The organism is Glycomyces sp. NPDC046736, assembly GCF_040645615.1.
GTDB lineage: Bacteria > Actinomycetota > Actinomycetes > Mycobacteriales > Micromonosporaceae > Glycomyces.
Window position 1 is genome coordinate 1 of sequence record NZ_JBEYYO010000026.1, and the last position, 54,390, is coordinate 54,390.

60 protein-coding genes are annotated in these 54,390 nt (G+C 70.6%); 17 read left to right on the top strand and 43 right to left on the bottom strand.

Annotated elements, in window-relative coordinates:
- Positions 1–262: 262 nt before the first annotated feature.
- From AB0B28_RS20910 to AB0B28_RS20925, 4 genes are all read right to left on the bottom strand, one after another.
- A complete protein-coding gene (locus AB0B28_RS20910; protein WP_360124026.1) occupies positions 263–874 on the bottom strand; it encodes a hypothetical protein in 612 nt (203 codons plus the stop codon).
- On the bottom strand, positions 871–1,365 hold the full coding sequence (locus AB0B28_RS20915) for a phage holin family protein (RefSeq protein WP_360124029.1): 495 nt from the start codon (positions 1,363–1,365) through the stop codon (positions 871–873). The genes AB0B28_RS20910 and AB0B28_RS20915 overlap by 4 nt, the downstream gene beginning before the upstream one ends.
- 23 nt (positions 1,366–1,388) lie before the next feature.
- Positions 1,389–1,715 carry a plasmid stabilization protein gene (locus AB0B28_RS20920; protein WP_360124032.1) on the bottom strand — a complete coding sequence of 109 codons (327 nt, stop codon included), beginning with the start codon at positions 1,713–1,715 and terminating at the stop codon, positions 1,389–1,391.
- Positions 1,716–1,778: 63 nt separating this feature from the next.
- Positions 1,779–2,300, bottom strand: a complete 522-nt coding sequence (locus AB0B28_RS20925; protein WP_360124035.1) for a DUF4383 domain-containing protein — start codon at positions 2,298–2,300, stop codon at positions 1,779–1,781.
- 128 nt (positions 2,301–2,428) lie between these two features.
- Between AB0B28_RS20925 and AB0B28_RS20930 the strand changes: the two genes are divergently transcribed.
- The 3 genes from AB0B28_RS20930 (at position 2,429) to AB0B28_RS20940 (ending at position 5,453) form a co-directional block, all read left to right on the top strand.
- Positions 2,429–4,270: a transketolase gene (locus tag AB0B28_RS20930; RefSeq protein ID WP_360124038.1), complete on the top strand. Its 1,842-nt coding sequence runs from the start codon at positions 2,429–2,431 to the stop codon at positions 4,268–4,270.
- A gap of 76 nt (positions 4,271–4,346) precedes the next feature.
- On the top strand, positions 4,347–4,763 hold the full coding sequence (locus AB0B28_RS20935) for a CBS domain-containing protein (protein WP_360124041.1): 417 nt from the start codon (positions 4,347–4,349) through the stop codon (positions 4,761–4,763).
- 126 nt (positions 4,764–4,889) lie between these two features.
- Positions 4,890–5,453, top strand: a complete 564-nt coding sequence (locus AB0B28_RS20940; RefSeq protein WP_360124044.1) for a hemerythrin domain-containing protein — start codon at positions 4,890–4,892, stop codon at positions 5,451–5,453.
- A gap of 89 nt (positions 5,454–5,542) precedes the next feature.
- Here the strand turns inward: AB0B28_RS20940 and AB0B28_RS20945 are convergent, their stop codons facing one another.
- From AB0B28_RS20945 to AB0B28_RS21045, 21 genes are all read right to left on the bottom strand, one after another.
- Positions 5,543–6,340, bottom strand: a complete 798-nt coding sequence (locus AB0B28_RS20945; RefSeq protein ID WP_360124047.1) for a SigB/SigF/SigG family RNA polymerase sigma factor — start codon at positions 6,338–6,340, stop codon at positions 5,543–5,545.
- A gap of 264 nt (positions 6,341–6,604) precedes the next feature.
- On the bottom strand, positions 6,605–8,332 hold the full coding sequence (locus AB0B28_RS20950) for a methylmalonyl-CoA mutase family protein (protein ID WP_360124050.1): 1,728 nt from the start codon (positions 8,330–8,332) through the stop codon (positions 6,605–6,607).
- Between the two features lie 89 nt (positions 8,333–8,421).
- Complete coding sequence (locus tag AB0B28_RS20955) at positions 8,422–8,823, bottom strand: Rid family hydrolase (RefSeq protein WP_360124053.1); 402 nt, start codon at positions 8,821–8,823, stop codon at positions 8,422–8,424.
- A 17-nt stretch (positions 8,824–8,840) separates the two neighbouring features.
- The gene (gene priA, locus AB0B28_RS20960) at positions 8,841–9,572 is read right to left on the bottom strand and encodes a bifunctional 1-(5-phosphoribosyl)-5-((5-phosphoribosylamino)methylideneamino)imidazole-4-carboxamide isomerase/phosphoribosylanthranilate isomerase PriA (RefSeq protein ID WP_360124185.1); all 732 of its coding nucleotides are present in this window, start codon (positions 9,570–9,572) and stop codon (positions 8,841–8,843) included.
- Positions 9,566–10,186, bottom strand: coding sequence for an imidazole glycerol phosphate synthase subunit HisH (hisH, locus tag AB0B28_RS20965; RefSeq protein ID WP_360124056.1), 621 nt, complete (start codon positions 10,184–10,186; stop codon positions 9,566–9,568). The genes priA and hisH overlap by 7 nt, the downstream gene beginning before the upstream one ends.
- A 10-nt stretch (positions 10,187–10,196) precedes the next feature.
- Positions 10,197–10,355, bottom strand: a complete 159-nt coding sequence (locus tag AB0B28_RS20970; protein WP_360124059.1) for a hypothetical protein — start codon at positions 10,353–10,355, stop codon at positions 10,197–10,199.
- Positions 10,352–10,960, bottom strand: coding sequence for an imidazoleglycerol-phosphate dehydratase HisB (hisB, locus tag AB0B28_RS20975; RefSeq protein ID WP_360124062.1), 609 nt, complete (start codon positions 10,958–10,960; stop codon positions 10,352–10,354). The genes AB0B28_RS20970 and hisB overlap by 4 nt, the downstream gene beginning before the upstream one ends.
- Complete coding sequence (locus tag AB0B28_RS20980; protein ID WP_360124065.1) at positions 10,957–12,084, bottom strand: histidinol-phosphate transaminase; 1,128 nt, start codon at positions 12,082–12,084, stop codon at positions 10,957–10,959. Before AB0B28_RS20980 ends, hisB begins: the two co-directional genes overlap by 4 nt.
- Positions 12,081–13,319, bottom strand: coding sequence for a histidinol dehydrogenase (hisD, locus tag AB0B28_RS20985; RefSeq protein ID WP_360124188.1), 1,239 nt, complete (start codon positions 13,317–13,319; stop codon positions 12,081–12,083). The genes AB0B28_RS20980 and hisD overlap by 4 nt, the downstream gene beginning before the upstream one ends.
- A gap of 111 nt (positions 13,320–13,430) precedes the next feature.
- A complete protein-coding gene (locus tag AB0B28_RS20990) occupies positions 13,431–14,117 on the bottom strand; it encodes a DUF2567 domain-containing protein (RefSeq protein WP_360124068.1) in 687 nt (228 codons plus the stop codon).
- Positions 14,118–14,301: 184 nt separating this feature from the next.
- A complete protein-coding gene (locus AB0B28_RS20995) occupies positions 14,302–15,411 on the bottom strand; it encodes a chromosome partitioning ATPase (RefSeq protein ID WP_360124071.1) in 1,110 nt (369 codons plus the stop codon).
- 217 nt (positions 15,412–15,628) lie between these two features.
- Positions 15,629–16,576 (bottom strand): RluA family pseudouridine synthase, encoded by a 948-nt coding sequence (locus tag AB0B28_RS21000; RefSeq protein WP_360124074.1) that lies wholly within the window; start codon positions 16,574–16,576, stop codon positions 15,629–15,631.
- Positions 16,573–17,295, bottom strand: coding sequence for a signal peptidase II (lspA, locus tag AB0B28_RS21005; protein ID WP_360124191.1), 723 nt, complete (start codon positions 17,293–17,295; stop codon positions 16,573–16,575). Before lspA ends, AB0B28_RS21000 begins: the two co-directional genes overlap by 4 nt.
- Complete coding sequence (locus AB0B28_RS21010) at positions 17,292–17,720, bottom strand: TraR/DksA family transcriptional regulator (protein ID WP_360124194.1); 429 nt, start codon at positions 17,718–17,720, stop codon at positions 17,292–17,294. Before AB0B28_RS21010 ends, lspA begins: the two co-directional genes overlap by 4 nt.
- 464 nt (positions 17,721–18,184) lie before the next feature.
- On the bottom strand, positions 18,185–18,817 hold the full coding sequence (locus tag AB0B28_RS21015) for a hypothetical protein (protein WP_360124077.1): 633 nt from the start codon (positions 18,815–18,817) through the stop codon (positions 18,185–18,187).
- 201 nt (positions 18,818–19,018) lie between these two features.
- On the bottom strand, positions 19,019–19,969 hold the full coding sequence (locus tag AB0B28_RS21020) for a DivIVA domain-containing protein (RefSeq protein ID WP_360124080.1): 951 nt from the start codon (positions 19,967–19,969) through the stop codon (positions 19,019–19,021).
- A gap of 82 nt (positions 19,970–20,051) precedes the next feature.
- On the bottom strand, positions 20,052–20,333 hold the full coding sequence (locus AB0B28_RS21025) for a YggT family protein (protein ID WP_360124197.1): 282 nt from the start codon (positions 20,331–20,333) through the stop codon (positions 20,052–20,054).
- 33 nt (positions 20,334–20,366) lie between these two features.
- On the bottom strand, positions 20,367–20,960 hold the full coding sequence (gene sepF, locus AB0B28_RS21030) for a cell division protein SepF (protein ID WP_360124083.1): 594 nt from the start codon (positions 20,958–20,960) through the stop codon (positions 20,367–20,369).
- A gap of 139 nt (positions 20,961–21,099) precedes the next feature.
- Positions 21,100–21,807 (bottom strand): YggS family pyridoxal phosphate-dependent enzyme, encoded by a 708-nt coding sequence (locus AB0B28_RS21035; RefSeq protein WP_360124086.1) that lies wholly within the window; start codon positions 21,805–21,807, stop codon positions 21,100–21,102.
- 102 nt (positions 21,808–21,909) lie between these two features.
- The gene (ftsZ, locus tag AB0B28_RS21040; RefSeq protein WP_360124089.1) at positions 21,910–23,031 is read right to left on the bottom strand and encodes a cell division protein FtsZ; all 1,122 of its coding nucleotides are present in this window, start codon (positions 23,029–23,031) and stop codon (positions 21,910–21,912) included.
- 72 nt (positions 23,032–23,103) lie between these two features.
- Entirely contained in the window at positions 23,104–23,838 is a 735-nt protein-coding gene (locus AB0B28_RS21045) for an FtsQ-type POTRA domain-containing protein (protein ID WP_360124092.1), read from the bottom strand.
- A gap of 97 nt (positions 23,839–23,935) precedes the next feature.
- Here AB0B28_RS21045 and AB0B28_RS21050 point away from each other — a divergent pair, with 97 nt between their 5' ends.
- A complete protein-coding gene (locus tag AB0B28_RS21050; protein ID WP_360124095.1) occupies positions 23,936–24,874 on the top strand; it encodes a siderophore-interacting protein in 939 nt (312 codons plus the stop codon).
- Positions 24,875–24,928: 54 nt separating this feature from the next.
- Here the strand turns inward: AB0B28_RS21050 and murC are convergent, their stop codons facing one another.
- The 8 genes from murC to AB0B28_RS21090 all read right to left on the bottom strand — a co-directional run bounded on the left by murC (position 24,929) and on the right by AB0B28_RS21090 (position 34,707).
- Complete coding sequence (gene murC, locus AB0B28_RS21055; RefSeq protein ID WP_360124098.1) at positions 24,929–26,341, bottom strand: UDP-N-acetylmuramate--L-alanine ligase; 1,413 nt, start codon at positions 26,339–26,341, stop codon at positions 24,929–24,931.
- A complete protein-coding gene (locus AB0B28_RS21060; protein WP_360124200.1) occupies positions 26,338–27,450 on the bottom strand; it encodes a UDP-N-acetylglucosamine--N-acetylmuramyl-(pentapeptide) pyrophosphoryl-undecaprenol N-acetylglucosamine transferase in 1,113 nt (370 codons plus the stop codon). The genes murC and AB0B28_RS21060 overlap by 4 nt, the downstream gene beginning before the upstream one ends.
- 2 nt (positions 27,451–27,452) lie before the next feature.
- Positions 27,453–28,724 carry a putative lipid II flippase FtsW gene (ftsW, locus tag AB0B28_RS21065; RefSeq protein ID WP_360124101.1) on the bottom strand — a complete coding sequence of 424 codons (1,272 nt, stop codon included), beginning with the start codon at positions 28,722–28,724 and terminating at the stop codon, positions 27,453–27,455.
- On the bottom strand, positions 28,721–30,085 hold the full coding sequence (murD, locus tag AB0B28_RS21070) for a UDP-N-acetylmuramoyl-L-alanine--D-glutamate ligase (RefSeq protein WP_360124104.1): 1,365 nt from the start codon (positions 30,083–30,085) through the stop codon (positions 28,721–28,723). The genes ftsW and murD overlap by 4 nt, the downstream gene beginning before the upstream one ends.
- A 3-nt stretch (positions 30,086–30,088) precedes the next feature.
- Positions 30,089–31,207, bottom strand: coding sequence for a phospho-N-acetylmuramoyl-pentapeptide-transferase (mraY, locus tag AB0B28_RS21075; protein WP_360124107.1), 1,119 nt, complete (start codon positions 31,205–31,207; stop codon positions 30,089–30,091).
- The gene (gene murF / locus AB0B28_RS21080; RefSeq protein ID WP_360124110.1) at positions 31,204–32,574 is read right to left on the bottom strand and encodes a UDP-N-acetylmuramoyl-tripeptide--D-alanyl-D-alanine ligase; all 1,371 of its coding nucleotides are present in this window, start codon (positions 32,572–32,574) and stop codon (positions 31,204–31,206) included. Before murF ends, mraY begins: the two co-directional genes overlap by 4 nt.
- Positions 32,575–32,614: 40 nt before the next feature.
- A complete protein-coding gene (locus AB0B28_RS21085; RefSeq protein WP_360124113.1) occupies positions 32,615–34,114 on the bottom strand; it encodes a UDP-N-acetylmuramoyl-L-alanyl-D-glutamate--2,6-diaminopimelate ligase in 1,500 nt (499 codons plus the stop codon).
- Positions 34,115–34,179: 65 nt separating this feature from the next.
- The gene (locus tag AB0B28_RS21090; protein ID WP_360124116.1) at positions 34,180–34,707 is read right to left on the bottom strand and encodes a MarR family winged helix-turn-helix transcriptional regulator; all 528 of its coding nucleotides are present in this window, start codon (positions 34,705–34,707) and stop codon (positions 34,180–34,182) included.
- Between the two features lie 251 nt (positions 34,708–34,958).
- Between AB0B28_RS21090 and AB0B28_RS21095 the strand changes: the two genes are divergently transcribed.
- Positions 34,959–35,999, top strand: coding sequence for a hypothetical protein (locus AB0B28_RS21095; RefSeq protein ID WP_360124119.1), 1,041 nt, complete (start codon positions 34,959–34,961; stop codon positions 35,997–35,999).
- A gap of 63 nt (positions 36,000–36,062) precedes the next feature.
- A complete protein-coding gene (locus tag AB0B28_RS21100; protein WP_360124122.1) occupies positions 36,063–37,274 on the top strand; it encodes an Ig-like domain-containing protein in 1,212 nt (403 codons plus the stop codon).
- A 46-nt stretch (positions 37,275–37,320) separates the two neighbouring features.
- Here the strand turns inward: AB0B28_RS21100 and AB0B28_RS21105 are convergent, their stop codons facing one another.
- Positions 37,321–37,659 carry a DUF3817 domain-containing protein gene (locus AB0B28_RS21105; RefSeq protein ID WP_360124125.1) on the bottom strand — a complete coding sequence of 113 codons (339 nt, stop codon included), beginning with the start codon at positions 37,657–37,659 and terminating at the stop codon, positions 37,321–37,323.
- Complete coding sequence (locus tag AB0B28_RS21110; RefSeq protein WP_360124128.1) at positions 37,656–38,003, bottom strand: hypothetical protein; 348 nt, start codon at positions 38,001–38,003, stop codon at positions 37,656–37,658. Before AB0B28_RS21110 ends, AB0B28_RS21105 begins: the two co-directional genes overlap by 4 nt.
- A 66-nt stretch (positions 38,004–38,069) precedes the next feature.
- On the opposite strand from AB0B28_RS21110, the gene AB0B28_RS21115 reads away from it, so the two are divergent.
- A complete protein-coding gene (locus AB0B28_RS21115; protein WP_360124131.1) occupies positions 38,070–38,972 on the top strand; it encodes an acyltransferase domain-containing protein in 903 nt (300 codons plus the stop codon).
- Between the two features lie 6 nt (positions 38,973–38,978).
- On the opposite strand, the gene AB0B28_RS21120 is transcribed toward AB0B28_RS21115, so the two are convergent.
- Both AB0B28_RS21120 and AB0B28_RS21125 read right to left on the bottom strand, forming a co-directional pair.
- The gene (locus tag AB0B28_RS21120) at positions 38,979–40,163 is read right to left on the bottom strand and encodes a hypothetical protein (protein ID WP_360124134.1); all 1,185 of its coding nucleotides are present in this window, start codon (positions 40,161–40,163) and stop codon (positions 38,979–38,981) included.
- Positions 40,164–40,264: 101 nt separating this feature from the next.
- Positions 40,265–40,747, bottom strand: coding sequence for a cupin domain-containing protein (locus AB0B28_RS21125; protein ID WP_360124137.1), 483 nt, complete (start codon positions 40,745–40,747; stop codon positions 40,265–40,267).
- 110 nt (positions 40,748–40,857) lie between these two features.
- Between AB0B28_RS21125 and AB0B28_RS21130 the strand changes: the two genes are divergently transcribed.
- From AB0B28_RS21130 to AB0B28_RS21145, 4 genes are all read left to right on the top strand, one after another.
- The gene (locus AB0B28_RS21130) at positions 40,858–41,346 is read left to right on the top strand and encodes an Rrf2 family transcriptional regulator (protein WP_360124140.1); all 489 of its coding nucleotides are present in this window, start codon (positions 40,858–40,860) and stop codon (positions 41,344–41,346) included.
- A 9-nt stretch (positions 41,347–41,355) separates the two neighbouring features.
- Positions 41,356–42,234 carry a TIGR01777 family oxidoreductase gene (locus AB0B28_RS21135; protein WP_360124143.1) on the top strand — a complete coding sequence of 293 codons (879 nt, stop codon included), beginning with the start codon at positions 41,356–41,358 and terminating at the stop codon, positions 42,232–42,234.
- Positions 42,235–42,361: 127 nt separating this feature from the next.
- Entirely contained in the window at positions 42,362–42,832 is a 471-nt protein-coding gene (locus AB0B28_RS21140) for a hypothetical protein (RefSeq protein WP_360124146.1), read from the top strand.
- Between the two features lie 34 nt (positions 42,833–42,866).
- Positions 42,867–43,430, top strand: a complete 564-nt coding sequence (locus AB0B28_RS21145; RefSeq protein WP_360124149.1) for a hypothetical protein — start codon at positions 42,867–42,869, stop codon at positions 43,428–43,430.
- Here AB0B28_RS21145 and AB0B28_RS21150 read toward each other — a convergent pair.
- On the bottom strand, positions 43,384–44,409 hold the full coding sequence (locus AB0B28_RS21150; protein ID WP_360124152.1) for an LLM class flavin-dependent oxidoreductase: 1,026 nt from the start codon (positions 44,407–44,409) through the stop codon (positions 43,384–43,386). The genes AB0B28_RS21145 and AB0B28_RS21150 overlap by 47 nt on opposite strands.
- Positions 44,410–44,448: 39 nt before the next feature.
- A complete protein-coding gene (locus tag AB0B28_RS21155) occupies positions 44,449–45,810 on the bottom strand; it encodes a class II 3-deoxy-7-phosphoheptulonate synthase (RefSeq protein WP_360124203.1) in 1,362 nt (453 codons plus the stop codon).
- A 158-nt stretch (positions 45,811–45,968) separates the two neighbouring features.
- Here AB0B28_RS21155 and AB0B28_RS21160 point away from each other — a divergent pair, with 158 nt between their 5' ends.
- The 3 genes from AB0B28_RS21160 to AB0B28_RS21170 all read left to right on the top strand — a co-directional run bounded on the left by AB0B28_RS21160 (position 45,969) and on the right by AB0B28_RS21170 (position 48,914).
- The gene (locus AB0B28_RS21160) at positions 45,969–46,592 is read left to right on the top strand and encodes a cyclodeaminase/cyclohydrolase family protein (RefSeq protein WP_360124155.1); all 624 of its coding nucleotides are present in this window, start codon (positions 45,969–45,971) and stop codon (positions 46,590–46,592) included.
- A complete protein-coding gene (locus AB0B28_RS21165; RefSeq protein ID WP_360124158.1) occupies positions 46,589–47,437 on the top strand; it encodes a bifunctional 5,10-methylenetetrahydrofolate dehydrogenase/5,10-methenyltetrahydrofolate cyclohydrolase in 849 nt (282 codons plus the stop codon). The genes AB0B28_RS21160 and AB0B28_RS21165 overlap by 4 nt, the downstream gene beginning before the upstream one ends.
- Positions 47,438–48,521: 1,084 nt before the next feature.
- Positions 48,522–48,914 carry a hypothetical protein gene (locus tag AB0B28_RS21170; protein WP_360124161.1) on the top strand — a complete coding sequence of 131 codons (393 nt, stop codon included), beginning with the start codon at positions 48,522–48,524 and terminating at the stop codon, positions 48,912–48,914.
- Here the strand turns inward: AB0B28_RS21170 and AB0B28_RS21175 are convergent.
- From AB0B28_RS21175 to AB0B28_RS21185, 3 genes are all read right to left on the bottom strand, one after another.
- Complete coding sequence (locus AB0B28_RS21175) at positions 48,879–49,232, bottom strand: hypothetical protein (protein WP_360124164.1); 354 nt, start codon at positions 49,230–49,232, stop codon at positions 48,879–48,881. The genes AB0B28_RS21170 and AB0B28_RS21175 overlap by 36 nt on opposite strands.
- Positions 49,233–49,299: 67 nt before the next feature.
- Positions 49,300–50,325 carry a 6-phosphofructokinase gene (locus tag AB0B28_RS21180; RefSeq protein ID WP_360124167.1) on the bottom strand — a complete coding sequence of 342 codons (1,026 nt, stop codon included), beginning with the start codon at positions 50,323–50,325 and terminating at the stop codon, positions 49,300–49,302.
- A gap of 113 nt (positions 50,326–50,438) precedes the next feature.
- Positions 50,439–50,993, bottom strand: a complete 555-nt coding sequence (locus AB0B28_RS21185; protein ID WP_360124170.1) for a polyadenylate-specific 3'-exoribonuclease AS — start codon at positions 50,991–50,993, stop codon at positions 50,439–50,441.
- 328 nt (positions 50,994–51,321) lie between these two features.
- On the opposite strand from AB0B28_RS21185, the gene AB0B28_RS21190 reads away from it, so the two are divergent.
- Complete coding sequence (locus tag AB0B28_RS21190; RefSeq protein ID WP_360124173.1) at positions 51,322–52,011, top strand: Crp/Fnr family transcriptional regulator; 690 nt, start codon at positions 51,322–51,324, stop codon at positions 52,009–52,011.
- Between the two features lie 74 nt (positions 52,012–52,085).
- Here AB0B28_RS21190 and AB0B28_RS21195 read toward each other — a convergent pair whose 3' ends face one another.
- Positions 52,086–52,766 carry a lysophospholipid acyltransferase family protein gene (locus AB0B28_RS21195; RefSeq protein ID WP_360124176.1) on the bottom strand — a complete coding sequence of 227 codons (681 nt, stop codon included), beginning with the start codon at positions 52,764–52,766 and terminating at the stop codon, positions 52,086–52,088.
- A 187-nt stretch (positions 52,767–52,953) separates the two neighbouring features.
- On the opposite strand from AB0B28_RS21195, the gene AB0B28_RS21200 reads away from it, so the two are divergent.
- Complete coding sequence (locus tag AB0B28_RS21200; RefSeq protein WP_360124179.1) at positions 52,954–53,724, top strand: alpha/beta fold hydrolase; 771 nt, start codon at positions 52,954–52,956, stop codon at positions 53,722–53,724.
- Complete coding sequence (locus AB0B28_RS21205) at positions 53,717–54,184, top strand: hypothetical protein (RefSeq protein ID WP_360124182.1); 468 nt, start codon at positions 53,717–53,719, stop codon at positions 54,182–54,184. Before AB0B28_RS21200 ends, AB0B28_RS21205 begins: the two co-directional genes overlap by 8 nt.
- Positions 54,185–54,390: the final 206 nt, after the last annotated feature.

Genomic DNA, 54,390 nt, shown 5'->3' on the forward strand with positions numbered 1-54,390 from the left:
GCGGCGGGCGGCGGGCGGCGGGCGGCGGGCGGCGGGCGGCGGGCGGCGGGCGGCGGGCGGCGGGCGGCGGGCGGCGGGCGGCGGGCGGCGGGCGGCGACGAGTGTCGGTCCCTCGCGCGATCATTTGAACCGGGGGCGATTGCGAACCCGACTTGGCCTCGCATATCGGCCCCGCCGCAGAACACGGCCGTCCCAGCACCCTTTCGCCCGGACACGGGTGTGCCGGGGAGCCGCGGCTCCCCGGCACACCCGTCGCGTCGCCTCAGCGGTGGGTGAGGCGGCGGAGCCTCTTGGTCAGGCCTTTCGTATTCCGCTTGCGGCGCATACGGTTCGCGGCCGAGTTGAAGGCCGTGTTCATGCGGCGGCGGGCGGCCTTGCCGCTTTGGCTCGCCGCCATGAGCGCGTCATTGGTCGCGTGCCGGGCCGATTCGCGCGCGGAGCGCTTGGCCTCCTTGCGGTGGCCGTGCGAGATCGCCACGCCCACCACCGCGGCCGTCGCGGCCCCCGCCGCGGCCACCGCGACCGTGAACGGGTGGCGGCGCACCGGCGCGAACAGGCCGTGCGCGTGCTCGGCGTCGGGGTCCATGCCGAGCCGCTCGCGCAGCTCCAGGACCGTGCTGTTGAGGCGCTCGCGGGTGTGCTCGGCCTCGTCTTGGAGCTCGGCCGTGCTCTGGTGCCGGTCGGCGTCCTCGGTGTGGCGATCCGCCTCGGCGTCGCCCTTCGCCCAAGTCCGCTGGTCCATGAGCTGCCCTTCCTCTTCGGAGGCCGGAGGCCGCGCGTCCTCGGGCCGGTAGCCCATGCCGACCCCCGGCGGCGGCACGAGTTCGGTGCCGGGCGGGATCGACGTGCTGTGCGGCACGGGGAAAGCCGTCATCGGTGCATCCTTCCGCGCAGGGCCCGGGCGTCCTCCCGGGCGTGTTCCATCGTCTCGTCGGGGAGCGGCGGCATGGCCTTGCGCAGCATGCCACGTCCGATCAGCGCCGCGATCCCGGCGACCGCGAACAGCGCCGCGCCCATCACCAGGGCCGCCAGCCACGCGGGCCACACCAGCGCGAGCGCGATCCCTCCGGCCAGCGCGAACGCGGCTCCGCCGTAGAGCGCGAGCGTCCCGGCCGCGGCGAACATGCCGCCGCCCGCCGCGCCGCGCTTGGCCTTGTCGGCGATCTCGCGCGCGGCCAGTTGCGCTTCGACGCGGGCCAGGTGCGCGACCTGCGAGGTCAGGTCGCCCACGAGCTGACCCACGGAGTGGTCCTGCTCGTCCCAGTCGCTGCGGCGGGCGCGGCGGCCCGCGCCGCTCCATTCGCCTCGCTGCTCGCGTTCGGCCTCGCGCATGGCGCGGGCCTCGGGGTCGTGTCGGACCTCCATGTCCTCACCTCTCTCCGCCGGGCTCAGCGCTTGAGCGCGCGTTCGAGCTCGGCTTTGGTCATCTTGGATCGGCCTTCGATGTTCTTGCGGCGCGCGTCCTGGTACAGCTGCTCCTTGGTGCGGCCCTTGGGGCCCGAATGCGAGCGCTGCCCGCCGCGCTTGGCAGAGGACATGTCCTCGGTGGAGGTGCGGCTCGCGGTCTTGGTCTTCCCTTCGCGAGCGCGCTGCTTGTTGACGGTGCGCGCGGCGATCTCCTTGGCCGTCTTCGGCTTGGTGCCGCGCTCCTCCGCCTCCTCCCGGATGTGGTCGTACTGCCGCTCTTCCTTCTTCGTCCATTGCCGCTGTGGCATGGCCGTTCACCTCCACGGTTCTGTGCGTGGGATTCCCCGCTCGGCGGCGGGGAAACCCGCGGTTCACCTGGCCGCGCCGCGGTTGGTCTCGCCGAAGGCGCCCTCACCTCGGGCTTCGCTCTCCTTGGGGAGCTTGCGGTGCAGCACGAACGCGAACGCGATCATGACCAGTCCGAGGCCGACGTGGAGCCAGCCGGCGGCAGCGTTGGCGGGCATGAAGTCCGCGCCGCCGGTCGCAATGAGCCCGTAGAGGCCCAAGAGCGCCAGGAGTGCCCCGACGACGATCAGGTAGCGGCGTGAGACGACCGCGCCCCAGCCCATGAACAGGCCGAGTACACCGAAGGCGAGGAACACGAGGTTCGACAGCACCGAAACCGAGAAGACCCCGAACAGTTCGGCGGTCGAGTCGGGCCCGGCGAACGCCATGCCGGAGAAGTTGCTGGTGAACAGGGGCAGGAACCCGGCCACGCCGAGGAGCAGGAGCACCCACCCCATCGCGGTCGCGCCCTGCTGGACGGCGGTGGTGCGTCGCCTGGCGGCCTGCCACCAGTGGTGGCCGGTGCTGGACATCGGTTGCGAGCTCATGGCGTGCGACTCCCCTCCGGCGGCGGTCGCCGCCTCGTGGCCGGAGTACCCCCGCGGGCGGCGCTGACACCTGTTTCGGGGCTTTCGGGCGCGGGTAGCCAATGCGTCTACCTGGAACGGAGGCTCGTATGAGCGACATCGAGGAGCGGAACGCGGCGATCGCCGAGTTGGGGCAGCAGTTGCGGGTGGACGCGGTGCGGGCCACGGCGCAGGCCGGTTCGGGGCACCCGACCTCGTCGATGTCGGCGGCCGACCTGATGGCGGGCCTGCTGTCGGGGCACCTGCGCTACGACTTCGCGAACCCGGATCTGCCGGGGAACGACCGGCTGGTGTTGGCCAAGGGGCATGCCTCGCCGCTGCTGTACGCGATGTACCGCGCGGCGGGCGCCATCGACGACGAGCACCTGCTCACCTACCGCAGGCTGGGCTCCGACCTCGAAGGGCACCCGACGCCGCGGCTGCCGTGGGTGGACGCGGCGACCGGTTCGCTCGGGCAGGGCCTGCCGATCGGGGTGGGCATGGCGCTGGGCGCGCGCCTGGCGGGCTCGGCGGCGCGGGTGTGGGTGCTGTGCGGGGACGGCGAGGTCGCCGAGGGCTCGATGTGGGAGGCGTTCGCGTCCGCGGCCGATTTCGGGGTGGGGAACCTGTGCTGCATCGTGGACGTGAACCGGCTCGGCCAGCGCGGGCCGACGCGCTACGAGTGGGACACGGCGGCGTACGCGGCGCGGATCGGCGGTTTCGGCTGGCAGACGTTGGAGATCGACGGGCACGACCCGGGCCAGATCGACCAGGCGCTCACGCAGGCCGAGGCCGAGGACTCGCGGCCGACGGCGATCCTGGCGCGCACCAGGAAGGGCCGTGGCGTGGCCGCGGTCGAGGACCGGGAGGGCGTGCACGGCAAGCCGCTGGAGGATGCCGAGGCCGCCATCGCCGAGCTAGGCGGGGACCGGAAGCTGCACGTGGAGGTGAGCGGGCCGCGGTCGGACGCGCCGCGCCAGCGCGGGGAGCGCAAGCCGCTGGAGCTGCCGTCGTTCGAGGTCGGGACGATGCGGGCCACACGCGACGGGTTCGGGAAGGCCCTGGAGGCGCTGGGGGACGCCGAACCGGACGTGGTGGTCGTCGATGCCGAGACGGCCGATTCGACGCGCACCGCCGCGTTCGCCGAGGCGTTCCCGAACCGGTTCTTCGAGTGCTACATCGCCGAGCAGCAGATGATCGCGGCCGCGGTGGGACTCGGGGCGCAGGGGTGGGTCCCGTACGCCTCGACGTTCGCGTCGTTCCTGACCCGCGCGCACGATTTCTTGCGCATGGCGGCGATCGGCGGCGCGGATCTGCGCGTGGCCGGTTCGCACGCGGGCGTCTCGATCGGCCCGGACGGGCCGAGCCAGATGGGCCTGGAGGACCTGGCGATGATGCGGTCGCTGTGGCGCAGCGTGGTGCTGTACCCGTGCGACGCGAACCAGTGCGCGCATCTGACGGCCACGATGGCCGACCTGCCGGGGATCTCGTACCTGCGGACCACGCGGGGCGAGACGCCGGTGATCTACCGGCCCGGGGAGCTGTTCCCGGTGGGCGGCAGCCGCACTCTGGTGGGTTCGCCGCACGACCGGCTCGCGATCGTGGCCGCGGGCGTGACGGTCTCCGAGGCCCTGTCGGCGGCCGAGCGGCTGGCTTCGGACGGGGTGCCGGTGCGGGTGATCGACGCGTATTCGATCAAGCCCTTGGACGGCCCGGCGGTGCGCCAGGCGGCCGCCGACACGGGCCGGGTGCTCACCGTCGAGGACCACTGGCCGGTCGGGGGCCTGGGTGACGCGGTGCTCGACGCGGTGGCCGGGCAGGTGCCGGACGTGCGGTTCGCGAAGCTCGCGGTGCGCGGGATGCCCGGGTCGGCGAGCCCGGCGGAGCAGTTGGCCTCGGCGGGGATCGACGCCGACGCGATCGTGCGGGCCGCGCAGCGATTGATGGCCTGAACCGCGATAACAGACGCCCGAAATGGGTAATCTGTTCACGTTCGAGGGGGAACACAACCTGAAGGAGATGACAGGCATGGCGACCGCTCGCGATCTCATGCACGCCGGATGCACCTGCATCCGCAGCGACGACACCGCCGCCAACGCGGCACGGCTCATGGCCGAACTCGACGTGGGAGCCCTGCCGATCTGCGGGGTCGGCGACGAGAAGCTCAAGGGCATGGTCACCGACCGCGACCTGGTGATCGCGGTGATGGCCTCCGGCGAGGACGCCGAGACCTACACGGTGGACCGGCTCCCGCAGGGGCACCTGATCCTGGCCGACGCGAACGAGGACGTCGACATCACCATCGCGAAGATGAAGGAGCACCAGGTCAACCGCCTGCCCGTCATCGACGAGGGCCGCCTGGTGGGCATCATCTCGCTCGCCGACGTCTCGCAGGGGATGCCCGAATCGGTCACGGGCTCGCTGGTCGAGTCGATCCGGTCCTGACACGGCGACGGCGCTCGCGCTTCCCTTGGGGCTCAAGGGTTCGCGCGGGCGCTGCTTCGCGTCCGGATTAGGTGCGGGCAGTGCCGGGTACGCGATGGGCACGGGGACGACCGCAATGGAGGATCGATGCAGACCGAACAGGACACCGACCTGGTCAGGGTCGTCATCGGCGACCACCGCGCCTTCGAGGCCGCCTTCACGGCCCTGGAGGCCCGCGCCGGGACCGCCGAGGATCGCAAGGACCTCGTCGACCACCTCATCGCAGAGCTGGTGCGCCACAACGTGGCCGAGGAGCAGTTCATGTACCCGGCCGCGAGATCGCATGTGCCCGATGGGGACGCGATGGCAGACCGGGCGATAGCCGCGCACACCGAGACCGAAGCGCTCATGAAGGAACTCGAAGGCATGGGCCCGGACGACGCGCGGTTCGAAGGGCTCGTGGACCGGCTCGTGGAGGCAATCCGGCTGCACCTGGACGAGCAGGAAGCGCACCTGCTACCGCTCTTGAGCGTCTCCTGCGACGAGGAGGAGCTTCAGGACCTGGGCTTCAAAGTGCTGGCCGCCAAGGAGTTCGCCCCGACCCGGCCGCACCCGCACGCCCCGCACCGGCCCCCGGCCAACCTCGTGATCGGCCCCGGCGTGGGCTACATCGACAAGATCCGCGACGCCCTCGCCGACCGCGACGTCTAAGACCGCATAGGATATATCCTATAGGATCTGACGAGGTGCGGGCACGGCGTCGGGGCCGCCTCGCGGCGACCCCGACTTCCCGCATCCCCTTAGTGAGTGGCCTTCTCCATGCCGTCGCGCAGGTCGTCGAGCGTGCGGCTGAGGAGCCGCGAGACGTGCATCTGCGAGATCCCCACCTCCTCGGCGATCTGCGTCTGGGTCATGTCGCCGTAGTAGCGCAGCGCCAGGATCTTCCGTTCGCGCTGCGGCAGTTCCTGAATGAGCGGCACCAGCGACTCGTGGTTCTCCACCAGCTCGAGCGCCGCGTCCTCCTCGCCCACCGAGTCGGCCAGCGCGGGCCGGTCGCCGTCGGCGCCCGGCGGCTCGTCCAGCGAGACCGCCCGGTAGGCCTGGCGGGCCTCGTAGCCTTCCTGGACCTCGACCTCGGAGATGTCGAGGTGCTCGGCCATCTCCGCGTCCGTCGGCGGACGGCCAAGGCGCTGCGACAGCTCGCCGCCCGCCTGGTTGAGTGCGATCCGCAGCTCCTGGAGGCGACGCGGGACCCGCATGGGCCAGCTCGTGTCGCGGAAGTGGCGGCGCACCTCCCCCATCACCGTGGGGACGGCGTAGGAGAGGAAGTCCGAGCCCTTGTCGGGATCGAAGCGGTCCACCGCGTGGATGAGGCCCACCGAAGCGACCTGCACGAGGTCGTCCTTCGCGATGCCCTTGCCCGAGAACCGCTGCGCGATGTGCTCGGCCAAGGGGAGGTGGCCGGTGACCAGCCGCTCGCGGACCTCGGCCCGGGCCGGGTCGGCCTCGTCGAGGGCCGCCAGCTCCGCGAACAGCGGGGCGAGGTGCTCGTACTCGTTCGAGCTCTTGCGTTTGGCTTCTGCATTCTTGTCTGCCATGCGATCGCCCTCCTGTCCGTTCAGGACATCGGTTTGAAGCATGTAAACCCCGAAGGGCTTCTGACTCCTCTGAGTGTAGGACGGTCTGCGCGCTTGAGGCAAGATTCAAACCGGAAAAATCTTCACAAAGAAGTATGTATGACGCATTCGGGCGGAGAACTCCCGATGGACGTGACGCTTGAATTGCGGTTACCCGGTGGTAGGCAGCCGCAAACCTCGCACTCGCCGCTCATCTGCCGAACGTATGCAGCGCAACCGAAACGGTCAGATCGCGGTGTTCTCCCGGTACTCGCCCCACTCGATGCGAAGCGCCCCGCAGATCTCCCCCAGGGTGGCCTCGGCCCGCGCCGCGTCCAGGATGGGGCCGATCAGGTTGGTCGTTCCCTTTGCGGCCGTGATGATCTCGGCCAGCGCCCGTTCGACCGCGGCGTTGTCGCGGCCCGCGCGGCGCTCGGCGAGCATCGCGTTCTGGCCCTGCTCGACCTCGCCGGAGATCCGCAGGATCTCCAGGTCGGGGGTCACGGTGTCGTGGAGCTTGGTGACGCCCACGATGTGCTTCGTGCCGTCTTCGAGCTGCTGCTGGTAGGTGAACGCGGCCTCGGCGATCTGGGCGTTGAACCAGCCGTCCTCGATGCCGCGCAGGATGCCTGAGGTGACCGGGCCGATCTCGTGGCGTTCAGCGGCCTCGCGGGCGATCGCAGCCGGATCTTCGCCGGTCTCGCCGCCGAGCGCGAGGATCTGGAGGAACAGGTCCTCGGCCTCGGCCTCGATCTTGTCGGTCAGGGCCTCGACGTACCACGAGCCGCCGAGCGGGTCGGCGACGTTGACCACGCCGGTCTCCTCGCGCAGCACCGCCTGGGTGCGCAGCGCGATCTCGGCCGACTGCTCGGTGGGCAGCGCGAGGGTCTCGTCGAGGGCGTTGGTGTGCAGCGAGTTCGTGCCGCCCATGACGGCCGCGAGCGCCTCCACGGCGGTGCGCACCACGTTGTTGTAGGGCTGCTGCGCGGTCAGGGAGACCCCGGCGGTCTGGGTGTGGAAGCGGAGCCATTGGGCGCGTTCGGTCTTGGCGCCGTAGACGTCGCGCAGCCACTTGGCCCAGATGCGGCGGGCGGCGCGGAACTTGGCGATCTCCTCGAAGAAGTCGATGTGCGCGTCGAAGAAGAACGAGAGCCCGGGGGCGAACACGTCCACGTCGATCCCGCGCGAGAGCCCCAGCTCCACATAGGAGAAGCCGTCGGCGAGGGTGAACGCGAGCTCCTGCGCGGCGGTCGAACCGGCCTCGCGGATGTGGTAGCCCGAGACCGAGAGCGGCTTGTAGCGCGGGATGTGCTCGGCGCAGTACTCCATGAGGTCGCCGATGAGGCGCAGGTGCGGCTCGGGCGGGAACAGCCACTCCTTCTGCGCGATGTACTCCTTGTGGATGTCGGTCTGGAGCGTGCCGTCGAGCGTGGAGATGTCCACGCCCTGGCGCTCGGCCGCGGCCAGGTACATGCAGAAGATCGGGATCGCCGGCCCCGAGATCGTCATCGAGGTGGTGACCCCGCCCAGGCCGATCCCGTCGAAGAGCCGGTCCATGTCGGCGGTGGAGTCGATCGCGACCCCGCAGTGCCCGACCTCGCCGAGCGACTCGGGCTCGTCGGAGTCGCGGCCCATCAGGGTGGGCATGTCGAACGCGACGGAGAGCCCGCCGCCGCCCGCGCCCAGGAGCATCTTGTAGCGCTCGTTGGTCTGCTCGGCGTTGCCGAAACCGGAGAACTGGCGGATCGTCCAGGCCCGGCCCCGGTAGCCGGTCGGGTAGAGGCCGCGGGTGAAGGGGAACTCCCCGGGCCAGCCGATGCGGGCCATGCGCGGATCGTTCGCGCCCTCGGGCGGGCCGTAGACGGGTTCGACCTCCAGACCCGACAGGGTCGTGAAGTCGGCCTCTCGCTTTGCGGCCGACGCGTAGCGCTTGGCCCAGCGCTCCCGGCCTTCGGCGATCTCGTCTGCGTCCACGGTGACACCTCACTTTTGGCGAAGTCGGCGAGCCTGCGGTTCGGCTCACGGCCCATAGTACTGAACGATCGTTCAGCCGCACAGGATCGTCAGTCGATGTCGCGCCAAGCGCGGAACGCTTCAAGTTCGACGGCCACGAGCTGGCCCGGGTGGAACAGGCCGGTGACGATGACGACCGTGGCCGTGGGCCGCACGACGCCGAAGAACTCGCCGTGGACCCGGCCCACCGGGTCGGCGTGGGCCGGGTCGGTCACATAGAGGCGCGAGCGCACCACGTCGGAGACACCCGCGCCCGCGCGAACCATCGCGTCGAGCGCGGTGCGGAAGGCCTCGCGGGCCTGCTCGGCCGGGTCACCCTCCAGATGGGGGCGCGCGGCCACGTCAGCGGTGCAGGCGCTCGTGACCACGAGCGGCCCCACCGCCACGGCGCGCGAGTAGCCGTAGAGCTGCGCCCATTCACCGGTCTCCGGAACCCGTTCGACCAACGCCATGCGCGCCTCCCCCGTGTCTACACTCCCTGCAACAGGTTCAACGCTTCAGCGACCGTGAAGTTACGCTCGTACAGCGCCGTTCCCACGATCGCGCCCTCCACGCCGATCCCGGTGAGACCGGCCAGCGCGCGCAGATCGTCCAGTGAGGACACTCCGCCGGAGGCGATCACCGGCTTGTCGGTGGCCGCGCAGACCGAGCGCAGCAGGTCGAGGTTGGGGCCCGAGAGCATCCCGTCGCTGTTCACGTCGGTCACCACGTAGCGCTCGCACCCGGCGCGCTCCAGGCGTTCGAGCGTGGCGAACAGCTCGCCGCCCTCGCGGGTCCAGCCGCGCGCGGCCAGGCGGTCGCCCTTGACGTCGAGGCCGATCGCTACCCGGTCGCCGAACTCGCCGCAGATCCGGTCGCACCACTGGGGGTTCTCCAGGGCCGCGGTGCCGATGTTGACGCGGCGTGCCCCAGAGTCCAAGGCGCGCTTGAGGGTCTCGTCGTCGCGGATGCCGCCGGAGATCTCGACCTGCATGTCGACCTTCGATACGACCTCGGCGAGCAGCTCGTGGTTCGAGCCGCGCCCGAAGGCCGCGTCGAGGTCGACCAGGTGCAGCCACGCCGAGCCCTGGCGCTGCCATTCGAGCGCCGCTTCGAGCGGGTCGCCGTACTGCTTGCCGGAACCGGCCACGCCCTGGACGAGCTGGACGGCCTTGCCGCCGGTGACGTCGACGGCGGGCAGGAGTTGCAGGTGGGTCACGATCTGAGTCCTTCGATCCAGTTGGCGAGCAGGGCGGCTCCGGCGTCGCCGGACTTCTCTGGGTGGAACTGGGTGGCGGCCACGGCCCCGCGCTCGACGGCGGCCACGATCGGCTCGCCGTGGAAGGCCAGGGCGCCGAGCGCGCCGGGCGGGACGGCCTTGGCCGCGTACGAGTGCACGAAGTAGAACCGCTCGGCCGGGTCGATCCCGGCGAACAGGCGCATCCCGGCGTCGGCCTCGACGGTGTTCCAGCCCATGTGCGGAATCCGCTGGGCGCGAACGAGTTCGACGCGGCCTTCGAGGACGCCCACGCCGCGGGTCTCGACGCCGTGCTCGACGCCGGACTCGAACAGGACCTGCTCGCCGACGCAGATGCCCAGCACCGGGGCGTCGGCGGCGGCCCTGTCGCGGATCACCGCGTCGACGCCGCTCTTGAGGATGCCCTCCATGCAGGCGGCGTAGGCGCCCACGCCGGGCACCACGAGCCCATCGGCGCGGCGGGCCAGGTCGAGCTCGCTGGTGAGCTCGACGTCGGCTCCGGCCCGCTCCAGGGCGCGGAAGGCCGAGCGGAGGTTCCCCGAGCCGTAGTCGAACAGGGCGACGACGGGTTTGGTCATGTCATGCCCCTCAGCCGTACAGGAGGTAGATCCCGCCGCAGAACGCGGCGAGCGCGACCACGGCGACGATGATCGCGGCGACGTACTTCTCGGACTTGCGCAGGCTCAGCGAGCCGCCGAGGAGGATGCCCGCGAGGGCCATCAGGAGGATCGGTCCGGCGGTGCTCACAGCACGCCCTTGGTGGAGGGGATGTCGGTGCCGTCGATGCGCGTGGCGTACTTCAGCGCCCGAGCGAGGGCCTTGAACTGGGCCTCGATGACGTGGTGCGCGTCGGGCTTCTGGCCGGGGTTGGCCGCGCGGAGCACGCTCACGTGGAGGCAGATCCGCGCGTGGTGGGCGAAGGACTCCAGGATGTGGCGGGTCATCGAGGTCGGGTAGTCGGTGTTGATCATCGGCGCGATGTCGAGGGGCTCGTCGTGGACCATGTACGGACGGCCCGACAGGTCGACCACGGCGCGCGCGAGGGCCTCGTCCAGGGGCACCGAGGCGTCGGCGAAGCGGACCACGCCGGCCTTGTCGCCCAGGGCCTCGGCGAAGGCCTGTCCGAGCGCGATCGCGGTGTCCTCCATCGTGTGGTGGGAGTCGATGTGCAGGTCGCCCTTGACGGCGATCTTGAGGTCGAACCCGCCGTGCTTGCCCAGCTGGTTGAGCATGTGGTCGTAGAAGCCGACTCCGGTGGCGATCTCCACCGTCCCTTCGGTGCCGTCGAGGTCGACGTAGACGTCGACGCTGGTCTCACCGGTGGTGCGGACGATGTGCGCGGTGCGGCTCACGGTTGTTGCTCCTGTCGCTGTTCAGCGGCTCTGTCGAAGAGTTCGGGCCGCTGCCTGATCACGGTGTCGAACGCGTCGAGCACGGCGGCGGTCTCCTCCTCGGTCCCGGCGGTGATCCGCAGGCGGCCGGGCAGGCCCACGTCGCGGATGAGGACGCCTTCGTCGAGGATCGCGCGCCACACGGCAGCGGCGTCGGCCAGGCCGCCCACGAGCACGAAGTTCGCGTCGGAGTCGGCCACCGGGAGTCCTTTGGCGCGCAGGTTCTTCACGATCCTGTCGCGCTGGTGCTTGAGTTCGTCCACTTCGGACTGGAGGCGGGCGGCGCACGCGAGCGCGCCCCGCGCCGCGGCCTGGGTGAGGCTCGACAGGTGGTACGGCAGCCGCACCAGCAAGAGCTTCTCGACCAGTTCGGGATCGGCCGCGAGGTAGCCCACGCGGGCCCCGGCGAACGCGAAGGCCTTGCTCAGGGTGCGGGTGACCACCAGGCGCGGGCGTCCCGCCAAGCGGCCCAGCGCGGTCGAGGCCGCGTCGCGGGCGAACTCGGCGTAGGCCTCGTCGATGACGACGATGCCGCGCGCGGCCGCGTAGGCGGCCTCGACGACCTCGGCGTCGAGCGCGGTCCCAGTCGGGTTGTTCGGCGAGACCAGGAAGACCAGGTCCGGGTCGTGCTCGGCGATCGCCTCGCGCACGTACACGGGGCTGAGCGAGTAGTCGTCCTCGCGTCCGGCGTCGACGAACGCGGTGCCGGTGCCGCGCGCCAGCAGCGGGTGCATCGAATACGAGGGCATGAAGCCCAGCACGGTGCGCCCCGGGCCGCCGAAGGCCTGGAGGAGCTGCTGGAGGATCTCGTTGGAGCCGTTGGCGGCCCACACGTGGCCCGCGGTGAGGCCGTGCCCGAGATAGGCCGCCAGGTCCTCGCGCAGCGCCAGAGCGTCGCGGTCGGGATAGCGGTTGAGGCCCCGCAGCTCCCGTTCGAGAAATGCGGCCACCACGGCGGCCACGTCGTCGGGGATCGGGTAGGCGTTCTCGTTGGTGTTCAGCTGCACCGGGACGTCGAGCTGCGGCGCGCCGTAGGGCGAGCGGCCCCTCAGGTCCTCGCGGAGCAGGTTCTCGATCTCGCTCATGCGAACCTCGCCGTGACCGCTTCGCCGTGCGAAGGCAGGTCCTCGGACTCGGCGAACGCGACCACGTCGGCCGCGACCGCTTCGAGCGCCTCGCGCGAGTAGTCGACGATGTGGACGCCGCGCAGGAACGTGTGGACCGACAGGCCCGCCGAGTGGCGCGCGCACCCGCCGGTGGGCAGCACGTGGTTCGAACCGGCGCAGTAGTCGCCGAGGGACACCGGCGAATACGCGCCCACGAAGATCGCCCCGGCGTTGCGGACCCGCAGCGCCAGCTCGCGGGCGTTCGCGGTCTGGATCTCCAGGTGCTCGGCGGCGTAGGCGTCGGCGACGGCCACGGCCTCGTCGAGGTCGGCCACGAGGATCGTGCCCGACTGCTCCCCCGCGAGCGCGGTCGCGATGCGCCCCGAGTGGCGGGCAGCGGGCACGCGCCGTTCGAGCTCGGCGTCCACCGCGTCGGCCAGGGCGGCCGAATCGGTGATCAGCACCGAGGCGGCGGCCGGGTCGTGCTCGGCCTGGCTGATGAGGTCGGCGGCCACGTGGGCCGGGTCGGCCGTGGCGTCGGCGATGACGGCGATCTCGGTGGTCCCGGCCTCGGCGTCGATGCCGACCAGGCCGCGCACGGCCCGCTTGGCGGCGGTGACGTAGATGTTCCCCGGGCCGGTGATCATGTCGACCGGTTCGCACTCGTCGGTCCCGTACGCGAACATGGCGATCGCGGCGGGGCCGCCGACGGCGTAGACCTCGTCGATGCCCAGGAGGCCCGCGACGGCGAGGATGCCCTCGTCGGGCAGGCCGCCGTTGGTCTGCTGCGCGGGGCTCGCCAGAGCGACCGAGCCGACCCCGGCGATCTGGGCCGGGACGGCGTTCATGATGACCGAGGACGCGAGCACAGCGAGGCCGCCGGGCGCGTACAGGCCCACGCGGCCGACCGGCAGGTACCGCTCGGTGACCGTGCCGCCGGGGGCGAGCTCGGTGACGACCTCGGGGAGGCGCTGGGCCTCGTGCGCGGCGCGCACGCGTTCGATCGAGGTGCGGTAGGCGCGGTGCAGTTCGGGGTCGAGCGCGGCCACGGCGTGCTTGATGGCGGCTTCGGGGACGCGCAGGTGCTCCAGATGGACCCCGTCGAACCGCTCGACGGCCTCGACGACCGCGGCGGTCCCGCGGGCGGCGATGTCGTCCACGAGCGGCTGGATCGTCCGCAGCGCCTCGTTCACGTCGAACGCGGCGCGCGGCATCAGCTCGCGCAGGGCGCGGGCCGGGTAACCGGCGACTTCTCCTGAAAGGTCGATGCGTCTGAGCACGCCCCAAGCGTAGTTGCCCGCATTTCCAGGTCAAAGGGCATACCGCTATTCGGGAGCGTCCGTTCGAAGGCTGGGCCGACGTGACCAACCGGCGCAGACGGTGTAAGTGAAGGTGGCGGCGAGTGCCATGACCGCGAGCGCCCCCAACTGGAGCGAGTCGAGCGCGGTTGTGACATCGCCGACCTTCAGCGCGGCCCAGGCCGCGCCGGGGTCGAGTTCGACGAACAGGACCGAGGGCGGGCGCCAGGTGTGGGCGCCGACCGGGACGCGTTCCATCGACTCCCAGAACCGCTGCCACTCGTGCGCGCCGATCTGCCAGGCCGCGACCTGGCACGCGATCGAGCCCACGACCAGGCCCAGAAGCATGACCGGGCCGCGGCGCTCGCGCAGGGTGTTCCAGGCGATGACGGCCGCGACGATGCCCAGGACCAGGCCCATCCCGGCGAAGATCAGGTCGGCCTGGACGTAGGCCTCGGGGTAGGTGTCGACCGAGGTCCAGCCGCCGTCGAGGACCCGGTACTCGACGCGGGGGGTGACGGTCTGCCACAGCATCGCGAACGGGAAGCCGAGCGCGGTGAGGACCACCGCGAGCGCGGCGGCGGTGAGCAGGTCGCGGCCGATCGTGCGCGGCGAGCCGAGGCGGCCGGTGCGGCCGTAGACGTGCGGGTCCGAGGCCGGGTCCCGGGGCTGATCGGGTCTGAGGTCAACGGTGCGCTCGGCGTCGTCAGTCACGCCCAGAATCCTGCCACAGCGGCGCCAGGGGACGGCGGGGATGTGGGCCCCAGGGAAGCGAAGCGCCTGGGGTCCAGCCGGTCTCGCCGTTGGAGCGGGTACGGAGGTCCTCGGTGAGGTGGTTTCGGCGTCGGTGTGCCCGCTCGCCGGGCGTCGCCGAAGGCCTCCCCGACAACTGTGTTGGCTAGAGTCCGTCGACGATGGTCGCCGCGGCCTCGAACCAGGCCGCGCGGGTCTCGGGGCGCAGCGCCGAGAACTCGATCTTCGCTCCCGGTTCCAGCGACGGGTCGTAGGGCACCACCGCGCACGCGCGGGTGCGCTGCGCGAAGTGCCGTTGCAGGTCGGTCAGCAGCGGGCCCGGGTTCGGGGTGGGCATCGACAGGAGCGTGACCGCGTTCTTGACGAGGTTGCCGTAGCCGCCCTCTTCGAGGTGGTCGAGCATCCAGTCCGCGGAGAACGCGGCGTCCTCGCGGGGCACCGTGGTGACCACGAGCCGGTCCACCGAGGAGACCACGGTGCGCCAGTTCGGGGACTCCACGTTGTTGCCGGTGTCGATGCACACGATCTTGTGGGTGCGGGTGAGGATGTCGAGCACCCGCAGGACCGTGGTCGGGTCGAGTTTGCGCTGGAGTTTGGGGTCCTCGTCCCCGGCGAGCACGTCGAACGAGCCGTCCGCCGAATGGCGCAGGAACTCGTCGAGGTGCTCGGGCAGGTGGACCCCGGCGGCCTCGACCTGGTCGAGGTGCTCCACGAGGTGGCGGATGGTGCGCCCGTGGCGGGCCGAACCGGCGCGCAGGCCCAGCGTGCCGCGCAGTTCGTTGTCGTCCCAGGCGATCACGCCGCCGTCGCGGGCGGTGCCCATCGCGGCGGCCGAGAGCACGGTGGCCGTGGTCTTGTGGACGCCGCCCTTGGGGTTGATGAACGCGATGACGCGGCTGCGGCCGAGGTCGCGGCGCAGACGCTGGAGCGCGACAGGGCTGGGTTCGACGGCGGGCGGGCTCTGGCGGCGCTGCTGCGGCGGGAGCCCCTGCTGGGGGCGCGGCCGGTTGATCTGCGCGGTGCTCGGCGGCGTCTGGGTGGCCACCGGCGGACGGCGGCCCGCGGTCGGCACCGAGTTGTAGGCCTGCCCCGGAGGCGGCCCGGCCTGCGGCTGCTGCGGCGGCGGGTAGGCCTCGCGCGGCGGCGGCGAGGGCGAGTGCTGCGAACCGCCGGTGCGACCGCGTCCGCGGCCCAACAGCTTCTGCCACCTGGACCCGTCGGATCGATCGTTGTTCCAAGCTTCGGGCGTGTTCACTGGCAACCTCCTCTCGACCGGATCAGCCCGTGGGGCGCGAGCGTCACCACGGCTGTCTGCGCGTCCCCGTACGGACGCCGTCACCACCCGCGACTATTAGAACACAATGATTCTTCAGGGCTAGCTTGCGAATCGCGGGAGGAGCGGCCCGATGGGAGGGGCGCGCCGCGCCCTCCGCCCCGTCGGGGAGGACGCCGGACTCCAGTCTAGTGGCTGCCTATTGATCGGCTCGCAACCGCGCCAGGGCCGTCGCGAGGTCTTCGGGGTAATCACTCGTGAAGGTGACCGCGCGGCCGGTCGCCGGGTGCGCGAACTCCAGGCGGTAGGCGTGGAGCCACTGCCGGGTCAGGCCCAGACGCTCGGCCAGGACCGGGTCGGCGCCGTAGGTGAGGTCCCCGGCGAGCGGGTGGCCCAGGGCCGAGAAGTGGACGCGGATCTGGTGCGTGCGCCCGGTCTCCAGGCCGAGGTCCATCAAGGACGCGCCCGGGAAGACCTCGATCGTGTCGTAGTGGGTCACGCTCGGCTTGCCGTCGGCCACCACGGCCCACTTGTAGTCGTGCCTCGGATGGCGCCCGATCGGCGCGTCCACCGTCCCCGACAGCGGGTCGGGATGCCCCTGCGCGACCGCGCGATAGCGCTTGGAAACGCGGCGCTCCTTGAAGGCGCGCTTGAGCTCTGAGTAGGCCAGCTCGCTCTTGGCCACGACCATGAGGCCGGAGGTGCCCACGTCGAGACGGTGGACGATGCCCTGGCGCTCGTCGGGGCCGTGGGTCGAGAGCCGGTACCCGGCGGCGGTCAGGCCGCCGGTCACGGTCGGGCCCGACCAGCCCGGGCTCGCGTGGGCCGCGACGCCCACGGGCTTCATGACCACCACGATGTCGTCGTCGTCGAAGACCACGTCGAGGCCCTCGACCGGCTCGGCGGCCTTGGCGACCACGTCCTCGGGCGGCGGGGGCAGCAGCACTTCGAGCCAGGCCCCGGCGGTCACCCGCTCGGACTTGGTCGCGCACGCCGCGCCGTCGATCGTGACGTCGCCGGCCGCGACCAGCTCGGCGGCCGTGGTCCGCGACAGACCGAGCAGCCGCGAGACGACCTGGTCGATCCGCTGGCCCTCGAAGCCCTCGGGCACCGGCAGCGCCCGGGACTGGCGCGCCGCGTCGCTCATGCCTCGACCTCGCTCGCGGCGCCCTCGTCCTCGGTCGAGTCCGCCTGCTTCGACGAGGCGGGCTTCTGCGAGGGCCGCGCCTCGTTCGACCGCTCCGGCGTCACCTTCTCTGCGTCGTTCGCCTTGCGTGACTCCGGGGAGAACCCGTGCCCGGTCAGCTCCAGGAGCACGATGAGCACCACGCCGCAGCACAGCGCCGAGTCGGCCAGGTTGAAGATCGCGAACGCCTCGCCGAAGGGCTTGAACGCGGAGATGAAGTCCACCACGTGCCCTTGGCCGAAACTGCCGTTCGTGATGTCGGCGATGTCCGAGGGCGAGCGGAACAGCCGGTCGATGAGGTTCCCGGCCGCCCCGCCGAGCACCAGCCCGATCGCGAGCGCCCAGGCCGGGTAGCGGATGCGCGTCGACAGGAAGATCAGGAAGACCGTCACCGCCGAGGCCGCGATGGTGAAGATCCAGGTGTATCCCGCGCCGAGGCTGAACGCCGCGCCGGAGTTCCACGTCAGGCTCAGGTAGATGAGCCCGCCGAGGATGCGCACCGGTTCGCGGGGGTCGAGATTGGCCTCGGCCAGGACCTTCGTCCACTGGTCGAGGCCGATCGCGAACGCGGCGATGAGCAGCGCCGCCGCCGTCAGGGCCGGCCTGCGCTTATGTGGGGTGTGTTCGTCGGTCCCCGAGTCGCCGTCTCCGGCGGTCTCGGGCTGCGTGTCCTCGCTCAGCGTCGCTCCTCAAGCTGTTTGCAACTGACGCAGAGGGTAGCCGACGGGAACGCGGCCAGACGCGCCGCCGGGATGGGCTTGCCGCACTTCTCACAGAAGCCGTACTCGCCCTCGTCGAGCCGTTCGAGGGCGTGGCTGACCTGCCGGATGCGCTCGGAGATCGCGCCGGCCACGGCCACTTCGTGCTCGTGCTCGACGGTCTTGGAACCGGAGTCGACCTGGTCGTCCCCGGCGGTGTCGCTGAGCCGCTCGCGCTGGGCCACCGCGATCGAGTCGGTGTAGCGCTGCTGCTCGGCCACGAGTTCGTCCAGCCGCTCCTTGAGCGCGGCCCGCAGTTCGGTCTGCTCGCTCTCGGTGCGGAGCTGATGCGGCTCGGCCTCGGCCGACGCGGGCGCGGGTACGGCGGCCTTCGCGGTCTTCTTCACCGCTTTCTTGACGGCCTTCTTCGCACCGTTCGCTGTGGTCTTCTTCGCTGCCTTCTTGGCGGCACCGCCTTCGACGGCGCTCTTCTTGGTGGCGGTCTTCTTCGCGACGGCCTTCTTGGCCGCTTTCTTCGCGGTCGGTTGGGTCTTCTTCGCTGGAGTCATGACGCGCCTCTGGAGGGGTATCTCGGCTCGGGTTCCGATGGCCCCGGGGCACGCCGGAATCGCGGTTGCGGCCCACCTCGGGCGTTCGGCATCGCGGCTCCTGAAATCACGCACTCCCGGCGACCTCGTCGAAACGAGGACAATGCGCGTCAGGTCCCGCCGAGGCGGGGCCCTGCCGCGCAATTAAGCACACAGGATACGCAAGACCTGCAATGAGGTCAATTACTTCGGGAACTTGTGTCCGGACACCGAGTGAGCGACCGCGGGCCCGCGCGCCTCGCGCTCGGACCCGACGCCGGTGCTCAGCGGCCCGCCACGGGGGCCATGAGCAGGCGCGAGACCGGTTCGCACAGACCGCACGGGGTGAACCCCAGTTCGAGGGCCTCGGCCACCGGCAGCGGCTCGTGCTCGCGGCCGTGGAGGTGCGAGCACGCCGTGTGGTGGAACCGGGGCCGCCCGTCCACGACCGCGACCTCCGTGTCCAGGCGCATCAGCGCCGCGGACTCGACGCTGGACATGCGCTGCTCGGTGGGTTCGTCGGCCTCCGGTGCCCGGTGGCTGACCCGGCCCTCGCCGCGGGACTGGCGCGGCGGGGCGTCCTCGAACCGCAGTTCGGGGTCGCGGTCGACCGCGTAGTCGGTGGGGTCGAAGATCCGGCCCTCGATGAGCGGCAGCTCGGTGGTCGGGGTGTCGTCGAGGCCGATCCGCTTGAACTGCTGGGTGTCGTCGTCGCCGACGCGGCGCTGCGGGCCGCGGGTGTGCCCGCCGACCCGGGGGCGCGCCGCGCCGCGCGCGCGAATGCCCACGTAGAGGGCGACCCCGGCCGCCAGGCTCGCCGCGATGGACGAGACCAGGAGACTGTTGTTGCCGGTGATCATGCCGACGACCAGCAAGGTCGCCGCGGTGACGAGGATCAGCAGGCTGCTGACGATCACGTCGTGTCCTCCCCTGCGCGAGGGGGCCTCGCGCGTGCCATCGCGGACCGTGAGGACCGCGGCTGAGTCTGGTATGGCGGTGAGGGCGGCCGTGCCGCTGCGAGCAGCGCGCGGCGCCCTCACCCGCTCATCCATGACTAACGAGGCGATCCCCGTTCAGGTTATGGCCCGGGGTGGGAGAACCCGATCACGAGCGGGTCGCTACCCGCGCCCGCCCTGCATCACGAACGCGGACCGGGCCCCGGTGCGCTCGGAGGGGGTCTGCTGCGGGGCCTCCTCGAAGGCCTCGTCCTCGCTGCGGCTCTGCTGGCCGTTGAGGTCGCGCAGCTGGCTCTCCAGGTAGAGCTTCAGGCGCGTGCGGTACTCGCGCTCGAAGGTCTTGAGCTCTTCGATGTTGTGCAGCAGCGAGGTCCGGGAGTCTTCGAGCTGGCCGATGACCTTCTGGCGCTCCTGCTCGGCTTCCATCTCCATGCGCTCGGCCTTGTCGCGGGCCTGGCCCACCAGGTCCTCGGCCTGCGCACGCGCCTCGGCGACCATCGTCTCGGAGTCGCGCTGGGCCTCGGAGACCATCGTGGTGGACTCGCGCTGGGCCTGGGAGACCATCGTCTGCGAGTCGCGCTGCGCCTCGGAGACCATCGTCTGGGCCTCGCGCTGGGCCTCCGAGAGCAGGGTGTCGGCCTCCCGGCGGGAGTCCTCCAAGTGCTCGTCAGCGGTGCGCTGGGCGACCATGAGCAGACGCAGGGCCTCCTGCTCGCCGCCGGCGGCGGGAGCGGCGGGGCCGTCCTGCTGCGGGCCGCGCTGGCTCAGCTCCTGCTGGAGCTGCTGGGCCTGCTGCTGCGAGGCGACCATCTGCTGGTGCATCTCGTGCAGCTCGCCATCGAGCTCCTGGAGCTGCTGCTCCATCGCGTGCTTCTCTCGCTGCACCCGGTCGAGTGCGGCGGCCATCTCGGCGTGGTCGGCTGCTCCGGGGGGAGCACCGGCGCGGAGGCTCTCGAGCTGAGCCCGAAGCTCGCCGTTCTCGTCGCTGAGGCGCGCGAGCTCTCGCTCGACCTCATCGAGGAAACCGTCGACTTCGTCCTCGTCGTATCCGCGCTTTCCGAGCATGGGTTTCTTGAACGTGACGTTGTGAACGTCGGCTGGGGTCAGCGGCATTCGAAACTCCTTCTCAGTGTTCGCCTGGCGCACAAGGCCACTCGACACGATAACCGTGCTTCGCACCCCCCGCCCCGCGTCGCTACCGGATGAGTCTCCCGATGACGAATTCCATCAGGATCCACGTGCCGAGGAGCAGCGCCAGGAACGCCAGATCAATCGATACACTACCAAGCCTGAGAGGGGGCATCACCTTCCTCAACCCCTTCAGGGGAGGGTCGGTCACGCTGTAGACCGTCTCCAGGACCGCCGCCGAACGGGGGCCCGGCTCCCAGCGGCGGGAGAACTGGAGGACCACGCTGGACACCAGGCGAGCGAGCAGGAACAGGTAGAAGGCGAAGAGCGCCAGATAGATCAACTGCATTGCCAGGTTCACGGTCTGGAGTCTATCGTCCGGTCACGGCTGGCTGAAGAACCCGCCCTCGGCGATCTTCGCCTTGTCCTCGGCCGTCACCTGAACGTGTGGCGGCGAGAGCAGGAACACACGGTTCGTGACCCGCTCGAAAGAGCCCCTGGTGCCGAAGATCAGCCCCGCGGCGAAGTCGACCAGGCGCTTGGCGTCGGCCTCCTCCATCTCCGAGAGGTTCATGATCACCGGGGTGCCGTCCCGGTAGCGCTCGCCGATCGTCCGCGCCTCGTTGTAGGTCGTCGGGTGCAGCGTGGTGATTCGGTAGCTCGCCGGAGCCTCCTCCTCGGCCGGGACCGGCCGCACCGGAGCGGGCTCGGCCAGGGCGAGGTTGTCCCGGGTCAACGGCGTGACCGAACCCGAGCCGCGGTTGAGCTGGCGGACGGGGTTGCGGTCCTCGACCGGGCGCCGGTCCTCGCCGGTGCGGCCGACCCTGCCGGTGGTGCGCTGCGCGCCCCGCACCCGCGTCGGCGGTCGCTGCTCCTCGGCGAACTCGTCGCTCTCCTCGTAACCGTTGCTGTAGCCGCGATCGTCCTCGTCCTCGATGAGGCCGAGCCAGATGCCTGCCTTCCGCATCGCGCCCATCGATCGTGCTCCCTCCCTGGGGCCGCCCCTGCTTGAGTCAGGTACGCGGTCTCATCCTAGCGCCGACTCCTTACACGGATGTGTTTTTGCTCGACTCGTCAGCCGAAGGCTGCGGCAAAGCTCTCATTACCGCCATACCTTACGCCATCGGTTCACGTTCGCCGAGCACGTTTCTGCCCAGTCTGACCATTGTGGCCCCTGCCGCTATGGCGGCGGTGAAGTCGCCGCTCATGCCCGCCGACACCTCGGTGGCACCGGAGTCCACACTTCGGACGGTGGCAGAGCATTCGGCAAGCAGCGCAAAGGCCTCGGCCGGTTTCCATCCGAGCGGGGCGACGGCCATGACGCCTTTGAGCGCGAGCCCCGGGGACGCCGCGATCCGCTCGGCGACGGCCCCGAGATCGGCGATCGTGGCCCCGCCGCGCGAAGTGTCGCCGTCGAGGCTCACCTGAACGAGTGCGTTCACGGTGCGACCGTGAGCGGCCGCGGCCTTCGCGAGCGCGTCGACGAGCGGGACCCGGTCGACCGAGTGGACCCAGTCGGCATAGGACGCCACGGAACGGGCTTTATTGCGCTGAAGCTGGCCCACGAAGTGCCACACGGGATCGAGGCCGCGGGCGGCGAGGTCGGCGGCCTTGGGGGCGGCCTCCTGGTCGCGGTTCTCGCCGAGATCGGTCTGGCCGAGCGCGGTCAGGGCGGCCGCGTCGGCGGCGGGGAAGTTCTTGGTGACGACGACCAGTCGCACGGACTCGGGGTCGCGCCCGGCCTCGGCGCACGCGGCGGCGATGGCCTCGCGCGTCCGGTTCAGGTTGTCCTGCAACTGGATTCGGCGCGCTTCGGTGGTCAAGCTGGGATCCTCGGCGATTGCGGGGTGAAGGCGGCGGGGAGGGGCGGACGGCGCTCCGCCGAGTCCGGTGCGCGGCACCGGGACCTCGACGGAGTGCCGTCGCTAAAAACCCTCTTTGAGGAAGGCGGGAACGTCCACGTCGTCGAACAGGACCTTGCCGTTGCTCGACTCGCGCTCGCGCTCGCGCTCGGGTTCGGGCTTGGGTTCGCGCACCGGCTCGGGCTTCTGCTCGGGCAGGGTCGAGATCCGGGCCGGCTGCGCCAGTTCGAAGTCGGCCTCGTCCACGTCGAACCCGGCCGCGATCACGGTCACGCGGGCCTCTTCGCCGAGCGCGTCGTCGATGACCGCGCCGAAGATGATGTTCGCGTCGGTGTGCGCGCAGTCCGAGACGAGCTCGGCCGCGTCGTTGATCTCGAACAGGCCGAGATCCGAACCGCCCGCGATGGAAAGGAGCACGCCCCGCGCGCCCTCCATGCTCTGCTCGAGCAGCGGCGACTCGATGGCCGCGCGGGCGGCCTCGACGGCGCGGTTCTCGCCGCGGGCCGAGCCGATGCCCATCAGGGCCGACCCGGCGCCGCTCATGACGCTCTTGACGTCGGCGAAGTCGAGGTTGATCAGGCCCGGCGTGGTGATCAGGTCGGTGATGCCCTGGACACCCGAGAGCAGGACCTGGTCGGCCAGGCGGAAGGCGTCCATCATGGAGATGGAGCGGTCGCCGAGGTGAAGCAGGCGGTCGTTGGGGATGACGATGAGCGTGTCGCACTCGTTGCGCAGATCGTCTATTCCCGACACGGCCTGGGTCTGGCGGCGCTTGCCCTCGAAGGCGAACGGCCGGGTGACCACGCCGATGGTGAGCGCGCCGAGCTTGCGAGCGATGTTGGCGATGACCGGGGCCCCACCGGTGCCGGTGCCGCCGCCTTCGCCGCAGGTCACGAACACCATGTCGGCGCCCTTGAGGACTTCCTCGATCTCGTCGCGGTGGTCCTCGCAGGCTTTCGCGCCCACTTCGGGGTTCGCGCCGGCGCCCAGGCCCCGGGTGAGTTCGCGTCCCACGTCGAGCTTGACGTCGGCGTCGCTCATCAAGAGCGCCTGCGCGTCGGTGTTGATCGCGATGAACTCGACGCCCTTGAGTCCGGCCTCGATCATCCGGTTGACAGCATTGACGCCGCCGCCTCCGACTCCAACGACTTTGATGACGGCGAGGTAGTTGTGCGGTGGTGTCATCTCGGCTGCCTTCCTTCCCCTTCGGCCCTGGCTGCGACAAACGGGATGTGCGGCACCCGCTCCCCCATAACGCTAACTCACAGTGGGTGCATCTGGTGCGCTGACATCGACATGTTCGTACCCGCTCGCCAACAATCGATCGGCGACCTCGGCTTTCTGTTCGCTTTCGGAGCCGTCACCCCATATGAGCGTCCGTCCATCTTCGAGATACAGGGTGATGCCCGCCGGTGACGGCGATTCGACGCGTTCGACCTCGTCGGCGAGGTCGGCGGGGAGGCTGAGGAGCACCGCCAGGGTCTCGACCGTGGCGAGGTCGTCGGGGCCGGGGTCGGCCAGCTCGACCCTCCAAATTGATCCGGGCGGCTCGGCGGTCTCGTCGAATGCCACACCTTCGGAATCGACCATGAGAAAAGTCTCGTCACCCGAGGGAACGGCGATAAAAGGCTCGCGTTCGGTGACCGCGACGCTCACCGCGTCGGGCCACGAACGGGTGACGTCGACGGATTTGACGGGGGCCAGCGCGGCCACGGCGACGGCGATCCCGTCGAGGTCGGCCACGAGGACCGAGCGGCCGATGGCGTCCTGGCCGAGCGCGACGACTTCGGCGGGGTCGAGGACGGCGGTGCCGGAGACCTCGATGCGCTCGACTCGGAAGAGGGGTGTGGTCCACACGATGATGAAGGCGGCCAAGAGGAGTGCGAGGACTCCGGCGACGGCCAGGCCCAGTCCGCGGCTGGGCATCCTGCGGCGGACCACGTGGACCAGGTGCCAGGGCCGGGGCTCGGTCGGGTTGTCGGCGCCGCTCATGGGTCGATGATGGCACGGGGGCGGCCCGCGGCGGTGGCGGCACGCCAGGGCCTTCGGCTAAGGTTAGGCAATCCTAATCATCGAAGAGGAGTGCCGAGTGTCGACGCAGACCGCAGTGCAGCCGACGGACGCCGAGCCGATCGAGGCCGCCGTCAGACCGTGGGACGTGTTCCGTACCGAGGTCGCGGCGCTGGTGCGCTTGAGTCCGGCGTTCGTGCGGGTGACCTTCAAGGGCCCCTCGCTCGCGCACTTCGCCGACAACGGCTTCGATCAGCGTTTCAAGTTGATCTTCCCGGCGAGCGCGTGCGGCTACGACAAGCTGCCCACCGGCGACCGCTGGTACTCCGAGCTGCGGTCGCTGCCCGAGGACGAGCAGTGCGGGGTGCGGACCTACACGGTGCGGACCGTGCGGCCCGAGCTCGGCGAGGTCGACGTGGACATGGTGATCCACGAGGCCGAGAGCGACGAGGAGACCGGTCCGGCCCTGGAGTGGCTCCAGACCGCGGCCGTGGGCGACGAGCTCCTGCTGCTGGGGCCCGACTCGCGTTGGGACGGACCGCACGGCGGCGTCGACTTCCACGCCCCCGAGGGTGCCGAACTGCTCATCGCGGGCGACGAGACCGCGGCCCCGGCGATCGCGGCGATCCTGGAGGACCTGCCCGCGACCGCGCGCGGCACCGCGTTCATCGAGGTGCCCACCGCCGAGGACGCCCTCGACATCGAAGTGCCCGCCCACGTCGCGGTCGTATGGCTCCCCCGCGACGGCGCCGCGTGGGGCGAGCGCCTCGTCCCGGCCGTCACCGAGGCGGCCCGCCGCATGGACTTCGGGGCCGAGGACGACGCGTTCGTCGAGATCGACGACGAGATGATCTGGGACGCCCCCGAAACCGCCCCGGCCACCGGCTCCTACGTCTGGATCGCCGCCGAGACCGGCGTGGTCAAGACCCTCCGCTTCACCATCCGCAAGGAACTCGGCCTCCCCAAGGAATCGGGAGCCTTCATGGGCTACTGGCGCAACGGGAAAGCCTGGGACTAGCGAACACCACGATGAAGGCGGCCGGAGCGATCCGGCCGCCTTCGTCGTCTCCGCTCAGCGGAGAAGGTCTTCGGGCATGAGGGAGATCGGAGGGGCTCCCATGGTCACGACCACGTCGCCGGGGGCGGCGAGGGCTTTGACCGCTGCCGGGACGTCGGACCATTCGGGGACGAAGGTCTTGTCGGCGTCGGGGAGGGCGACGGCATCTGCAAGGGCTTGGCCGCCTTCGCCTTCGGGGATCTCCTCGCCGGGGCCGAAGATCTCCATGACCACGGCCTTGTCGGCCAGGGCGAGCGCTTCGGCGATGTCCTCGCGCATCTCGACGGTGCGGTAGACGCGGTAGGGCAGGAAGACCACCACGAGGTTGCCGGGGGCGGCGACCTCCTTGAGGGTCTTGATGGCCTCGGTCATCGCGGTCGGGTGGTAGGCGTACTCGTCGAAGACCGCGTAGCCGTCGATCTCGCCGCGCTTCTCGAAGCGGCGCTTGACCCCGCCGAACGCGGCGATCCCGGCGGCGATCGCGTCGGGTTCGAGTCCGATCTGGAGGCCCACGGCGATCGCGGCGGCCGAGTTGAGGGCGATGTGGCGGCCCGGCATCGGCAGGTGGAAGCGGCCCAGGAGCTGGTTGTGGGCCAGGACGGTGTAGTCCACGCCGTCCTTGCTGGACTCGACCTCGCCGAGCTGGATGTCCGCGCCGTCGCCGAACCCGTAGGTGGCGACCGAGCGGCCTTCGGCGCGCAGCATCTTGGCGAGCGCGAGCGTGCCGGGGTTGTCGGCGCACAGGACGAGCAGCCCGTCCTTGTCGGTGTTGCGGCAGAAGCGCTCGAAGGCCTCGGTGAGGGAGTCCATGTCGCCGTAGGTGTTCAGGTGGTCCACGTCGATGTTGGTGACCACCCCGATCTCGGGGCGGTAGCGCAGGAAACTGCGGTCGGACTCGTCGGCCTCGGCCACGAAGAACGCGCCGTCGCCGTGCGAGCCGGTGTGTGCGCCGATGATCTCGCCGCCGTTGACATAGGACGGCGCGAGCCCGGCGTGCTCCAGCATCTGGGTGATGATCGCGGTGGTGGTGGTCTTGCCGTGGGTGCCGGTGACCACGATCGAGCGGCGGCCGGTCATGGCCGCGGCGAGGGCCTCGGAGCGGTGGAGGACCCGGATGCCCCTCTCGCGGGCCTCGACGACCTCGACGTGGCGGTCGTTGATCGCGGTGGAGCGCACCACGGTGTCGATGCCGTTGAGGTTGGCCTTGGCGTGCTCGCGGTGGAGGGTGACGCCGAGGTCTTCGAGCTCGGGCAGGTTCGGCCACTCCTTGGTCTCGGAGCCGGTCACGTCGAGCCCGCGGGTCGCGTACAGGCGGGTGAGGCCGTTCATGCCGACGCCGCCGACGCCGATGAAGAGCGTGCGGCCGAGGTCCTCGGCGGTGATGCCCTCGTCGATCGGGCTGGTCAGGTCGTTCGGGTCGTCGCTCATGCCTGCTCCACCACTTTGATCGTGTAATTGCGCAAAGCCTCGTCGCCGGTGCGCGAGCCGAAGGCGGCTGCGGCCTGGGACATCTGGGCGACCTTGGCGCGGTCGGTGATGACCGGGATGAGGTTGGCCTCGATCCAGGCGGGGCTGAGGTTCTCGTCGTCGCAGAACATCGCGCCGCCGGCGGCCACCACGGGCCCGGCGTTGCGGTACTGCTCCTTGTTGCCCCAGGGCATGGGCACGAACACGGTGGGGACGCCGAGCGCGGAGACCTCGGCGACGGTCATGGAGCCGCCGCGGGCCAGGACCATGTCAGCGGCGGCGTAGCCGAGGTCCATGCGGTCGAGGTAGGGCAGGGTCCGGTAGGGCACGGGCAGGCCCTCGGGGATGTGGATCGGCTCGTCGCGGCGCGCGCCGGTGACGTGGAGGACCTGGACGCCGCGGTGCGTGAGCATCTGGGCCGCGCCGGAGACGGCGTTGTTGATCGAGGCCGCGCCCTGGGAGCCGCCGTAGACGAACAGCACGGGCCGCCGGGGGTCGAGCCCGAAGTACTGGCAGGCCTGGGCGCGCATGGCGTTCCGGTCGAGGTGGGCGATCTCGGGGCGCAGCGGGACTCCGGTGACGGTGCCGTCGGCGAGGATCGGGGAGGCCTGCGGCAGGTGCGGGAATCCGAGGGCGAGGTTGTCGCTGAACTTGAGGGCCATCTTGTTGGCGACCCCGGGCGGGTCGTTGAACTCGAAGATGACCATCGGGGTCTTGCGCCGCCACGCGGCGAGGTAGGCCGGGACGGCCACGTAGCCGCCGAAGCCGACCACCACGTCGGCCGCGACCTCGTCCATGACGTCGCGGGTGGCCTTCATGGCCTTGAGCATCCGCGGCGCGGTCAGCAGCAGGTCGAGGTTGATCTTGCGGGGCAGCTGGTGGGCCGGGACGTTGCGCAGGTCGTATCCGGCCTTGGGGATGAGGTCGTTCTCCAGGCCCTTCTCGGTGCCGAGGCAGGTGACGCGGACGTGCGGGTCGTGGCGGCGGAGGCAGTCGGCGAAGGCCAGGAGCGGGTAGATGTGGCCGCCGGTGCCGCCGCCCGCGAGGACGACCGATCGAAGCTGAGGCAACGTCATGTCTTTCTGGTCGAAGGGACGGGTTCGGAGTCGGATTCCGTGCGGGGTGCGGGCGGCAGGGGGGCCCAGAGCAAGCGTACGAGACGTGAGGGGTTGCGGGCCCGCAGCGCCTGCGCGGCGTCGGGTTCGGCACGCGCGAACCCGGCGAGCATGCCGACCGCGGCGAGGACCACCACGAGCGCGGTGCCGCCGTCGGAGATGAACGGCAGCGGGACCCCGGTCATCGGGATGAGGCCGAGCACGCCGCCGATGTTGATGAAGGCCTGGCCCGCGATCCAGATCGTCACGCCCGCGGCCACGAGGGACCGGAACGGGTCGTCGGAGCGGCGCGCGATGCGGAACCCGGTGTAGACCAGGACCCCGAACAGCGCCAGGATCACCAGGCAGCCGACCACGCCGAGCTCCTCGGCGATGAGCGCGAAGATGAAGTCGTTGTGGCCGTTGGGGAGCCATTCCCACTTCTGGCGGCTCTCGCCGAGCCCGACCCCGAACCAGCCGCCGTCGGCGATCGCGTAGTAGCCCTGGATGGCCTGGTAGCCCCACGTGTCGGCGAAGTCCTGGGGGCGCGAGAACGAGATGATGCGCTCCATGCGGTAGCCCTCGAAGGCGATCAGGAGCACCGAGCCGGTCAGGGCCGTGCCGAACAGGACCGCGAGGATCCGCATCGGGACCCCCGAGGCCCACAGGAGGCCGATGAACACGGCCACGATGATGAGCATCGTCCCCAGGTCGGCGTAGCCGATGATGAGCATGAGGACCCCGGCGATGGGGAACATCGGGATCGCCAGGTCGCGCCACGAGGCGATGCGCGGGCCCAGGCGCACCAGCGAGTCGGCGGCCCACAGGAGCAGCGCGAACTTGGCGATCTCGGCGGGCTGGAACTGGATCGGTCCCAAGTGGATCCACAGCTGGTCGGCCGCGATGCCCGAGGACTCGCTCGGGTCGGGCTTGCGCATCGACATGACGACCAGGAACAGGCCGAGCAGGACCGAGATGATCAGGAGCGGGCGGGCCACCGCGCGGTAGGTGCGCGAGGGCAAGCGCTGGGCGATCCAGAAGCAGATCAGGCCCACCCCGGCCCAGATCGCCTGCTGGAGGATGATCGTGAACGCGGTACCGGTGGCCTTGTAGGACTCGACCATCGTGGCCGAAAAGACCATGACCAGGCCGATGGTGAGCAGGAGCGCCGAGGAGGAGAGCAGCAGGTAGTACGAGGCGAGCGGCCGGTCGAGGAGGCCGCGCAGCAGCTCGGTGAACCCGCTCTTCACTCGGCCTCACCCGCGATCTGGGCCCGCGCGGCCGCGGCGAACGCGTCGCCGCGGTGGGAGTAGGAGTCGAACATGTCGTAGGAGGCCGCGGCGGGGGCCAGCAGCACGGTGTCCCCCGGCTGCGCGAAGCCCGCGGCGCGGGCGGCGACGTCGGTCATGACCGCATCGTCGCCGCCGTCGAGCACGACCACCGGGAGGTCCGGGGCGTGTCGCGCCAGCGCGTCGGCGATGAGCGCCCGGTCCTGTCCGATGAGGACCGCGGCGCGGAGCTTGTGGGCGTACTGGGACACCAGGTCGTCGACGTCGACGCCTTTGAGCTGGCCCCCGGCGACCCACACGATGGAGTCGTAGGCGGCGAGCGCGGCGGCGGCGGCGTGCGGATTGGTGGCCTTGGAGTCGTCGACCCAGGTCACGCCGTCGTGCTCGGCGAAGGCGACGTTGCGGTGGGGTTCGGGTACGTAGCCGCGGATCGCGTCGCCGATGTCGCGGTGCGAGACCCCGACCTGGCGGGCCAGCGCGGCGGCGGCGAGCGCGTTGGCGACGTTGTGCCATCCGGCGGGCCGCACGTCCTCGACCGAGCAGATCTGGACCGGTTCGGGCCCGGTGTAGTCGACGAGGAAGCCCAGGGCCACGCCGAACTGACCCGGTTCGGGCTGGTTGAGGGTGAAACCGGTGATCTCGGCGTCGGTGTGCTTGGCGAGGGCCACGACCGCGGGGTCGTCGAGGTTGACCACGGCGCGCCCGCCGCGCCAGACCGCGGACTTGGCCTCGGCGTAGGCGTCAAAGCCGCCGTGCCAGTCGAGGTGGTCGGGGGCGAGGTTGAGCACGGCCCCGGCGGTGGGGGCGAGCTCGGCCGACCAGTGGAGCTGGTAGCTGGAGAGCTCGACGGCGATGACGTCGTAGGGGCCGTTGGCGGCGTGGACGAGCGGGACGCCGATGTTGCCGAGCGCGGCGGTGCGCAGTCCGGCGGCGGCGAGCATCGCGGCGAGCATCGTCGTGGTGGTGGTCTTGCCGTTGGTGCCGGTGACGGCGAGCCAGCGCGCGGCGTCCGGTCCCCGCAGCCGCCAGGCGAGTTCGGGTTCGGAGAAGGTCTCGATCCCGGCCTCGCGCGCGGCGGCGGCGATGGGGTGGTGGGGCGGGAAGCCCGGGGAGAGGATCACCTGCTCGACCCCGTCGAGGAGGGCGGGGTCGAAGGCGTCGGACACGACGCGGGCCGCGCCGCGGGCGGCGAGGGCCCTGAGCCGGTCGGAGTCCTCGCGGTCGTAGACGGTGACGGCGGCGCCGCGGTCGAGGAGGACCTCGGCGCACGCGGCTCCGGCGACGCGGGCTCCGGCCACGAGGACTCGTTCGGCGATGCGCACCCGCTACCCCGCCATCCGCAGGAAGTCGGCGAAGAAGAAGCCGAGGGCGATGCCGACGCCGATGCCGGCGATGATCCAGAACCGGACCACGATGTTGACCTCGGACCAGCCGGCGAGTTCGAAGTGGTGCTGGAGCGGGGCCATGCGGAAGACGCGGCGTCCGGTGAGTTTGAAGGAGGTTATCTGGATCATCACCGAGAAGGTGATGATCACGAACAGGGCGCCGATGATGGGGAGCAGGAGGATGGTCTTGGAGGCCACGGCGAGTCCGGCGATGAGGCCGCCGAGGCCGAGGGCCCCGGAGTCGCCCATGAAGATCTGGGCGGGCGAGGTGTTCCACCACAGGAAGCCGAACATGGCTCCGGCGGCGGCACCGGCGATGAGGGCGATCTCCAGGGGGTCGCGCACGTCGTAGCAGATGTTCGGGGAGAGGTTCTCGCCCGCGCCGCCGCACCAGTGGCGGTACTGCCAGAAGCCGATGATGAGGTAGGCGAGGAAGGCCATCATGGACGCGCCGGTCGCGAGGCCGTCGAGGCCGTCGGTGAGGTTGACGCCGTTGGCGGTCGCGTTCACGATCAGGACGATGAGGAGGACCATGCCGACGTTGGTGACCGGGATCCAGTCGATGTCGCTGGTGAAGGAGATGTACGGGGTGGCCACGGTCTCGCCGATGGAGCCGGTGTAGAAGACGCCGATGGAGCCGAAGATGATCGCGGCGATGGTCAGGCCGAGGATCTTGGCGCGGCCGGAGATGCCGCCCGAGTGCTTCTTGCGGATCTTGCGCCAGTCGTCGAGGAAGCCCACGAAGCCGCAGGCCACGAACAGGCCGATGATCACGATGCCGGTGGCGGTGAAGCCGGTGGGGCGGTGGAACTCGACGCCCGCCTCGATCTCGGGCAGGGCCATGAGGACGAGGTGGCCGCAGATGTAGGCCAGGACGGTGGTGACGATGAAGACCACGCCGCCCATGGTCGGGGTGCCGGACTTGGCGAGGTGGGTCTGGGGGCCGTCGGTGCGGATGGGCTGTCCGGCCTTGAGCCTCCGGAACAGCTTGGCCGCGAGGGGCGTGAGCGCCATGGTGAGCGCGAACGCCACGAACGCGGCGACGATGACTGCTCTCACTGGTCGGTTTCCTCCTTGGCGCGCAGGTGGTCGGCGACGTTCCAGGTGCGGTAGCGGGAGCCTTTCACCAGGACGGCGTCGCCGGGGCGCAGCCGGCGTCGTAGCAGCTCGATGGCCGCGTCTTGATCGGGGACATGTGTGGCGGTGACGCCGTCGGCACCGTCCACGATGGGTTGGGTGCCGTCGCCGACGGCGATGATCTCGTCGAGGCCGGCCGCTGCGGCCTGCTCGCCGACGCGGCGGTGGCATTCGTCGCTGAGCTCTTCGAGGTCGGCCATGAGGCCGAGCACGGCGATGCGTCGGCCCTGGGTGGGGAGTTGCCCGAGGGCGCGGACGGCCGCGCCCATCGAGGCGGGGTTGGCGTTGTAGGAGTCGTCGATGACGGTGGTGCCGTCGGGACGGGTGAAGACGTCCATGCGGCGCTCGGATTTGCGCACCGCTGCGGAGAGGCCTTCGGCGAGCTGCTCGGGGGTCGCGCCGAGCCGCCACACCGCGGCCGCCGCTGCCAGAGCGTTGTGCATGTGGTGGGCGCCCCAGAGGGCGAGTTCGACGCGGGCGTCGCCGTCGGGGGTGCGGAGGGTGAACGCGTGGCGGCCGTCGCGGGGGTTGACGTCGACGGCGGTGACGTCGGCCGGTTCCCTCACGCCGAAGGTGAGGACGCGGGCGCGGGTGCGCTCGGCCATGGCGATGACGCGGGAGTCGTCGGCGTTGAGCACGGCGGTGCCCTCGGGCGCGAGGAACCGCGGGAGCTCGGACTTGGCCTCGGCGGTGGTCTCGATCGAGCCGAAGCCGTCGAGGTGGGAGATGCCGACGTTGAGGACCGCCCCGATCTCGGGCGGGGCGATCTCGCACAGCTCGGTGATGTTGCCGACGTGGCGGGCGGCCAGTTCGAGCACCAGGTACTCGGTGTCGGGCTCGACGCGGCAGACCGTGTAGGGGTGGCCCAGTTCGTTGTTGAAGTTGCCTTCGGTGGCCACGGTGGGGCCGAGGCGGGCGCAGAGCTGCCCGATGAGGTCCTTGGTGGAGGTCTTGCCGTTGGAGCCGGTGACGCCGATGACGCGGGCCTTGGAGGCGGCGGCGATGTGCCGGGCGAGGCCGGTGAGGGCCGCGACGGCGTCGTCGACGTAGATCGCGGGACCGTCGATCTCGCGGGTGGCGATCACCGCGACCGCGCCCTGGGCCACGGCGGCGGCGGCGAAGTCGTGGCCGTCGACCTTCTCGCCGGGGATGGCCAGGAACAGCCCGCCGGGGCCGACCTTGCGGGAGTCGAACTCGACGCCGCCGGTGACGGCGGCCTCGGGGTCGGCGGTCTCGCTGAGCTTGCCGCCCGCGGCGGCGGCGACCTGGGCCAGGCTCATGGGGATCACGCGGCTGACTCCTCCTGTTGTGCGGTTCGGCGGTGGGGCCTCAGACCTCGTTGCTGGCCGGAGTGACCCAGCCCGCGTCCCTCAAGGCGCGGGCGAGGAGGACGCGGTCGTCGCTGGCGACGAGGCCCTCGGCGGTCTCGGTGACGGTCTCGTGGCCCTTGCCGAGCAGGGCGATCGCGTCTCCGGGGGCGGCCAGGGCGGCGGCTTCCCGCACGGCGGGTTCCCGTCCCGGAATATTACGGCAGGGCACGCCCTGTACGGCGGCGGCCACCTCGTCCCTGATGCGCGCGGGGTCCTCGGTGCGCGGGTTGTCGTCGGTGACGATGACCAGGTCGGCCGCGCGCGCGGCGGCCGCGCCCATGAGGGGGCGCTTGGAGCGGTCGCGGTCGCCTCCGGCGCCGATGATCGCGATGACCTTGCCGGGGGTGGACTCGCGGATCGCTTCGAGGACGGCGGTGACGGCCTCGGGCTTGTGGGCGTAGTCGACGATCCCGTGGACCGGGGAGGCGCCGGAGACCAGTTCCATGCGACCGGGCACGCCGGTGCAGGAGGCGACCCCGGCGAGCGCGGTCTCGGTGTCGACGCCAGAGGAGGCCACGAGGGCTACGGCGAGCGCGGCGTTGGCGACATTGTGGCGCCCGGGCATGTTGACCCGGCCTTCGCCTTTGCCGTCGGGAGTGTGGAGGTGGAAGGTCTGGGCGAAGCCGTCGGCGCTGATCGCGGAGGCGTAGTAACTGGCGCCGGGGTCTTCGAGGGAGAACGTGTAGGAGTCGGGTTCGACGAGGGTGGCGACGCGGCGGTCGTCGGCGTTGAGGATCGCCACCTTGGCGCGGCCGTCGAAGAGTTTGGCCTTGGCCGCGAAGTAGTCGTCGAGGTCTGCGTGGAAGTCGAGGTGGTCGGTGCCGAACATGGTGAACCCGGCGGCGGCGAAGCGGCACCCGGCGACCCGGCCGAGCGCGAGGGCGTGGCTGGAGACCTCCATGACCACGTCGGTGACGCCGCGTTCGACCGCGAGCGCCAAGAGCGCCTGGAGTTCGGGGGCCTCGGGGGTGGTGCGCTCGGACTCGATCGCCTCACCTGCGATGCGGGTCTCGACGGTGCCGATGATCCCGGTGGTGCGCCCGGCGTAGGAGAGCGCGGCTTCGACCAGGTAGGCCGTGGAGGTCTTGCCGTTGGTCCCGGTGATGCCGATGAGGTTGAGGCGTTCGGACGGGCGGCCCCAGACGCGGGCGGCGACTTCGCCGGTGAGCGCGCGCGGGTCCTCCACCACGAGCACGGGCAGGAGCCCGCCGACGAGGGAAGCGCCGCGCGCGTCGGTGAGGACGGCCACCGCGCCGCGTTCTGCGGCCTGGGAGGCGAACTCGGCGCCGTGGCGGCGCGAGCCCGGGAGCGCGGCGAAGAGGTCGCCAGGCTCGGTCGCGTCGGCGGCCAGGCTCACCCCGGTGAGGGCGAAGTCCAGGTCGGCGGCCTCGGGGACGAGGTCGGCCAGGCCGTCCACTCGGTAGGGGACGGTCGTCTCAGGACGCGGAAAGCTCGGCACGGCCTGACCCTACACCGATGCGGAGGGTCGGCAGGCTTTACACCGCCAGGGCCCACCGAAAGCGGTTACGCGGCCTCGCGTTCGCTGTGGCGGGCGTCGTCGTGGGTCTCGGCCGGGGCCGCGGCGCCGCGGTCGAGGTTGGCCGACCAGGTGCCCAGGAGCTTGTCGAGGTCGGCGGCCTGGTCGCAGTCGAGGGCGTCGAGGAAGATCTCGCGGACCAGCGAGAGGATGCACGGCGCGGCCTGTTCGAGGCGCTCGGCGCCGGCGTCGGAGAGCTTGACCCAGGTGCCGCGGTTGTCGCGGTCGCACTTGTGGCGCTCGACCAGGCCCATCTCGGAGAGGCGGTTCACCTGGTAGGTCACGGCGCTCTTGGCGGTGGCGATCCGGTCGGCCAGGTCGCTCATGCGCATCGAGCGCTCGTCGCTGTCGGCCAGGCGCACCAGGATCTCGTACTGGGTGTGGGTGATGCCGTGGTGGTCCTGGAGGCGGCGGTCGATCTGGTGCTCCAGTCGATGGGACACGTTGAGGAAGCGGTTCCAGACGGCATTGACGTCCGGTGCGAGCCAACGGCTCTCGAAATCGCCCGCGCCCATGTCCGACCTCCTCTCGCCGCGTCCGCGCCACCAGCCGCGAGGCTGGTTCAATTTCGAACAATCCTATCAGCCGAGGCCCCGGCCACCGGTGCGCGAGTTACCGACGCCATAGCTGAGGTGAAATCGGTGACCTGGCGACCACCTGGGGTTATACCGAAAGGCCCGAGTTCGGTCGAACAATCCTCTCGTTCTAGGCTGTACGCCGACCACCCCGTGGACACGGCTCCGAGCAACCGAAGGACTCCCAAGCCTTGAACGCCGGCATTTCAGCAGCGCACCGCCGCCCCCGCGCCGCCCTGGGCGGCCTCAAGCGCGTCCTGTCGCTCCCGATCGTGGCCCTCGCGGCCGTGGTCTTCCTCATCGCGCCGGGCTCGCAGTCGAGCGCGCAGGAGAACGGCGACCACGGAGCCTCCTCCGAGCTCAGCCAGGCGATCGAGGACTACCTCGACGCCCAGGACCAGCTCGACGCCCTGATCCAGGAGCAGGCCGACCTGGAGCAGGAGCTCGCCGACTCCCAGGTCGAGGTCGCCGAGCTCCAGGTGGAGCTGGAGGACTACGCCTACGTCGCGTCCACCACCTCGGACTACCAGTCCACGGCCGCGCTCATGGCCTCGGGCGACCCCAAGAACGCCATCAACGCGATGACGATGCTCCAGTTCCTCGGCGAGTCCCGCGCCGTCCGCCTGGGCGAGCTGATCGAGCGCCTGGCCGAGATCGAGGCCACCCGCCAGACGCTCGAGGACAACATCGCCGAGCAGGAGGACGTCGCCGACGACATGGAGGCGGCCCGCGACAAGGCCGCCCGCGAGCTCGCCGCCAGCGGCGGCGACAACGCTCAGGGCCCTTCGGCCTCGGACGCCCCGGCCGCCGAGCCCGCGCCGCGCAACTCCGACGGGACGCTCCCGGGCGAGGGATGCTCGGAGAACGACCCCACCACGGGCGCGTGCCTGACCCCGCGCACGCTCCACGCGCTGGAGCAGGCCCAGATCGTGGGCTTCACCAGGTACGTCAAGTGCTACCGGACCTCCTCGTTCGGCGAGCATGGCAAGGGCCGGGCCTGCGACTTCTCGTCCCAGGCCAACGGCTTCGGCGGCGACGCCACGGGCGGCGACTACGACTACGGGCAGAACCTCGCGGCCTGGTTCGTGGAGAACGCGCAGGCCCTGGGCGTGCAGTACGTGATCTGGTACCGCCAGATCTGGATGCCCTCCTCGGGCTGGAAGTCCTACTCGGGCGCGTACGGCGACCCGTCCTCGGACCACACGAACCACGTGCACCTCAGCATCCGCTGAGGGCAGCGCAGTTCACAGGGACGAAGAGGACGACTCCTCGCTTCCCCTGTGTACCGTGGGGCGATGACCTTCGCACGAACCTCTCTGACCCGACGCGGCGCTCTCGTCGCCGCCGCCGGAACGGCGGCGGTGGGCCTGGCGGCCGCTTGCACCAAGGAGAAGGGCACCATCGACGGCGGCGGCGACGCCGAGCCCGAGGAGCCGCAGAGCGCCGCGAAAGTGCAGCTCACCCCCGCTGACGGCAGCACCGATGCGACCGCGGCCACCGAGATCGCCTGGACGGTCGAGGAGGGCGAGTTCAACGAGTTCGCGCTCACCGACGCCTCGGGGAACGCCGTCGAGGGCGAGATGCACCCCGACGGGACCACCTGGGTCCCGGCCAGCCCGCTGGAGTGGGAGGCCACCTACACCGCCACGGTCACCGCCACCGACGCCGAGGGCGTGACCGGCGAGACCGTGTCGACCTTCACCCTCATCCCCTCCCCCGGGGACCGCGTGGGCCTGGAGAACTACCTGCCGAACCCGGACACCACGGTCGGGCAGGGCGCGATCCTCGCGTTCCGCTTCGACGGGCACGAGGTGCCCGAGGACCGACGCGCGGCCGTCGAGCGCCGCCTGTTCGTCACCTCCGAGCCCGCTCAGGAGGGCTCCTGGCACTGGATCACCGGCCGGGCGCTCGAATACCGGCCCAAGGAGTTCTGGCAGCCGAACACGCAGGTCAGCGTCAGGCTCGGCCTCGGCGGGCTCGACCTGGGCGAGGGCCGCTACGGCGAGTTCGACCAGTCCACGAACTTCACCACCGACTCCGAGGCCCGGATGTTGGAGGCCGACAACAACTCCAAGCAGATGCGGGCCTACCTGGACGGCACGATCGTGCAGACCATCCCGATCTCGCTGGGCTCGGACACCCCGATCGACGGGAACGACGCCCGCTCGTACTCGGGCACGATGACGATCATGAGCCGCGAGGAGGAGTCGACGTTCGTCTCCGAGCTCTACGACTACGAGACCGACGTCAAGTGGGCGATGCGCCTGACCTTCTCGGGCCAGTTCATCCACGGCGCGCCTTGGGCGGCCGACCGGCTCGGCAACTCGAACGGGTCGCACGGGTGCATCAACGTCAGCGACGCGATGGGCGAGTGGCTCTACAACTTCGTGCGCTGGGGCGACCCGGTCGTGGTCTCCAACACCGGTCTGGACGTGCCCCAGGGCGACGGGTTCACCGCCTGGAGCCTGGACTGGGACACCTTCAAGTCCGGGTCGTACCTGGAGTAGACGCGTGAAAAGGGCCCGGCGTTCGCCGGGCCCTTTCGCGTCGGTCTCAGACTTCGGAGCGGACCTTCGGGTCGGCGGCCTGCGGGTGCTCTTCGAGGATGCGGCGGTGCGCCCAGCGCTCGACGAAGAACGAGCCGATCGGGACCGTGCCGCCGAGCATGAGGCCCACCGTCTGGGGCCAGAACTTCCAACCGGCCTGCTGGGCCAGGTGGAAGGCCAGCACCAGGTAGACCATATAGCACAGGCCGTGGATCGGGCTGATGATCGCCACGAAGGTCTCGTCGCCGCCGAAGTACTTGAGCGGCATGGCGACGCCCACCAGCAGGATCAGGCAGGTGCCCACGATCCAGGCGACGATGCGGAAGCGGATCAGCGCGGCGTTCATGCGTGGCTCTCCTGTGCGGATTGCGGCCGGGGCGGCTCGGGTTCGGTCTGACGCGCCCGCAGGATCGCGGGCTCGAACGGCGAGGTCATCGGCGGCGGTTCGGGGCGGCCGCGGCGGCGCTCGCTCGGGGGCTGGTCCTTGCGCAGTTCGAGGCGCATCTGCCTGATCCACAGCGCGATGGTGAACAGCGCGAACAGCGGCCATTCGAACGCGTAGCCCCAGCTGATGGCGTTGCCGCCCTGGGCGCGCGAGAGCTGCCACCATCCGAGCAGCCCGAAGGCGACCGTCAACACCACCGCGAAGCAGTGCAGGACGATCCAGGGAGGCGTCAACAACCGTCGCACGCAGCCCAGCCTAAGGTGACCGACCCGATGTTGCCGCCGGGGGTCCAGGCGTGGTGACATAGGCCGGTGACTCAGGACCTTCCGCTCCCCGGTGCGATCGCGGCGTACCCCGACTTGGACACGGCCGCCGTCCGCGAGCTGCTGCTCGACTGGTGCGGCGCCGACCCCGAGGACGCCGACGCGGCCGCGCTCGCGGTCGGCGACGCCGCATCGCGCGAATATGAGGACCGCTGCTACCAGTCGATCCTCGCCGACATGGGCGGCCGCAAGTGGCTGCCGTGGCCGAAGCCTCCGGCGGAGCGGCCGCTGGCCGGGCTGTTCCCGGTGCTCGCGGCCGTGCCCGCGATGCTGGAGTACCACCGCGGCCGGGGCGTGGACGAGGAGCTGTCGCGACGGGTGCTCGCCGACGTGGGCGAGAAGCTGCGGCTCAACCGGCGCCTGTTCGGGCGGCCGGGCCTGGACGTCGCGCACTGGTTCTCCGCGCATGTGCGCGGCACGCTGTACCAGCTCGGGCGGCTCCAGTTCTGCCTCGAAGGCGCCGGTGAGCGGCCGCACCTGGGCGTCCACATCCGCGGCGAGGGCGGGCCCCTCACGCTCGATGCGGTGCGCGACTCGGCCGAGTGGGCCCTGGAGTTCTTCCCGACGGTGTTTCCCGAGCACTTCGCCGGGCCCGACGACATGGCGTTCTACTGCGAGTCCTGGCTCTTGGACCCGCAGCTTCGCGACTGGCTGCCCGAGCGGTCGAATATCCCCGGCTTCGCGGCGCTGTTCCAGCTCGAAGGCGAGCCGAACCCGGAGGGCAACCGCTCCGACCTGTGGCGCTTCGTGTTCGCGCGCCCCGAGGACACCCCGCTCGGGGAGCTGCCCGAGGACAACTCCCTCCAGCGCGCGGTCCTCGCCGGACTCAAAGCGGACGTGCCCTGGAGCAACCGCCTCGGCCGGTTGGACCTGACCCGACTGGGGCTCTGAGGCCGCTCAGAGGGCTTCGAACGTGTGCGTGCAGCGCTCGTTGTCCAGTTCGGCGGTCAGGTGCGCGCTCGTCTCCAGATCGGTCGTGAGGAAGACCATGGTGATCGCGTCGTTCTCGTCGATGACGCCCCGGAAGCCGTCCGGGGCGAACTCGCAGTCGAACGCGAGCCGCTGATACTCGCCGCTGCTCGACACGGTCGAGTACTCGACGACCTCGCCGGTGACGCGGAACGCCCCCTCCTGCTCGACGACGGCCTCGACTCCGGCGGACCCCGCCTCGTGCTCGGGCGACAGCCCGGGCGGGTCGGCGAGGGTGAACTGCGGGTACGGGTCGACCGTCCACTCCACGTTCCGGCTGTCCAGGTACATCGAGGAACCGTCCTCGTACTCGTACGCGGTCCGGAAGGCGAACGGGCAGAACCCTTCGAAGCTGGCGACGTCGCCCGCGAGCCGCGGCCCGGGGTCGCCGGTGGCGGCGCAGGCGTCGATGATCGCCGCGATCTGCTCACCGGCCTGGTCCAGCAGTTCACCCTCGACCACCAGCTCGGGAATCGGCCCCGGATGGTCTTCTCCGAGCACGGGCTTGGGCTCGGGCGTCGACAGGCCTTCGAGCGCTTCGGCGTTGGACGCGGTGACACCCTCCGGCAGGCTCGCGAAGAACCGATGCGTGCCCGGGAACACCGGGTAGAGCGGGCGGGGCGACAGGATCTGAGGACTGGGGTCGACAAGGCGGATGCCGTCCACGTCCAGGTAGGTCAGGGACGAGCGCTCGAAGGTGATCCACGAGAACGGGGTCGCGACCTGCCAGCCGTCGCCTGACTCCTCGGTCGCGAAACTCGCCCCCTTCGACTGCCCGAGACCGGTGAAGTCGACCCGCACCGTGCGCCCGCCGCCTGCCAGCTCGCCGCCGGTCTCGATCACCTCGAAGCTCCAGTCGGTGCGCATGGCGTCCTCGACCAGGAACACCGAGAGCTCTTCGGATTCGGGGAGGCGATCGGGCACGACCTCGGCGAACGCGGCCTCGATGTCGCGATCGAGCAGCGCGGTCAGGTAGCGCTCGACGGCCTTGGCTGGGCTGTCCCTGACCAGGACCACGACGGTGGTCACCGCGGCCGCGGCCACGACTGCCGCTATGGCGATGACGAGCAGGACGCGCTTTCGGCGCGGCGGCGGGGTGGGGATCGGCTGCATCGAGGGGTCCTTTCGGCGCGGCGGCGCGCGCGGGCACGTTGGGGCGGTTCGAGTCGGGCCATCCAGGTTAGGCACCCGATGCAATCGGAGCCGCCGCCCGCTCATGCCGACCGGGCGCGCCGCCAGGCCTCGCTCGCCACGTAGTGGTTGTCGTAGTGGTCCCCCGAGGCGGCGATCTCGGACGGGTCGGCCTCGCCTGCGTTGACGCGTTCGAGTAGGCGGTAGTAGTCGAACCGGTCGGCGGCCGGGGCGAACACGGCGAGGATGTCGGCGTCGTGGCCCTTGGCGGCTCCGAAGGCGTGCGGCAGGCCCGCCGGGATGCTCACGAAGTCGCCCGCGTCCAGCTCCACGACCTCGTCACCGGTGAGGACCTGGAGGCGGCCGGCGATCACGAACAGCGACTCGGTCGCGGCGGTGTGGAAGTGCGAGGGCGCGCCGTCGCCGCCGTCGGGGAAGGTCGAGCGGGTCACCGAGAGGGCCTCGCCGGTCTGGGAGGAGTCGGCGAGCAGGGTCATGACGGAGAGCTGGGCGTGCATGAGGCGCTCGGCGTCGGCGGCGCGGGTGACGACGGGGTTGGATTCCATGGTGGCTCCTCGTTCTCGTTTATCTAGACATTACATATCTAGATAATGATTCGCAACCTGTCCCTCCCGTGCCCGCGTCCGATGCGAACCAGGATGGCTACCATCGGGGTATGCGTATCAGCGAAGGCGTCGAGTGGGCCGCGCACTGCTGCCTGCTGCTCGACTGGATGGGGACCGAGGGCCCGGTCTCGACCGCGCGCCTGGCCGCCGGGTACGGCCTGCCGCCCGCGTACCTCAACAAGCAGCTGCAACCGCTCGTCAAGGCCGGGATTCTGACCTCGACGGCGGGCAAGAAGGGCGGGTTCAAGCTCGCGCGGTCACTGGAGGACATCACCCTCATGGACGTGCTCGCCGCGATCGAGGGGCCTTCGGAGGCGTTCCAGTGCGCCGAGATCCGCCAGAACGGGGTGTGGGCCGACGAGCCCGCGTCGGTCTTCCGCGCCCCGTGCGCGATCGACACCGCGATGCGCTCGGCCGAACTCGAATGGCGCCGGGCCCTCGCCGCGCAGACCCTCGCGGCAGTCCAGGCGAACGCCGAACTCCAAGCGCCCGGGCTGCGAACGCAGGTCCGGGAGTGGTACGCCCTTCCGAGGCCATAGGCTTGGGGAATGCGGATCGTCATCGCCGGGTCGAGCGGCTATCTCGGCAAACCCCTGATGCGGGCACTCGAAGGCCACGACCTCGTGCGGCTGGTGCGCCACCGGCCCGACGAGGAGAACGAGATCCGTTGGGACCCTTATAAAGAGGCGCTCGACCCGCAGATCCTCGACGGAGTGGACGTGGTCGTGAACCTCTGCGGCGCCTCGATCGCGGGGCGGAGGTGGAACGCGGCCTACAAGCGGCACATCGTCTCCAGCCGGGTGATCCCCACCAAGGTGCTCGCCACCGCCGTGGCGCAGGCGAAGGTTCCGGCGCTGGTCAACGGTTCGGCCGCGGGCTGGTACGGCGACCGCGCGGGCGTCGAGGTCGACGAGTCCACTCCGGCCGCGGCGGACTACCTCGGGAAGACCTGCCTCGCATGGGAGAACGCGACCAAGGCCGCCGAGGAGGGCGGGGCGCGGGTGGTGAAGCTGCGCACCGGGCACGTTCTCGGCGACGACAGCGTCCTGCTCGACAAGTTCATCCCGGCCTGGCGCTGGTTCCTCGGCGGGCGTTTCGGCAACGGCCGCCAGTACATGCCCTGGATCTCGCTGCGCGACTGGGTCGCCGCGGCCGTCGCCGCGATCGAGCACGACTGGCACGGCCCGATCAACATGGTCGGCCCCACCCCGGCCACCAACCGCGAATTCACTCGGGCCCTCGGAGCGGTCCTCCACCGCCCCACCCCGTGGATCATCCCCGGTTTCGCGGTCAAGCTCGTGGCGGGAGAAGCCGCGGTAGAACTCCTACGCGGCGCGAAGATCCGCCCGAAGGCCTTGCAGGACAACAACTTCGAGTTCAAAGACGAAACAGTCTTCGAAGCCCTGAGAACCGCCCTCGACGACTGAAACGGCAACAACGCCGCAGCACCCGAGACCGGACCCAACTGTGGGTCCGGTCTCGAGTCCTTTTGCAACGGGCCCGGGAGCGCTAAGTTGAACATGTTCAACTCCTCTTGACACTGGAGACGAGGCCATGACGGTCCCCTCGAACACCCCGACCAAGCCCGGAGCGATCACAGCGGCGGCGGTCTTGATCTGGCTGCAACTCGCGTTCGTTGTCTGCTGCGGTTTCATGCCGATCTTCTTGTGGGTTCCGGCCTTCATCGTGGAAGCCCTCGATACGCTCCCGATCCAGGCCCTCGGTGGCGCGGTGTGGCTGGTGCTGGCAGCGGTGTTCATCGGAAGCGTCCTCTACACGGCACTCACCACGATCCGCCTCGGCAAGGGCGACCGACGCGGCCGACCCGGAACGATAGTCGGCTTCATAGCGATCCTCGTTCTGACTTCGATCGCGCTGTTTCCCTCCTATACCTCGGCGGCGACCTTCGCCAGCGCGGCCCCATCCGTTATCTGCCAGCTGATCGCCTGCATGTGCGTCTACTCCCCCGCAGCCGAACGCTGGTTCCGCGAATGCGAGCAGTATTCGGTGGCTCCCGGGCCGTAGAATCGGTTACCGCCCGAGCTCGGAGGATTGCCTCTTGTACACGCCGCCTGCCACGCCGTTGCCGCCTGATCTGTTGTATCGCAAGCCCGGGACCGTCACTGCCGCGCAGGTGATGTTGTGGTTGCAGTTCTCGTTCTTGATCTGCTGTGGGACCGGGACTGGGTTGGCGGGGTTGTTCTGGTCGAGCCTCGTGGACTTCGAGGATTTCGGGTTCGCCGATGACTTCTCTGAGGGCGTCGAGGATCTGGCGTCGCTGGTCGTTGTCGTCATCGTCGTCGTGGTCGCGCTGGTGATCCTGCTCGGAATTCTGGCCGCGAAGATCGGGGCCGGGCGGCGGTGGGCTCAGGTGATGACGATTCTGGTCATGTTGGCCGCGTTCGTGATCGGGTTCCTCGGGCTCTACGCGGGCTTCGAGACCCAAGAGGGCGCGCCGGTCGACGGTTCGCGGCTGCTCGGGACGCTCGCTGGTCTGTCGATGCCGCTCGTGACGCTGATCTGCCTGTTCACCGGCTCAGCGAACCAATGGTTCCGCCAGAAGGGCCGCGAACCGCTCAAGGCGCTGCCGCCCCAGCTTCCTCCGTACGCGCCGTACCGGTGAGCGCCGCGCCGAGCGCGGCGATGTTGTCCCCCACCGCATCCGGCTCACCGAGGCCCTCGACCAGCAGCAGTTGACGCCGCACCCCAGTGACCTCAGCCGAGGCGGCCAGACGTTCGGCGGCCTCCGCAGCGGAGCCCACCGCGTGACGCTCGATCATCCAATCCACATAGGCCGCGTGGTCGCGGACGCCGCGGCCCGGTTTGAGGCTCACGTACTGGCCCACACCGCGAGTGAGCAGCTCGGTGAGCGAGGCACGCAGCCGCTCCACGGTCTCGGGACCGTCGGCGACCTGGGCCAGGTGAGTCGAGACGTGTTCTGCCCCTTCGGGATCGAAGCCAGCAGCAGCGGCCTCCTCGTTCCAGGCACGCAAGAGCGCCACGTGGTCTTCGTCAGAGGCGTGCATGCCCAGCAGCAGCGGCAACCCGAGCCGCCCGGCGAGGCGAGCAGTGCCTTCGCCGGTCGCGGCGACCCACACGGGCGCGCCGGTACCGGGCGGCATCACGCGCACGGGCAGGACGTCGAAGAACTCGCCGTTGTGGGCCACTTCGGCCTCCCCTGAGAGCCAGCGCTTCAGCAGTCGCAGGCCTTCCTCGAAGCCGCGTTCGTAGCGTTCGAGGCCGGTGCCGAAGACGTCGAGGTCGATCCAGGGCCCGCCGCGGCCGACGCCGAGGCTGAACCGGCCGGAGGCCAGAGCGTCCAATGTGGCGGCCTCCTCCCCCAGGGCCACGGGGTGGCGGTTGGAGAGGACCGCGACGGCCGTCCCGATGCGGATGCGTTCGGTGGCGGCGAGGAGGTGCGCGGCCATGAGCGTCGCCGAGGGGTTGGCGCCGTATTCGATGAAGTGGTGCTCGGCGACCCACGCGCCGTCGAGTCCCGACGCTTCGGCTTGGCGCGCATAGGAGACCAAACGGCGGAGTGTCGCCGCCGGCGAGGCGCCGGGGAACACTCCGCCGAGCAGGAACACGTCGTGTGTACTCATCGCACCACTCTATGGCGCGACGGTGCTCGAAGGACAGTCCTAGTGGCGCAGCATTTCGGCCACCAGGAACGCCAGTTCGAGCGACTGCTGCGTGTTCAGGCGCGGGTCGCAGGCGGTCTCGTAGCGGTCGGAGAGCTGGTCGTCGCGGATCTCCTGGGCGCCGCCGACGCATTCGGTGACGTCTTCACCGGTGAGTTCGATGTGGATGCCGCCGGGGTGCGTCCCGGTCTGGCGGTGCACCTCGAAGAAGCCGAGGACCTCGTCGACGACCTGGTCGAACGCGCGGGTCTTGTAGCCGGAGGCCGACTCGAAGGTGTTGCCGTGCATGGGGTCGCACTGCCAGACGACCTTGAGGCCGGCGGCCTGGACCTTCTCGATGATCGGCGGGAGCAGGGTGCGCACGTTCTGGTGGCCCATGCGGGTGATGACCACGAGCTTCCCGGGCAGGTTCTCCGGGTTGAGCTTCTGGCACATCTCGACCACGAGTTCGGGCGTGGCGGTGGGGCCGATCTTGCAGCCGACCGGGTTGGCCACGCGCGAGAGGAAGTCGATGTGCGCGCCGTCGAGCTGGCGGGTGCGCTCGCCGTTCCAGACCATGTGGCCCGACAGGGCGTAGGCCTTACCGTCGTAGATGCGGGTGAGCGCCCGGTCGTACTCGATGGCGAGCATCTCGTGCGAGGAGAAGACCTCGGCGGTGTGGAGGTTGTCGTCCTCGACCCCGCACGCGGCCATGAAGCGCACGGCGCGGTCGATCTCGCGGCCGATGGCCTCGTAGCGCTCCCCGGCCGGGGAGGTGCGCACGAAGTCCTTGTTCCAGTCGTGGACGGCCATGAGGTCGGCGAGGCCGCCGCGCAGGTAGGCGCGGAGCATGTTCATCGTGGCCGCGGAGTTCGCGTAGGCGCGGATCATGCGCTGCGGGTCGCAGACGCGGGCCTCTTCGGTGGCTTCGAGCGAGTTGAACATGTCGCCGCGGTAGACCGGCAGGCCGAGCGAGTCGGTGGCCGCCGAGCGGGGCTTGGAGTACTGGCCGGCGACGCGGCCGACCTTGATGACCGGCAGCGACGCGCCGTAGGTGAGCACCACGGCCATCTGGAGCAGCGTGCGCATGTTCGCGAGCACGTGGTGCTCGGTGTTGTCGATGAACGTCTCCGCGCAGTCACCGCCCTGCATGAGGAACGCGCGGCCCTCGCAGACCTCGGCGAGCAGGTCGCGCAGGTGGTCGACCTCGTAGGGGGCCACGATCGGGGGCACGCCGGCGAGCACGCCGGTGACCTCCTCGACCTCCGCGTAGTCGGGCCACGGGGGAACCTGCTCGCGGGGCAGGTCCCGCCAGGCGTCGAGCTGATAGCGCTCGGCTTCTTCCTCGTCGGCGACGACGGGGACGAGACCTGGATTTCGCAGATCATGCCATTGGCGGTTCACGCGGATATCGTACGCGGGGGCCACTGGGGGGCACCAAGGCGATTTGCCGTTCCCATTGGGTGAACCCGAGCACTCGTCCGCGACACATCGGGACGATCGCAGACATCCCACCTTTCGGCACCGCTTAGGCTGGTCGGGTGCGCAAGACGAGTATTGAAGACTGGCTGACCGACCTCGCCTCCGAACTACCGGCGCCCGGCGGCGGCGCGGCGGCTGGGATCAACGCCGCCATGGGCGCGGCCCTGGTGTCGATGGTGTGCAATCTGACCATCGGAAAACCCAAGTACGCCGAACACGAGACCGTGATGCGGGAGGTCCTGGCCGAGGCCGAGCGGCTCCGCTTGGAGGCACTCCAGCTCGCCGAGGACGACGCCGAGGCGTTCTCGGGGGTCGTGGCCGCCTACAAGCTGCCGAAGTCATCCGACGAGGAGAAGGCCGCGCGGACCGCGGCGATCCAGTCGGGCCTGGTCGAGGCCGCGGCGGTCCCGCTCGCGGTCGCGAAGGTCGCGGCCGCGGTGATCCGCCTGTCGGGCCGGATCCTGGAGGGCTCGAACCCGAACGTGGTCTCCGACGTCGCGGTGGCGGCGTCGGCGGCGAAGTCGGCCCTGGAGTCGGCGGCGCTGAACGTGGACATCAACGTGGTCTCGATCAAGGACCCCGCCGAGCGCGAGCGCCTCGCGAGCGAGCTCAACGAGGCGTTGCAGTCGAAGGTGCAGGCCGAGGCCATCATGCACGCGGTGGCGAAGAGGATCCGGGCATGAGCGACATCGACGGGCGCGCCCTCGCGAAGGCGATCCGCGCGGAAGTGAGCGAGGCGGCCGCGAAGCTGCGCGGCGAGGGCCTGGCGCCCACGCTGGCGGTGCTGGTCCCGACCGACGACGAGGGCACCGCCTGGTACGTCCGGTCGATCAAGAAGGCCGCCGAGAAGGAGGGCGTCGACTGCCGGATCGTGCAGCTCGAAGCCCCCGGCCGGGACGAGATCGTTGCGGCACTCCAGGAGCTCTCGGCCGATCCGGCCGTGCACGGGATCATCTGCCAGACCCCACTGCCCGAGGGCGTGACCCTCGGCGAGGTCGGCTGGTACATCAGCCCTTACAAGGACATCGACGGCGCGAACCCCGAGAGCCTCGGACGGCTCGCGCAGGGCCGCCGCACGTTCGCTCCGGCCACGAGCGCGGCGGTGCTGGAGCTGCTCAAGCACGAGGACCTGGTGCTCGAAGGCGCCCGCGCGGTCGTGGTGGGCCGGTCGACGGTGGTCGGCAAGCCCGCGGCGCTGCTGCTGCTCAACGAGTCGGCGACCGTGACGGTGTGCCACTCGCGCACCAAGGACCTCGCCGCGGTGTGCCGCGAAGCGGACGTCCTGGTCGCGGCGGTGGGCCGCGCGGGCATGATCGGCGCGGATTTCGTGAGGCCCGGCGCGACCGTGATCGACGTGGGCACCAACCCCACCGCCGACGGCGGCCTGGTCGGCGACGTCGACTACGCGGCAGTCGCCCCGGTCGCGGGCCGAATCACCCCGGTCCCCGGCGGCGTCGGCCCGGTGACGACAGCACTCCTGCTGCGCCACACGGTCCAGGCGGCGGAACTGTCGCGCAGCCACGGCTGAGCGGCGACTGAGACGAGCGAATGAGCCGACCGCCCCCGAAGGGGCGGTCGGCTCTTTCGTCGCATGGAGACCGCACGTGGGCGGGAGCGCCGGGATGGTGGTGGGTGAGGGCGTCAAACACCCATGGAAGACCACGCGCGGGCGGGAGCGCCGGTGTTCGAGTACTCCGGCCCCATGTAGGCGGCGTGTGGCGACCGCGCCCGGGCGAGCACGGGTGGGCGCGCGGACGTGCCGGAGCGCGGAAGGTGGTCCTCCCGGCCCGTTGGGGCCGATGGCGGGCACGCAGGCGCGCTGGAGCGCTGGAGCGCGACGTGGCGTCGCGCCGGTCAAAGCGGTAGAGACCGCGCGCGGGCAGGCTCCAGATCCGCGCCGACCTCGACCGCGCCCAGGAGGACGGAGAGCGCGGGCGGGCCTGGGTTACGCGGGGTCACTAGGGCGCAAGGGGAAACCACGCGCGGGCGGGCGCGCCGCGGCTCACCCCCGAGGCGGTGGCCGAGGCGCTGGGAACACCGCACGCGGACGGGTGTGCCGGTGTTCGAGGCCTCCGGCCCATGCGGGCGCGTGTGGCGACCGCGCCCGGGTGGGCGCGCAAGCGCGCCGGAGCGCGACGTCGCGCCGGTCGAAGCGGTAGCGACCGCGCGCGGGCGGGCCGCGAGGGCGATCGGCCGCCGCCGTACCGACTGTGGTCGTTGCCGCGCACCATCCCCTCCTCGGCGTTCGCCGCTGCGAGCACCGTCCGCGCTCGCGGCGCGCCCGCCCGCGAAGGCGACCGCGTCCGCGCCGTGTTTCGTCGTGCGTGCCGGTCACGGGCCATCTGCGCCCGTGATGGCGATCGGGCGCGGCTCGCGCTGCGACCGCGTCCGCGCCGCGTTTCGTCGTGCGTGCCGGTCACGGACCGTCGGTGCTCATGATGGCGATCGGGCGCAGCTCGCGCCGCGACCGCCTCGCTCGGCCGTCACCGGCCGCTCCCTCGGCTCGCGCACCGGCTCCGAGCTCGGGAAAGGTTCGCCAAGTGGCGGATACCCGACAGACACGGTTGCTCACCGCCCGTAGCGTTGGGGTTCCGCTGCAAAGGAGGTCACGCATGACACGTCGTATCGCCTTCGTCGCGACCGTCGCGGCCATGATCGTGTCGGTCGCAAGTCCGGCGATGGCGTTCCAGCACGACCGGGTCGACAACCCCGTGGTGCACTGGGCCCTCGACATCGGCATTCTCGCCATCGTGGTCGCGCCGATCTGGACGGCGCTGCTGTGGGGCAAGGGCCGCAGCAAGTGGGCGCTGGTCGGGTTGATCGCGTTCGTGCAGTTGCCGGTAGCGATCCTCGGGTTCTCGCCGAGCGCGTCCGCGACTTTCGCGGGCAGCGGGCTGTTCCTCGGGCTCGCGATCTCGGTCGCCGCGATCGTCTACACGCGCCGCGTCACCCGCCTGGAGCGGGCCCGTTCAGTCGATGAGGAACTGCCGGACGCCTTGACCTGAGCCGAGTTCGAACCCGTAGGCCCGGTCGCCCTCGCGCAGGACCCGCAGCAGCGGGCAGCCTTCGTGCGGGCCGTCGAAACCGGACTCGGGGTCGCGGTAGGCGTGCCACGCGCAGTGCTCCTCCCCGACCCACCCCCAGGCCCGGTGTGTCTCGGACCCGCCGAAGCGGTACACGCCGACGCTGAGCAGCCGGTCCCCGACCGGCCGCCGGTAGAAGTCGGCGTCGAGGCCGACGAGGGGGACCCCGTCGAAGTCGATGTCCGGCAGGGTCTTGTGGAACGTGAAATCGGCGAGATGCGGGATCTCGCCGATTTCCATTGCTGCGAAAGCGACGGGCACGCCCGGTCTAACGACCGGACGCGCCCGTGGTTGCGCTGATCGAGTACTAGACCCCGAAGAAGACCTCGGCGTCGGCGTAGCGCTCGACCGGCACGGTCTTGAGCACGTCGGTGCCCTCGTGGATCGGGATGCGCAGCACGTCGGTGCCGCGCAGCGCCATCATCTTGCCGAAGTCGCCCTCGTTGACCGCGTCGGCGGCCTCCAGGCCGAGGCGGGTCGCCAGGACCCGGTCGAACGCGGTCGGGGTGCCGCCGCGCTGGAGGTGGCCGAGGATGATCGCGCGGGTCTCGATGCCGGCGCGCTCCTTGATCTCCGCCGCGACCCAGTCGCCCACGCCGCCGAGCTTGACGTGGCCGAACGCGTCGACCTCGCCGTCCTTGAGGACCATGCCCTCCTTGGCGTGCGCGCCCTCGGACACGGCCACGATGGTGGCCTTGCCGGCGTCCTTGCGGTCCTTGACGAAGGCCGCGACCTTCTCGATGTCGAACTCGACCTCGGGGATGAGGGTCACGTTCGCGCCGCCCGCGATGCCCGCGTGCAGGGTCATCCAGCCGGCGTGGCGGCCCATGACCTCGACCACGATGCAGCGGTCGTGCGAGTCGGCGGTCGTCCACAGGCGGTCGATCGCCTCGGTGGCGATGTTCACGGCCGTGTCGAAACCGAACGTGTAGTCGGTGCCCGAGAGGTCGTTGTCGATCGTCTTCGGCACGCCCACGCAGTTGACGCCGTCGGCGGTCAGCTTGGTGGCCACGCCGAGGGTGTCCTCGCCGCCGATCGCGATGAGCGCGTCGACGCCCAGGTCGGCCATGTTCTTCTTGATGGCCTCGACGCCGCCCTCGATCTTGTAGGGGTTGGTGCGCGAGGAGTGGAGGATGGTGCCGCCCTGATCGAGGATGCCCTCGACGGAGTCCCAGTCCAGGGGCTGGGTGATGCCCTCGATCGGGCCCCTCCAGCCGTAGCGGAAGCCCACGAACTCGTGGCCGTATTCCTTGGTGCCCTTACGGACTGCGGCGCGGATGACCGCGTTGAGACCGGGGCAGTCACCGCCGCCGGTGAGCACGCCAATGCGCATGTGTAGAACTCCCTGGAGTGAGGACTCTGTTAACTGGGCGGCCTCATTGCCGAAACACCGCCCACCTTATACGGGAGCCCGGTGGCGGCCACCTGGGGTTCGTCCGGGGCCGGTCAGCGGCGCGAATCGACCGGGCCGTACGCGGCCCGCTCGCCGCGCACCGATTCGAGGACCTTCCAGCGGTCCAGGTTCAGCTTCGCGTCGGTCAGCGCGTCGTGCAGGTCGGCCTCGTCGGCCGCGGGCAGCTCGGGGCGGCCCAGGTCCTCCCAGCGCTGGCGCAGGTCCTTGGTCATGCGCGGCAGCGCCCGCGGCAGGTCGGGCATCGTGCCCCACAACTGCGCGAGGACCACGTGGTCGTACGCGCCGATCCAGGCCCACAGCTCGATCCGCTCGCCCGGGTGCGTCCCGGTCTTGCGCCGCACCGGCGAGACCAGGAACTCGTAGAGCTCGTCTCGAATGGTGGACCGGTTCTTCCACAGCGGACTCGCCGGGGCCGGGAGCTTGTCGAGGACGTTGCGCCGCACCCAGTCGATCGCGCGCGAGGGGTCGAACTCGGTGGAGACGGCGTAGAACTCGCGGCCGTGCTCGTCGACGACCGCGATCGAGACCAGGTCGATCGTGCGACCGTCCTCGATGAACTCGCAGTCGTAGAAGTATCGATACGCCACGCATCGGCCTTTCGTATGAGCACAGGCGGTATTTTCGGGCCTTCTCGTCCCGCGCCCGTATGTCGCCGGACTGGAGTCGACGCTACGCCATACGATCAGTCGGCCGGAATCTGACCTCGCAATCCACACACGACGACCGCGATACCGGACAATAGACGCGAAAGCACGTAGACTCGCTCGTACGCTCGGCCGAGCGACAAGTGCACCGTCTGGACACACGGGCCAACGGAGCGTGAAGTTTCCGACACCCGGCTCTGTACAACGACGGAAAAGACAGCGATCATCGGAGGGAACCCGCGGACCCGGGACCCACCGAAGGGGGAGAACTATGGGTGTCAACCCATCTGAAGACCCGCTTGCAGGCGTCGCCATGTTCGCCGGCCTCGACCCGCAGGCACGGCGGCAGATCGCGGGAGTGGCGGTACAGCGCCACTACCGGCGCGGACACCTGCTCTTCTTCGAAGGCGAGCCCGGCGAGTCGCTCATCATGATCCGCTCCGGGGCGGTGAGCGTCTTCCGCACCGCCGCCACCGGCGAGCGGGCCATGCTCCACGTCGCCCGCGCCCCCGAAGTCCTCGGCGAGGTCTCCCTCCTGGACGGCTCCCCCCGCTCGGCCAGCGCCGAGGCGCTGGAGGACACGTCGGCGCTGGCGCTGGCGCGGTCCTCGTTCCTCGAACTGGTGCATGGGAATCCGAAGATGCTCGACGCGGTGCTGCGCTCGATGGGCATGATCGTGCGGCGATTGACCGAGCAGTCCTCCGACCACGTGTTCCTGGACCTGCCGGGCCGGGTGGCGAAGACGCTGGTGCGCCTTGCCGAGCAGCACTCGTCCCCGATGACCACGATCGAGTTGAACCAGACGCAGCTGGCGGAGATGGCCGGCGGTTCGCGTCAGAGCGTGAATCAGGCGATCGGCATCTTCGCCACGCGCGGCTGGCTGCGCACGGAGGGCCGCAAGATCGTGGTGGTGGACCTGCCCGCGTTGCGCAGACGCGCTGGCTTCGGGGGACCCGAATAGACGGCACAGTGGGGGACCCGAATAGAGGGCGCAGCGGCGGACCCGAATGAGGGATGCGTATATAAGGTGCGGGACTACTCCCCCGTCTCGCGTTCCTTGACCTTCGCGGCGTACTCGTCCACGTAGTCCTGCCCGGAGAGCTCCCGCAGCGCGTCCATGACCTCGTCGGTGACGGCGCGCTCGATGAACCGGTCGCCCACGAGCTCGCGGTAGCGGTTGAAGTCGAGCGCGATGCCGAACCGGATCTTGACGCGGCCGATTCGGGGGATGCGGCGGCCGATGGGCTGGAGTTCGCCGGTGTTGAGCATGGCGACCGGGACGACCGGGGAGCCGGTCTGGAGGGCGAGGCGGGCCACGCCGGTCTTGCCGCGGTAGAGGCGCCCGTCGGGCGAGCGGGTGCCTTCGGGGTAGATCCCGAACAGGCGCCCTTCGGAGAGGACGCGCTTGCCGGTGTCGAGGGAGGCGGTGGCCGCGTCGCCGCCCGCGCGGTCGACGGGGATGGCGCCCACCGCGTTCATGAAGGTCCGCACGAACCAGCCTTTGAAGCCGGTGCCGGTGAAGTACTCCTCCTTGGCGATGAAGGTGACGCGGCGTTTGACGACGAGGGGCATGAAGAAGGAGTCGGTGACGGCGAGGTGGTTGGAGGCCAGGATCGCCGGGCCGCCCTCGGGCACGTGTTCGAGCCCTTCGACCTGCGGGCGGTAGACCACCCACAGCAGCGACCCCAGTGTCGCCTTCAGAATCCAGTAGAGCACGCGCTCAAGCGTATCGGCACTAGTCAATCCCCCGCGCCGTGTGCGGGCCGGGGCCCCGGCGCGGCCTCGCGGGAGGGGTTTCGGGGGCGGATCCTGCGGTGGCGGCGGGCGGCGGGCGCGTGCGAGAATGGGCACGCAGCGCGATAGGGGATGCCAGGGTCCCCTGCCCAGCGACCCGGGAGGCGACGTGCCGATCGAATCCGAGGAGTTCACGTTCGACCTCGGCCCTGACGCGAAGGCCACGATGCTGCTGTGTCACGGGTTCACGTCCGACCCGGCGAGCATGCGGCCTTGGGGCGAGTACCTGCGCGACGCGGGCTTCAACGTGGTCGCGCCGCTCCTTCCCGGGCACGGGCAGACGTGGCAGGTGCTGGCGAAGTCGACGTGGCAGGAGTGGTACGCGCGGCTTGAGCAGGCGCTCGACGAGGCGCTCGCGCTCGGCAGACCGGTGTTCGCCGGGGGCCTGTCGATGGGCGGGTCGCTCACGCTGCGGCTCGCGGAGCAGCGCGGCGGCGACCTGTCGGGGCTGGTGCTGGTCAATCCGGCGATCTTCGACTCCAAGCCCGAGGGCTTCCTCGCTCCGGTGCTGAAGTACGTGATGCCGAGCGTGGCCTCGATCGGCTCGGACGTGAACAAGCCTGACGTGCGGGAGAAGACCACCTCGCGCACTCCGGTGGCGGCGTACGCGTCGCTGCGGCGGCTGTGGAAGGTCACGCGTCCGGAGCTGTCGCGGATCACGGTGCCGCTGCGGATCTACACCAGCGCCGAGGACCATGTGGTGAACCCGCGCAACAGCGCGGTGGTGCGCGCGGGGGTGCGGTCGAAGGACGTGGAGTCGACGGTGCTGCCGCGCAGTTTCCATGTGGCGACGCTGGACTACGACGCGGAGACGATCTTCTCGGGGAGCGCCGAGTTCATGGAGCGGCTGCTGACCAAGACGCGGGGCGTCCATGACTGAGCGCGGCGAGGAGTCGGAGAGCAGCGGGCAGGGCAACGGTCGCGGAGACGACGAGCTGCTGCCCGAGGACGTCGACCGGCGCTTCAACGAGCTGATCCGGGGCCTGGCCGCCGAGCGCGTCGAGGAGGAGCCCGAACCGGCGGCCCCGCCGCCCGAGCCCGCACCGGAGGAGCCCACGCTTCTGGAGCTGTGGGACGCCGAGCTGCCCGAGGACGACGAGGACGAGTACGTGCCGCCGGAGCCGCCGCCGCTGCTGTGGCCGAGCCTTCAGGCGGTGGGCGGGATCCTGCTCATCATCGGCGGGGTCGCTCTGGTGGTGAACCCGGGCCTGGCGCCGCTGGGCGCCAATCCGGGCCGCCTGGTCGGCTTCGTGGCGTTCCTGGGCGGGGTGTGGCTGCTCATCAGCCGGTTGCGGCCCGACCGCGACGCCGACGACACCGACGACGGCGCGGTCGTGTGACCGCTAGGGCGTGTCTCTCGGACACGCCCTAGGGCGTGTCTGGGAATTCGCGGCGAGTCGGTATCCGAGTCCATTCGTTCGCTCGGGAGGCGGAAGGCCGCCCGAATACCGGTGTTGTATTCGGGCGGCCGACAACGAAGCGAGCGGGCGAATGGGCCGGATAACGGCCGGCGGGGACACCCACCAACCCCCCCGGGCTTGCGGGC

Excerpts from the sequence above, each read along its gene's own strand:
- AB0B28_RS21025 (WP_360124197.1), bottom strand. The coding sequence starts at position 20,333 with ATGCAGTTGATCTATCTGGCGCTCTTCGCCTTCTACCTGTTCCTGCTC.
- AB0B28_RS20940 (WP_360124044.1), top strand. The coding sequence starts at position 4,890 with ATGCAGACCGAACAGGACACCGACCTGGTCAGGGTCGTCATCGGCGAC.
- AB0B28_RS21120 (WP_360124134.1), bottom strand. The coding sequence starts at position 40,163 with ATGCAGCCGATCCCCACCCCGCCGCCGCGCCGAAAGCGCGTCCTGCTC.
- AB0B28_RS21105 (WP_360124125.1), bottom strand. The coding sequence starts at position 37,659 with ATGAACGCCGCGCTGATCCGCTTCCGCATCGTCGCCTGGATCGTGGGC.
- sepF (WP_360124083.1), bottom strand. The coding sequence starts at position 20,960 with ATGGGCGCGATGCGGAAGGCAGGCATCTGGCTCGGCCTCATCGAGGAC.
- AB0B28_RS21130 (WP_360124140.1), top strand. The coding sequence starts at position 40,858 with ATGCGTATCAGCGAAGGCGTCGAGTGGGCCGCGCACTGCTGCCTGCTG.
- AB0B28_RS20935 (WP_360124041.1), top strand. The coding sequence starts at position 4,347 with ATGGCGACCGCTCGCGATCTCATGCACGCCGGATGCACCTGCATCCGC.
- hisH (WP_360124056.1), bottom strand. The coding sequence starts at position 10,186 with ATGACCAAACCCGTCGTCGCCCTGTTCGACTACGGCTCGGGGAACCTC.
- AB0B28_RS21135 (WP_360124143.1), top strand. The coding sequence starts at position 41,356 with ATGCGGATCGTCATCGCCGGGTCGAGCGGCTATCTCGGCAAACCCCTG.
- AB0B28_RS20980 (WP_360124065.1), bottom strand. The coding sequence starts at position 12,084 with ATGAGCGAGATCGAGAACCTGCTCCGCGAGGACCTGAGGGGCCGCTCG.
- AB0B28_RS21150 (WP_360124152.1), bottom strand. The coding sequence starts at position 44,409 with ATGAGTACACACGACGTGTTCCTGCTCGGCGGAGTGTTCCCCGGCGCC.
- AB0B28_RS21140 (WP_360124146.1), top strand. The coding sequence starts at position 42,362 with ATGACGGTCCCCTCGAACACCCCGACCAAGCCCGGAGCGATCACAGCG.
- AB0B28_RS20915 (WP_360124029.1), bottom strand. The coding sequence starts at position 1,365 with ATGGAGGTCCGACACGACCCCGAGGCCCGCGCCATGCGCGAGGCCGAA.
- AB0B28_RS21205 (WP_360124182.1), top strand. The coding sequence starts at position 53,717 with ATGACTGAGCGCGGCGAGGAGTCGGAGAGCAGCGGGCAGGGCAACGGT.
- AB0B28_RS21045 (WP_360124092.1), bottom strand. The coding sequence starts at position 23,838 with ATGAGCGGCGCCGACAACCCGACCGAGCCCCGGCCCTGGCACCTGGTC.
- AB0B28_RS21165 (WP_360124158.1), top strand. The coding sequence starts at position 46,589 with ATGAGCGACATCGACGGGCGCGCCCTCGCGAAGGCGATCCGCGCGGAA.
- hisD (WP_360124188.1), bottom strand. The coding sequence starts at position 13,319 with ATGCCGCGCGCCGCGTTCGACGTGAACGAGGCGCTGCGGACGATCCAG.
- AB0B28_RS21180 (WP_360124167.1), bottom strand. The coding sequence starts at position 50,325 with ATGCGCATTGGCGTGCTCACCGGCGGCGGTGACTGCCCCGGTCTCAAC.
- AB0B28_RS21090 (WP_360124116.1), bottom strand. The coding sequence starts at position 34,707 with ATGGGCGCGGGCGATTTCGAGAGCCGTTGGCTCGCACCGGACGTCAAT.
- AB0B28_RS21100 (WP_360124122.1), top strand. The coding sequence starts at position 36,063 with ATGACCTTCGCACGAACCTCTCTGACCCGACGCGGCGCTCTCGTCGCC.
- AB0B28_RS21020 (WP_360124080.1), bottom strand. The coding sequence starts at position 19,969 with ATGCCGCTGACCCCAGCCGACGTTCACAACGTCACGTTCAAGAAACCC.
- ftsZ (WP_360124089.1), bottom strand. The coding sequence starts at position 23,031 with ATGACACCACCGCACAACTACCTCGCCGTCATCAAAGTCGTTGGAGTC.
- AB0B28_RS20925 (WP_360124035.1), bottom strand. The coding sequence starts at position 2,300 with ATGAGCTCGCAACCGATGTCCAGCACCGGCCACCACTGGTGGCAGGCC.
- AB0B28_RS20930 (WP_360124038.1), top strand. The coding sequence starts at position 2,429 with ATGAGCGACATCGAGGAGCGGAACGCGGCGATCGCCGAGTTGGGGCAG.
- AB0B28_RS20910 (WP_360124026.1), bottom strand. The coding sequence starts at position 874 with ATGACGGCTTTCCCCGTGCCGCACAGCACGTCGATCCCGCCCGGCACC.
- AB0B28_RS20955 (WP_360124053.1), bottom strand. The coding sequence starts at position 8,823 with ATGGCGTTGGTCGAACGGGTTCCGGAGACCGGTGAATGGGCGCAGCTC.
- murC (WP_360124098.1), bottom strand. The coding sequence starts at position 26,341 with ATGAGCGACGACCCGAACGACCTGACCAGCCCGATCGACGAGGGCATC.
- AB0B28_RS20920 (WP_360124032.1), bottom strand. The coding sequence starts at position 1,715 with ATGCCACAGCGGCAATGGACGAAGAAGGAAGAGCGGCAGTACGACCAC.
- AB0B28_RS21170 (WP_360124161.1), top strand. The coding sequence starts at position 48,522 with ATGACACGTCGTATCGCCTTCGTCGCGACCGTCGCGGCCATGATCGTG.
- AB0B28_RS21175 (WP_360124164.1), bottom strand. The coding sequence starts at position 49,232 with ATGGAAATCGGCGAGATCCCGCATCTCGCCGATTTCACGTTCCACAAG.
- AB0B28_RS21190 (WP_360124173.1), top strand. The coding sequence starts at position 51,322 with ATGGGTGTCAACCCATCTGAAGACCCGCTTGCAGGCGTCGCCATGTTC.
- AB0B28_RS20945 (WP_360124047.1), bottom strand. The coding sequence starts at position 6,340 with ATGGCAGACAAGAATGCAGAAGCCAAACGCAAGAGCTCGAACGAGTAC.
- AB0B28_RS21000 (WP_360124074.1), bottom strand. The coding sequence starts at position 16,576 with ATGAGCGACGCGGCGCGCCAGTCCCGGGCGCTGCCGGTGCCCGAGGGC.
- AB0B28_RS21125 (WP_360124137.1), bottom strand. The coding sequence starts at position 40,747 with ATGGAATCCAACCCCGTCGTCACCCGCGCCGCCGACGCCGAGCGCCTC.